This window comes from Mesorhizobium sp. WSM4822 (assembly GCF_055811155.1).
This window is the reverse complement of record NZ_JBVVQM010000011.1, coordinates 165488-220482: the sequence shown is the minus strand read 5'-3', so window position 1 is coordinate 220482 and position 54995 is coordinate 165488. Positions and strand designations below refer to the sequence as shown.

Here is a 54995-nt window from a genome sequence, read left to right as displayed (position 1 = left end):
TCGGCATCGGCATGACCTATGCGGTCAAGGCTGAAGCGGAACTGCGTGGCCTTGGCATCGATGCCGAGATCATCGACTTGCGCACGATCCGGCCGCTCGATCTCGACACCATCATCGCCTCGGTCAAGAAGACCAACCGCCTGGTGGTGGTGGAGGAAGGTTATCCGCAGAACTCGGTCGGCGACCATATCGCCAACCAGGTGTCGCAGCGCGCCTTCGATTTTCTTGACGCGCCGGTCATCACCATCGCCGGCAAGGATGTGCCGATGCCTTATGCGGCGAACCTCGAGAAGCTGGCGTTGCCGAATGTCGGCGAAGTCATCGAGGCGGTCAAAGCCGTCACGTATCGCTGAACCGGGCGGGAGGACAAAATGCCAATCAACATCACCATGCCGGCCCTGTCGCCCACGATGGAAGAGGGCAATCTGTCCAAGTGGCTCGTCAAGGAAGGCGACAAGGTTTCGCCGGGCGATGTGATTGCCGAGATCGAGACCGACAAGGCGACGATGGAAGTCGAGGCTGTCGATGAGGGCACGGTTGCCAAGCTCGTCGTTCCCGCCGGCACCGAAGGCGTCAAGGTCAATGCGCTGATCGCCGTGCTCGCCGGAGAGGGCGAGGATGCGGGCGCTGCCGCGAAAAGCGGCGATGCTGCCGCACCAGCCAAAGCCGAGACGCCGAAAGCGGAGGCTCCCAAGGCTGACGCACCGAAGGCTGAGACACCCAAGGCCGAACCGGTCGCCACCGCATCCAAGGCAGATGCGGCTCCAGTTGCCAACGGCCATGCGGCTGGCGAGCGCACCTTCGCGTCGCCGCTTGCGCGCCGCATCGCGAAGGAGGCCGGTGTCGATGTGTCTGCCGTGACTGGCACCGGCCCACATGGCCGGGTGGTGAAGGCGGATGTCGACGCGGCGATTGCCGGTGGCGGTGCCCAGGCGGCGCCTGCCGCCAAGGCTCCTGCTGGCGCTCCTGCGCCTGCGGTAAAGGCGATGTCGGATGATCAGGTCCTGAAACTGTTCGAACAGGGCTCCTACGAACTCGTCCCGCATGACAATATGCGCAAGACCATTGCGCGGCGCCTGGTCGAGGCCAAGACCACCATCCCGCATTTCTACCTGACGCTCGACTGCGAGCTCGATGCGCTGCTGGCGCTGCGCACGCAGATCAATGCGGCAGCCCCGGTGAAGAAGACTGACAAGGGCGAGGCGCCGGCCTACAAGCTGTCGGTCAACGACATGGTCATCAAAGCGATGGCGATGGCACTGAAGGCGGTGCCGGATGCCAATGCCTCATGGACCGAAAGCGCCATGGTCAAGCACAAGCATGCCGATGTCGGCGTTGCCGTGTCGATCCCGGGCGGCCTGATCACGCCGATTATCCGCAAGGCCGACGAAAAGACGCTGTCCACCATCTCCAACGAGATGAAGGACCTGGCCAGCCGCGCGCGCAGCCGCAAGCTGAAGCCGGAAGAGTATCAGGGCGGCACCACGGCGGTGTCCAACCTCGGCATGTTCGGCATCAAGGATTTTGCCGCCGTCATCAACCCGCCGCACGCGACCATCCTGGCGGTCGGCGCAGGCGAAGAGCGGGCGGTGGTCAAGAACGGCGAGATCAGAATAGCCACCGTGATGTCGGTGACGCTATCGACCGACCACCGCGCCGTCGACGGCGCGCTGGGTGCCGAACTGCTGGTCGCCTTCAAGCGGCTGATCGAGAACCCCATGGGCATGCTGGTCTAGGACGGGAGAGGGCGGTGCGGATATTCTTCACCTCCCTCATGGCGTTTTTCCTGTCAGGATTGGCAGGCGGCCTGGTTGCTCAACAGCTGGCGGTCGCAACCCATGCGCAGGAAGAATATATTCTGGTTTTCATGACGTCGGTGCTTGTCACCATTGTCGCGACGATCGTGTTTTTCATCGCGCAGCTTTTTTCGAACGCACCGACGATCATCAACTGGCTGGGCCTCTGCGCAATTGTCCTGTTCGTGCTGATCGGGCTCGGCCTGATCGGTTGGACGTTCTCTCAGCCGGTCGATAACCGCCAGTGGGGAGGTGACCTGCCGATCGTCGCCGGCCTGGTTTTGCCGAACTTGGCCACTGTGCTGGTTCACTGGCTGTTCGTGCGCTGGCGGTTGAGGCGCGGTTTGATCAAGTTACAGGTGGGCGCATGAAGACGGTTCTTTGTTACGGCGACTCGCTGACCTGGGGCTACAATGCCGAAGGTGGTCGTCACCCGCTGGAAGACCGCTGGCCGAGCGTGCTGCAGGCCGGGCTTGGCAGTGGCGTCGAAGTTATCGCCGAAGGCCTCAACGGCCGTACCACCGCCTTCGACGACCATCTGGCCGGTGCTGATCGCAATGGCGCCAGGCTGCTGCCAACGGTGCTGACGACCCATGCGCCGATCGACCTGATTGTCATCATGCTCGGCGCCAACGACATGAAGCCGTGGATCCACGGCAATCCCGTCGCGGCCAAGCAGGGCATCCAGCGGCTGATCGACATCGTGCGCGGTCACGACTATCCGTTCGACTGGCCGGCGCCGCAGATCCTGATCGTTTCGCCGCCTGTCGTCAGCCGTACTGAAAATGCCGACTTCAAGGAGATGTTCGCCGGTGGCGATGACGCCTCGAAGTTTTTGGCACCGCAATATGCCACGCTCGCCGATGAGGCCGGCTGCGGCTTCTTCGACGCCGGCAGCGTGGCGCAAACCACCCCGCTCGACGGCGTCCATCTCGATGCCGAAAACACGCGAAACATCGGCAAGGCGCTGGCACCCGTCGTGCGCGTCATGCTGGAATTGTGAAGGAGAAAAACCGTGGCTGAGAACTACGACGTCATCATCATCGGCTCCGGCCCTGGCGGCTATGTCACCGCGGTGCGTTCCGCGCAACTCGGCTTCAAGACGGCGATCGTCGAGCGCGAGCATCTCGGCGGCATTTGCCTCAACTGGGGCTGCATCCCGACTAAGGCGCTGCTGCGCTCGGCCGAGATCATGCACTATTCGGATCACCTGAAGGATTACGGGCTGAAGCTCGACGGCAAGGTCAGCGCCGACACAGCGGCCGTGGTCGACCGCTCGCGCAAGGTCTCGCTGCGGCTCAATGGCGGCGTTGCCTTCCTGATGAAGAAGAACAAGGTCGACGTCATCTGGGGCGAAGCCAAGCTGTCGAAGCCCGGCGAGATCGTGGTGTCGAAGACGGCCAAGAAGCCGATGGAGCCGCAGCCGCCGGTGCCGAAAGGCGTCAAGGGCGAGGGCACGTATACCGCCAAGCACATCATCCTGGCGACCGGCGCCCGGCCACGCGCACTGCCCGGCATCGAGCCTGACGGCAAGCTGATCTGGACGTATTTCGAGGCCATGGTGCCGAAGGAGATGCCGAAGTCGCTGCTGGTCATGGGATCAGGCGCCATCGGCATCGAATTCGCCTCCTTCTACCGCACCATGGGTGCCGCTGTGACGGTGGTCGAGCTGCTGCCTGCGGTGATGCCGGTCGAGGACGCCGAAGTCTCGAAATTCGCGCAAAAGCAGTTCGAGAAGCAAGGCATGAAGATCATCCTCGAAGCCAAGGTGACCAAGGTCGAGAAGGGTACGAACTCGGTCACCGCGCATGTCGAGATGAAGGATGGCAAGGTCGAGAAGATCATCGCCGACCGGATGATCTCGGCCGTTGGCGTGCAGGGCAACATCGAGGGCCTCGGGCTCGAGGCGCTCGGCGTGAAGACGGAGCGTGGCTGCGTCGTTATCGATGGTTACGGCAAGACCAATGTGCCGGGCATCTACGCCATCGGCGATGTCGCGGGCCCACCGATGCTCGCCCACAAGGCTGAACATGAGGGCGTCGTTTGCATCGAAAAGATCGCTGATTTTCCTGGCGTGCATGCCACCGACAAGCTGAAGATTCCGGGCTGCACCTACTGCAATCCGCAGGTCGCCTCGGTTGGCCTGACGGAAGCCAAGGCCAAGGCCGAGGGCAAGGACATCCGGGTCGGGCGCTTCCAGTTCGCCGCCAATGGCAAGGCCATTGCGCTCGGCGAGGATCAGGGTTTCATCAAGACCATCTTCGACAAGAAGACCGGTCAATTGCTCGGCGCTCACATGGTGGGTGCCGAAGTGACCGAACTGATCCAGGGCTTTGTCGTGGCGATGAACCTGGAGACGACCGAGGAAGAGCTGATGCACACCATCTTCCCGCACCCGACGCTGTCGGAGATGATGAAGGAAAGCGTGCTCGACGCCTATGGCCGCGCGCTCAACGCCTGATAGATTGAAAGCGCTGCTACAGATGGAACCCGGCGGCAAGGTACTTCGTTTGCGGATGCGTTTTCACGCATCACACAAGGAGAAGGCATATGCACCTGAATGGCGTCGGCTGGATAGCAGCCATCATCATCGGCGGCCTGGCAGGCTGGTTCGCCGAAATGTTCATGAAGAGCGACACCGGCATCTTCATGAACATCGTTATGGGCATCGTCGGCGCGGTCGTGCTGAACGCCATTCTGCAGGCTCTCAATTTTGGCCCGTTCGGCGTCGGCTGGATTGCCTATCTGATCACCGGCTTTATCGGTGCCTGCCTGCTGATCTGGGCGGGGCGTCTGGTGCGCCGTTAGCATCACTGAAGAGCTGCCATGCGAAAAAGGCTGTTGCGGCATGCGCCGCGGCGGCCTTTTTCTTTGCGTTGAAAAGTCTTAGATGACGTTATGACAGCGAACGCCTGACTGGCGTCGCGAATGAACCAGGTTCCCCGATGGTCACTGTCCTCGATACGATTGCCAACGCCCCGCGCTTGCGGCATCCGGAAAAGGCGCACAAGCCTGACCAGGACGTGCTGCGCAAGCCCGACTGGATCCGCGTCAAGGCGCCGATGTCGAAGGGCTATGCCGAAACGCGCGAAATCGTCAAATCGCACAAGCTGGTGACGGTCTGCGAAGAGGCTGGCTGCCCCAACATCGGCGAATGCTGGGAAAAGAAGCACGCCACCTTCATGATCATGGGCGAGATCTGCACCCGCGCCTGCGCCTTCTGCAACGTCGCCACAGGCATTCCAACCGCGCTTGACCCCGATGAGCCGGCCCGCGTGGCGCATGCGGTCAAGCAGATGGGCTTGACCCATGTCGTCATCACCTCGGTCGATCGCGACGACCTCGCCGATGGCGGTGCGCAGCATTTCGCCGAAGTCATTCGCGCCATCCGGGCGGCAACGCCGCTGACGACGATCGAAATCCTGACGCCCGACTTCCTGCGCAAGGACGGCGCGCTGGAGGTCGTCGTGGCCGCCAAGCCCGACGTCTTCAACCACAATCTCGAAACCGTACCGTCGAACTATCTGACGGTTCGTCCGGGCGCCCGCTATTTCCATTCGATCCGGCTGTTGCAGCGGGTCAAGGAGCTTGATCCGTCGATCTTCACCAAGTCCGGCATCATGGTGGGGCTGGGCGAAGAACGGAATGAAATCCTGCAGCTGATGGACGATCTGCGGTCCGCCAATGTCGACTTCATGACCATCGGCCAATACCTGCAGCCGTCGAAGAAGCACCATCCGGTGATCCGCTTCGTCACTCCGGAGGAGTTTAAATCTTTCGAGACGATCGGCCGGACCAAGGGTTTCCTGCTGGTGGCGTCCAGCCCGCTGACGCGTTCGTCGCATCACGCCGGCGACGATTTCGCCAAGCTGCGTGCGGCACGGGAAGCGATTCTCAAGAAAACAGCTTAACCCGCTGGTTTCATGCCAAAATTCGAAGCCACCCGACGCGTATCCCATACACCCGAGCAGATGTTCGCGCTGGTCGCCGATGTTGAATCCTATCCGCAATTCCTGCCGCTTTGCGAAGCGCTGACGGTTCGCTCGCGCAAGGAGCGTGACGGGCGCACGGTTCTGCTTGCCGACATGAGCATCGGCTACAAGGCGATCCGCGAAACTTCCCCCCCGCTGTTGCTGCTTACCCCCGCCTATAACACAATGTTGGTTAATTAATTCGCGGGGCGTTAAAATTTTTTTACAACCGTCGGGGTTTTCTACGCGGCGGGGGTGGGTGGCGCCGCCCGCTTCTTCATCGACTACGAGTTCAAGAGCCGTATTCTGGGCGCGGTCATGGGGACCATGTTCGATCGCGCCTTCCGCATGTTCGCCGAAGCCTTTGAGAAGCGCGCCGACGTCATCTACGGTGCAGCACCCCGGGCCCAGGGTTAGCCGAGTGCTTGCAGGCCCAGCTCCAGCGCTTGCCGGACCGTTTCGCGACGAATGAAATCGCGGCCTTTGTCTGCAAAGAGCTGGTGCTCGGCGACAATCGGTCGGCCGTCCAGCGCAACCCCGAACCAGACCAGGCCGACCGGTTTTTCCGCCGAACCGCCGCCAGGCCCAGCGATCCCGGTGACCGCCAGGGTCAGCCCGGCGCGCGAACGGGCAAGCGCGCCTGCCGCCATTTCAATTGCAGTCTCGCGCGAAACCGCGCCATGCGCCTCGAGCGTGGCGGCGGAAACACCGAGCATGTCCATCTTGGCTTCGTTGGAATAGGTGATGAAGCCACGATCGATCACGGCGGACGAGCCGGCGATGTCGGTCAACGCGGCGATGATCATGCCGCCGGTGCAGCTTTCCGCCGTTGCCAGCATAATGCCGCGTCTCTGGCAGGCTTGCAGCAGGGCATTTGCCAGCTCGTTGTGGGTCATTCCGGCACCTCGCCGGGAAACACCACGCTGGCGGTGGCGATCGCCGCAATGCCTTCCTCACGCCCGACAAAGCCGAGCTTCTCATTGGTTGTGGCCTTGATCGAGATGCGATCCGGCGTAATTGCCAGCATCTGCGAAAGGGCTGCGGTCATGGCCTCGCGATGCGGGCCGACGCGCGGCGCTTCGCAGATCAGCGTGATGTCGGCATTGGCGATGCGGCCGCCGCGCGCGCGCACCAGTTTCGCCGCATGCTCGACGAATATGCGCGACGCAGCGCCTTTCCACTGCGGGTCGGATGGCGGGAAATGCGTGCCGATGTCGCCGGCGCCGCAAGTCGCCAGCAGCGCATCGGTCAAGGCGTGCAGACCGACATCGGCGTCGGAATGGCCGGACAGCTTCTTGTCGTGCGCTATGGCGACGCCACACAAAGTGACATGGTCTCCCGGTTCGAAGGCGTGGACGTCGTAGCCATTGCCGGTACGGATGTCGGGAAAGCGCACGCGTTCGCCGGAAAGCCGCTGGTCCGCCATCGCAATATCCCGTGCCCAGGTGAGTTTGACATTGTCCGGCGAGCCCGGAACGATCTTGACCGGAATATGCGCCCATTCGGCGATCGCGGCATCGTCGGTAAAATCCATTTTTCCCAGATGATGGGCTTTCTCGTGCGCGGCAAGAATGGGCCAGAACGGAAAGCCCTGTGGCGTTTGCGCCGCGTGAAGCCCGCTGCGCGATACGGTTTCGCCAACCACGCCGGAGGCCGATTCGCGCTTCAGCGTGTCGGCGACGGGCAAAGCGGGCAACGCGCCCTCGCGCTCGCCGATGGCGGCGATGGTGCGATCTATCAGGTCCGCATCGACAAACGGACGCACGGCGTCATGGATCAGGACCTGCGCCGGCGCGTGGCCTCTAAGGGCAAGCAGGCCGAGCCGAACGGATTCCTGCCTCGTCGCCCCGCCCATGATGGCGGTGACGCGCTCGGCATTGGCGCCCGCCGCCTGCCGGAACAACTCATGGTCATCGGCATGAATGGCGACGACGATCTCGCTGGTCCGCGGGTGGGCCAGAAAAATGTCCAGCGTGTGTGCAATGACGGCAAAGCCGCCAATGTGTTGATATTGCTTCGGTCCGTTGGCCTGTCCGGCGCGCGCACCACGGCCGGCCGCAACGATCACCACCGCGACCTTGCCGTCCGCATCCGAAACGTGGTTTTCACTTGCGTCAGTCATGCCCGTTTGGTCCTAGCGCACGATCCCGAAAAGTGTAATCGGTTTTCGGAAAGATCGTGCGCTAAGTATGAAATTCCAAAGCGTCTTTTGCGCGTCCTCAGGGACGCGCGGCGCTTTGGTCGCGGCCAAAACCGAAGGCCGGCATTTTTCCCAATTGCGCCTTAATGTGGCGTCATTCCGCGTTGCACATTGCGCCGGTTCTGGCTAGAGAATGTGCAACGAATGAAGATGCTTGGTTTTTGTGCATGGTTAACTTGACCAAATTGGCCGCGCCGCTCGATGTCGGTGGCGTGAGAATCCGCAATCGCGTGTTCCTCGCACCGATGTCGGGGATTACGGACGAGCCGTTCCGGCAGCGTGCCCACGCGCATGGAGCGGGCCTGGTCGTATCCGAAATGGTTGCCAGCGGCGAGCTTGCCAAGGGCAGGGCCGGTTTCAATCTGCGCATACGCCACTCCGGCCTGCCCGTCCATATGGTTCAGCTGGCAGGCCGTGAGGCGATGCACATGGCCGAAGGCGCCAGAATCGCCGCCGGTGAGGGGGCCGACATTATCGACATCAACATGGGATGCCCGGCCAAGAAGGTCACCGGCGGTTATGCGGGTTCGGCATTGATGCTGGATCTCGACCACGCACTGTCGCTGATCGACGCCGTTGTCGGCGCGGTCGAGGTGCCGGTGACGGTCAAGATGCGGCTTGGCTGGGACGAAGGCGCGCTCAATGCGCCGATGCTCGCGCGCCGCGCCGAACAGGCCGGCGTCAGGATGGTGACCGTGCACGGCCGGACGCGCTGCCAGTTCTACCAGGGCAAGGCCGACTGGCGCGCCATCGCCCGCGTCAAGGAAGCCGTGTCCATCCCGGTCGTCGCCAATGGTGACGTCTCTTCGCCGGCGGAAGCGGCCGACATTCTCGATCAATCGGGTGCCGACGCCGTGATGATCGGCCGTGCCCATTATGGCGCGCCCTGGATCGCAGGCGGCATTGCGGCCGCAGCGATCGGCGAGGCGACGCCAAACATGCCACGGGACTCGACGGCGGTCGCCGACTACATCGTGGCCCACTATGAGGACATGCTGGCGCTCTACGGCGCCGAAAGCGGCCTGCGCCAGGCGCGCAAGCATCTTGGCTGGTATCTTGATCGGCATGCCGGCGGCGTCGCCGACGACAGCCGAAAGGCCATACTGACCGCATTCGAGCCCGCGCGCGTCATTGCCTTGCTGCGCGATGTGTTTTCGCGCGATCCGCAACCCTTGAACCTGCGGAGCGCCGCATGAACGCCGCCGCCGGCCAGGGCGCTGAAATGGCGGATGCCGCCCAGATCGTGCTCAACACCATCCGTCGCCCGGTGATCATGATCAGCGAGGAAGGTTTCATCACCTATGCCAACGCCGACGCGGAAGATTTCTTTCGCTCGAGTGCAAACATGCTCGCCCGCAACACGCTGTCAAAACTCATTCCCTTCGGCAGCCCGCTGCTGACGCTGGTCGATCAGGTGCGCGAGCGTCGGGCTCCGGTCAACGAGTATCGGGTCGACGTGTCGTCGCCGCGTCTCGGCATCGAGAAGGTCGTCGATCTCTACGTCGCGCCGGTGCCGGAATATCCGGGCTCCGTCGTGGTGATGTTCCAGGAACGGTCGATGGCCGACAAGATCGACCGGCAGATGACGCATCGGGGTGCCGCACGTTCGGTGACCGGTCTGGCGGCGATGCTTGCCCATGAGATCAAGAACCCGCTCTCAGGCATCCGCGGCGCTGCCCAGCTTCTCGAACTGTCGGCTTCCGACGAAGACCGCGCGCTGACGCGGCTGATCACCGACGAGACCGACCGCATCGTGTCGCTGGTCGATCGCATGGAGGTGTTTTCCGACGAGCGGCCGATCGACCGCTATCCCGTCAACATCCATGTCGTGCTCGACCATGTGAAGGCGATTGCCAAGAACGGTTTTGCCAAGAAAATCAAGATAATGGAGGATTATGATCCTTCATTGCCTCCGGTGTTTGCCAACCGCGACCAGCTCATCCAGGTGTTCCTCAACCTGGTCAAGAACGCTGCCGAGGCGATCGGCAGCGACCCGCAGGGCGAGATCGTGCTGTCGACCGCCTTCCGGCCGGGCATCCGTGTTTCCGTTCCGGGCACGCAGGACCGCGTGTCGCTGCCGCTGGAATTCTGCGTGCGCGACAATGGCTCCGGCGTCTCCGAAGACATCCTGCCGATCCTGTTCGACCCGTTCATCACCACCAAGCCGAACGGCTCCGGGTTGGGTCTTGCGCTGGTCGCCAAGATCGTCGGCGAGCATGGCGGCATCATCGAATGCGAATCGACGCCGCGCGGCACCACATTCCGCATCCTGATGCCGGCCTGGAAAGAAGCGCCAAACGGCGCCGACGATGACGGCGAAGGAGACCTCAAATGACCGTTCGCGGCAATATTCTCGTCGCCGACGACGACGCGGCGATCCGCACCGTCCTCAACCAGGCGCTTTCACGCGCCGGTCATGAGGTGCGCGTCACCTCCAACGCTTCGACGCTTTGGCGCTGGGTGGCGGCGGGCGAGGGCGATCTGGTCATCACCGATGTGGTGATGCCGGACGAAAACGCCTTCGACATGCTGCCGCGCATCAAGAAGGCGAGGCCGGAGCTGCCGGTTATCGTCATGAGCGCCCAGAACACATTCATGACGGCGATCCGCGCCTCCGAAACTGGCGCTTACGAATATCTGCCCAAGCCGTTCGACCTGACCGAACTGCTCAACATCGTCAACCGGGCGCTTTCCGAGCCGCGTCGGCCGAAGATCGATGCGCGGCCGGAAGAACAGCCGGACGCGATGCCGCTGGTCGGCCGCTCGGCGGCCATGCAGGATATCTACCGCATGCTGGCGCGCATGATGCAGACCGACCTGACGGTGATGATCTCGGGCGAATCCGGCACCGGCAAGGAGCTGGTGGCGCGCGCGCTGCATGAATATGGCCGCCGCCGCGGCGGCCCCTTCGTCGCCATCAATATGGCGGCGATCCCGCGTGACCTGATCGAATCGGAACTGTTCGGTCACGAGAAGGGTGCCTTCACCGGCGCGCAGAACCGCTCGACCGGCCGCTTCGAGCAGGCCGAAGGCGGCACGCTGTTCCTCGATGAAATCGGCGACATGCCGATGGAGGCGCAGACGCGCCTGCTGCGCGTGCTGCAGCAGGGCGAGTACACCACGGTCGGCGGACGCACGCCGATCAAGACCGACGTGCGCATCGTCGCTGCCACCAACAAGGATCTGCGCACGCTGATCAACCAGGGGCTCTTCCGCGAGGATCTTTTCTATCGCCTCAACGTCGTGCCGCTCCGGCTGCCGGCGCTGCGTGAGCGCTCCGAGGATGTGCCGGACCTCGTCCGCCATTTCTTCAAGCTCGGCGAAATGGAAGGCCTGCAGACCAAGCGCATTTCTTCCGGCGGCATCGAGTTGATGAAGCGCTATCCGTGGCCGGGCAATGTGCGCGAACTGGAAAACCTGGTTCGCAGGCTCGCCGCGCTCTATTCGCAGGACGAGATTTCCGCCGAGATCATCGAGGCGGAGCTCAAGACCGGCGAACGTCCGGTGGTGCCGGGTGGCGGCAATCTGATCCCCGACGATTTGTCGATCGGGCAGGCGGTCGAGCACTTCCTGCAGCGCTATTTCGCTTCCTTTGCCGGCGAATTGCCGCCGGCGGGGCTTTATCAGCGCATCCTGTCCGAGGTCGAGTTTCCGCTCGTCCTGGCCTCGATGACGGCAACGCGCGGCAACCAGATCAAGGCTGCGGAACTGCTGGGCTTGAACCGCAACACGCTGCGCAAGAAGATCCGCGAGCTCGGCGTCAACGTCTACAAATCATCGCGGCAGGGCTGAGCCTTGATCTGAGCCCGCGCTCTTTTCAGGGGATCGGCTCGCGAAAGATTTCCGTCTCGGTCACACTTGTTGCATAATCGCCACAATGCGTTGCATACATCCGACGCAATCATGGCTCTAGACGGCGACATGGCTCCGCAGGCACCGACAACAAACCAACCGCTCTTCAGCGAACCCGGCGCTCGTGATGGGCGCCGGCTGCTTGCGCTGCCGGGTGTGATCGCGGTCGTCGGCGCGCTGATGACGGCGGCGATCTCGTTCACCATCCTCGTTGGCGCCACGCCGATCACACCGAACGAGTCGACGACGCTGGCGTTGATTGCCCTCAACGCGGCTTTCGTCCTGTTTCTTATCGCGCTGGTCGGGCGTGAGGTGCACCGCATCCTGATGGCGCGCCGGCATGGTAAGGCCGCTTCGCGGCTGCATGTGCGCATTGTCGCCATGTTCGCCCTGGTTGCCGCCATTCCCGCCATCATGGTGGCCATCATTGCCTCGATCACGCTCGACATCGGCCTTGACCGCTGGTTCGAGATCCGCACCAAGACGATCGTCAATTCATCCCTCTCGATCGCCGACGCCTATGTCCAGGAAAATGCCCGCAACCTCCAGGGCACGACATTGTCCATGGCCTATGATCTCGATGCGTCGCGCACGCTCTACGGCCTTGATCGTACCGGCTTTCTCGACCTGATGAACAAGGAAGCCGTGGGCCGTTCGCTGGCCCATGCGGCGCTGATCAAGCCGGACGGCTCTTTCGTCATGAGCGCCAAGACCGATACGGAGTTCGCCATGCCCGAGCCGCCGGAAGGCGCGGTGGCCAGCGCTGCCGACGGCAAGCCGGTGCTGATCGAACCAAAAACGCGCAACATCATGGGCGCCATCGTCAAGCTGCGGGAGATCGAAGGACTCTACCTCTACACCATTCGGCTCGTCGATCCCGAAGTGATCAAGGCACGGCAGATCGTCAGGTCCAACACCGACGAATATCGGGGGCTGGAAGATAACCGCCGTACCTCGCAGGTGGCCTTCGCGCTGCCCTATCTGTCGCTAACGCTCATCATCATCCTGTCCGCGATCTGGACCGGCATTGCGGTCGCCGACCGTCTGGTGCGGCCTATTCGCCAGCTCATCGGCGCCGCCGACGAGGTGGCGACCGGCAATCTCGACGTCGCGGTTCCCGTCAGGCCTTCGGACGGCGATGTCGCCTCGCTCGGCGATACCTTCAACAAGATGCTTCTCGAACTGAAATCGCAGCGCAATGAGATCCTGTCGGCCAAGGACCTGATCGACGAACGGCGCCGCTTCTCGGAAGCCGTGCTTGCCGGCGTTACCGCCGGCGTCATCGGCGTCGATCCTTACGGCATCGTCACCATCGTCAACCGCTCGGCCGAGGCGATGCTGGCGATTTCGGCCAGCGCAGCCCTTGGGCAGAATCTTTCCGCCGTGCTGCCGCATGTCGGCCGCGTCTTCGAGATTGGTCGCAAGTCCGGCAAACCCGTCTATCGCGAGCAGGTGACCTTTTACCGCGCCGGTGCCGAGCGGACCTTCAACGTGCAGATCACCATCGAGGCCGGCGACGACGGCTCGGAGGAAAAATCCTATGTCGTGACGGTCGACGACATCACCGACCTGGTTCAGGCGCAGCGCTCGTCGGCCTGGGCGGATGTGGCGCGGCGTATCGCCCACGAGATCAAGAACCCGCTGACGCCGATCCAGCTCTCGGCCGAACGCATCAAGCGCCGTTACGGCAAGGTGATTACCGAGGACCGCGAGGTTTTCGACCAATGCACCGACACCATCATCCGTCAGGTTGAGGATATCGGCCGTATGGTCGACGAATTCTCGGCGTTCGCGCGCATGCCGAAGCCCGAGATGAAGGCGATAGATCTGCGCGAATCGCTGCGTGAGGCCTCGTTCCTGGTCGAGGTCAGCCGCGCCGACATCACTTTCGAGCGGATCTTCGGCACCGAGCCGCTCAAGGGCACTTTCGATAGCCGGCTGATGGCGCAGGCTTTCGGCAATGTGATCAAGAACGCCGCCGAGGCCATCGACGGATTGGAACAGAAGGACGGTTCGCACGGCATAATCCGGATTCAAGCCGGGCGCCAGAATGGTGCGATTCGAATCGACGTCATCGACAATGGCAAAGGCCTGCCGCGCGAGAATCGCCAACGGCTGCTCGAGCCCTACATGACCACACGCGAGAAGGGCACCGGACTTGGCCTCGCTATCGTCAAGAAGATCGTGGAGGACCATGGCGGCAGGCTGGAACTACACGATGCTCCAGCGGACTTCCACGATGGGCGCGGCGCGATGATCAGCATCATCCTGCCGCCTGCGGCCGCAACGGCTCCGCGCGGCGAAAGCAGGGCGGAAAACGAAAGAGAAACTGAAAAGGTCGGTAATGGCGTCTGATATTCTCATCGTCGATGACGAGGAAGACATCCGTGAACTCGTCGCGGGCATACTGAGCGACGAAGGTCACGAAACCCGCACGGCATTCGATGCCGACAGTGCGCTCGCTGCTATAGCTGATCGCGCGCCGCGGCTGATTTTCCTCGATATCTGGCTGCAGGGCTCGCGCCTGGACGGGCTGGCGCTGCTCGACGAGATCAAGACCATGCATCCGACCTTGCCGGTGGTGATGATTTCCGGCCACGGCAACATCGAAACGGCGGTCTCCGCCATCCGGCGCGGCGCCTATGACTTCATCGAAAAGCCGTTCAAGGCGGACAGGCTGATCCTTATTGCCGAGCGTGCGCTGGAGACCTCGAAATTGCGGCGCGAGGTTTCCGACCTCAAGCTGCGCAGCGGCGAAACCTTCGATCTGATCGGCATGTCGTCGGCGATGAGCCAGTTGCGCCAGACCATCGAACGCGTCGCGCCGACCAACAGCCGCGTGATGATCATCGGACCGTCGGGCTCGGGCAAGGAACTGGCCGCGCGCGCCATCCACACGCTGTCGGCGCGCAAGAGCGCACCTTTCGTGACGCTGAGCGCCGCCAACATCACGCCCGAGCGCATGGAGATCGAGCTGTTCGGCACTGAATCGAATGGCGTCGAGCGCAAGGTCGGCGCGCTGGAGGAGGCCCATCGCGGTATCCTCTACATCGACGAGGTGGCCGACATGCCGCGCGAGACGCAAAACAAGATCCTGCGCGTGCTGGTCGAGCAGCAGTTCGAGCGGGTAGGGGGAACCAAGCGGGTCAAGGTCGATGTCCGCATCATCTCCTCGACCTCGCAGAACCTCGAAGCGATGATTGCCGACGGGCGTTTCCGCGAGGATCTTTACCATCGCCTCGCGGTGGTTCCGGTCATCGTGCCGGGATTGGCCGAGCGGCGCGAGGATATTCCCTACCTCGTCGACAATTTCATGAAGCAGATCGCCCGCCAGGCCGGCATCAAGCCGCGCCGCATCGGCGACGACGCGCTGGCCGTGCTGCAGGCGCACAACTGGCCGGGCAACGTTCGCCAGCTGCGCAACAATGTCGAGCGCCTGATGATCCTTGCGCGCGGCGACGACGTCGATGCGCCGATCACCGCCGATCTGTTGCCGGCCGAGATCGGCGATGTCATGCCGCGCACGCCGAATCAATCCGACCAGCACATCATGGCGCTGCCGCTGCGCGAGGCGCGTGAGCAGTTCGAGAAGGATTACCTGATCGCCCAGATCAACCGTTTCGGCGGCAACATCTCGAAAACCGCCGAGTTCATCGGCATGGAGCGCTCCGCGCTGCACCGCAAGCTGAAGTCGCTGGGCGTCTGACGCGGGTTAGCCGCGCCTGGGCCAAGCATTTGCCGGTTACGGCCGCGGTGGAATCGCATAAGAAAGCCCCTGAATTTCTTAGGGGTTGCCCATGCCGCGCATTGCCTATGTCAACGGGCGCTATGTCACGCACGCCGACGCTGCCGTGCATATCGAGGATCGCGGCTATCAGTTCGCCGACGGTGTCTATGAGGTCTGCGAGGTGGCGCATGGCTTCATCGTCGACATGCCGCGCCATCTGGCGCGGCTGAACCGCTCGCTGACCGAATTGTCGATCGCCTGGCCAGTCACCTCTCACGTGCTGCCGCTTATCCTGCGCGAGGTGGTCAACCGCAACCATGTCGCCAACGGACTGGTCTATGTCCAGGTGACGCGCGGCGTCGCCAGCCGCGACTTTGTCTTCCCTTCCGCAGACACCAAGCCGGCCCTGGTGGTGACCGCCAGGAAGGCCGACCCCGCAGCCGGAGCAAAGCGAGCCGAGACCGGCATCGCGGTCATCACCGTGCCGGAGAACCGCTGGGACCGCGTCGACATCAAGACCGTCGGGCTGCTGCCCAATGTATTGGCCAAGCAGAAGGCAAAGGAGGCCGGTGCGCAGGAAGCCTGGTTCGTCGACGCCGAAGGCAACGTAAAAGAAGGCGGCTCGTCCAATGCCTGGATCGTCACTCGGGACGGCGTCCTGGTCACTAGGCCGGCCGAGCACGGCATCCTGCGCGGCATCACCCGCACGACCATGTTCGAAGTGGCGGCCAAGCTCGGCCTGAAGATCGAGGAGCGCGGCTTTTCCGTCGCCGAGGCCAAGGCGGCACGCGAGGCGTTCATCAGCTCCGCAACGACACTCGCCATGCCGGTGGTGGCTATCGACGGCGATACGGTCGCCAATGGGCACCCTGGCTCAATAACACTTTCCTTGCGGCAGGCCTTTTTTGACATTGCGGAAAAAAGTCCAGCCTGATAACCGCACAGGTGGAATGAACATCAATATATCTCGTTCTGCTTGTCGTTACTGACGACAAGACGGTGTTTGCGAGCTTGACATGCGCCCGTTAATTTGGCGCATTGGCTTGCAAACCGAAGGGGATCGGCGAAAGACAAGAACAATGGCGGAACGATCGCAAAACCTTCAGGACCTGTTCCTGAATTCAGTTCGCAAGAGCAAGAACCCGCTCACCATCTTCCTTATCAACGGCGTCAAGCTGACCGGCGTGGTCACTTCGTTCGACAATTTCTGTGTCCTGCTGCGCCGTGACGGTCACTCCCAGCTCGTCTACAAGCACGCCATTTCCACGATCATGCCGAGCCAGCCGGTTCAGATGTTCGATGGCGAGGAAAGCCAGGGCGCCTGATTGGCACGTGAGAAAGACGCGGACGCCACCGTTCGCGGAAAACCAACGCATCATCCCGGGACGGAAGCCAAGGGCCCGACCCGGGCCGTTGTCATTGTGCCCGTCCTTACCCGCCACCAGCGCAATGACGACGAGACCAACCGCCCACGGCTGATGCGTTCGGCTGATGCTCGTCACGACGAGGCCGTCGGCCTTGCCCGCGCCATCAACCTGGATCTGATCCACACGGCGGTGGTGACCGTCAACGATCCGCGCCCGGCGACGCTGCTCGGCAGCGGCAAGGTTGCGGAGTTCGCGGAAATCGTCAAAGAGGGACATGCGGAAGTGGTCGTCGTCGACCATCCGCTGACCCCGGTGCAGCAGCGCAATCTCGAAAAAGAGCTGAACGCCAAGGTGCTGGACCGCACCGGGCTGATTCTTGAGATCTTCGGCGAGCGCGCACGCACCAAGGAAGGCACGCTGCAGGTCGAACTCGCCCATCTCAACTACCAGAAAGGCCGCCTCGTGCGCAGCTGGACCCATCTGGAGCGCCAGCGCGGCGGCGCCGGCTTCCTCGGGGGCCCCGGCGAAACGCAGATCGAATCCGACCGGCGGCAGCTGCAGGAAAAGATCATCAAGCTGAAGCAGGAGCTGGAAACGGTGCGGCGCACGCGCGACCTGCACCGCGCCAAGCGCAGGAAGGTGCCGTTCCCGGTGGTGGCGATCGTCGGCTACACCAATGCCGGCAAGTCGACGCTGTTCAACCGGCTGACCGGGGCGGATGTGCTGGCGCAGGACATGCTGTTCGCCACGCTCGACCCGACGCTGCGCCGCGTGCGCCTCCCACATGGCACGCCGATCATCCTCTCCGATACGGTCGGCTTCATTTCGGACCTGCCGACGCATCTGATCGCGGCTTTCCGCGCCACCCTGGAAGAGGTGGTCGAGGCCGATCTCGTGCTTCATCTGCGCGACATTTCCGATCCGGACACTGCTGCACAAGCGGAAGACGTCGAGCGCATCCTGGCCGACCTCGGTGTCGACGCCGGCGACGCCAAGCGCGTGATAGAAGTGTGGAACAAGATCGACCGGCTCGACGAAGGCAACCGGACCCGGCTGCTTGCCGACGGCGCCGATGCCAACAAGGCGCCGCCGATTGCGGTGTCGGCGGTGACCGGCGAGGGCATTGATGCGCTGAAGGCGATCATCGAAACACGGATGGCGGGCGAACTCGAAGACCTCACCGTGACGATCGAGCCGGCCCAGTTCGGCCTTGTCGACTGGCTTTACCGCAATGGCGATGTCGTTTCGCGAAGCGACAATGATGACGGCAGCGCCACCATCTCGCTCAAGGCCACGCAAAGCGCCCGCGAAGAGATCGAAAGCAGATTGCGTCGTAAAAACAACGGTTAGTACGGGTTATTTCGCGCTTTTTGCTTCCTGCCAGAGCGCTTCCATCTCGGCCAGATCAGCCTTTTCCAGCGTGCTGCCGGATTTTTCCAGGGCCTGTTCGACATAGTGGAAGCGCGAGCGGAATTTTTCGTTGGTGCCGCTTAGCGCTGCTTCGGAATCGAGCTTGAGGTGACGGCCGAGGTTGACGACGGCAAACAGCATGTCGCCGAACTCATCCTTGATCGAGGCGGTGTCGCCCTTGGCCAGGGCCTCGCGCAATTCGCCGATCTCTTCCTCGATCTTGTCGAGGATGGGCGCCGCTTCGCTCCAGTCGAAGCCGACGCGGGCGGCCTTCTCCTGTAGTTTCAGCGCCCGGGTCAGCGCCGGCAGGGCGACCGGAACGCTGTCCAGAAACCCCTTGCCGTTGTCTTCGGGGTCGAGACCACGCGCGAGGCGGGCGCTTCGCTTCTCCGCCTTCTCTTCGGCCTTGATCTTTTCCCACATGCCCTTGGCCATGCCGGCGCTACGGGCTTTTTCGTCGCCGAAGACATGTGGGTGGCGACGGATCATCTTCGTCGTGATGGCTTGCACCACGTCAGGGAACGAGAATTCACCGGCCTCCTCGGCCATCTGGGCATGATAGACGACCTGCAGCAGCAGGTCGCCGAGTTCGTCGCGCAGATCGTCGAGATCGCCGCGCGCGATGGCATCCGCCACCTCATAGGCTTCCTCGATCGTATAGGGCGCGATGGTCGAGAAATCCTGTTCGATATCCCAGGGGCAGCCGGTCTTCGGCGCCCGTAGCGCCGCCATGATCTCGATCAGGCGCGAAATGTCTTTCGATGGTGTCATAGGGCTGATGCTATCGCGCGGCCGGCCGCGCGGCCAACGCTGTCAGCCGGCGAGAGTGCCTTGTCCACAGACAAGCCGCGTCAATCAAGAACCGAAACGATCGCCTTGGCGAGTTCGTCCATGCCGTCCTCGGGCAGGCCGGCGACATTGATGCGGCTGTCGCCGACCATGTAGACGCCGTGCTCGGCACGCAGTCGCTCGACCTGCGCTTCCGTGAGCCCAAGGCGGGAGAACATGCCGCGATGGCTGGCGACGAAATCGAAACGGTCGGAATTCGACTGCCGGCGCAGCGCCTCGGCGAACTGCACGCGTAGCCTGAGCATGCGCAGGCGCATCTCTTCGAGCTCGGCTTCCCAGTCGGCGCGCAAGGCGGCATCTTCGAGCACCATGCGCACGGCCGCCGCACCATGGTCCGGCGGCATCGAATACATGGCGCGCGCCGCCGACAGCATCTGGCTCATCGCCACATCCGCCTGTGCGCCGTCCCTGGCCAGGATCATCGCCGCGCCGACGCGGTCGCGGTAGACAGCAAAATTCTTCGAGCAGCTCGAGGCGACGACCATTTCCGGAACTTTTGCCGCCAACAGGCGCAAGCCGAGGGCATCGGCCTCGAGGCCATCGCCAAAGCCCTGATAGGCGATGTCGACAAACGGCAGCAGCTCGCGCTCGACGACCAGATCGGAAACGGCAGCCCACTGGCCCGCATCCAGATTGGCGCCGGTCGGGTTGTGGCAGCAGCCATGCAGCAGCACGACGTCGCCGCTCTTTGCGGTCCGCAGGGCTGCCAGCATGTCGTCGAAGCGAACGGCGCCCGAGGCGGCATCGAAATAGGGATATTCACGGATCTGCAGGCCGGCGGCGCGCATTACCGGCATGTGGTTCGGCCAGGTCGGGTCCGACAGCCAGATGGTTGCATCCGAGCGTGTCCGCTTCAGCAGTTCCGCCACCAGCCGCAGTGCGCCGGAGCCGCCGGGCGCTTGCGCGGCACGGATGCGCGTCATGTCGGCGCCCGAACCGAAGGCGAGCTTGGCCATTACCGTGTTGAAGCCAGTATCGCCGGCAAGGCCGAGATAGGTCTTGGTGTCCTGACCCTGCAGCAGGCGCTTTTCCGCTTCGCGCACGGCGCGCATGACCGGCGTCTTGCCGTCGCGATCCTTGTAGACGCCGACACCGAGATCGACCTTGTCTGGACGCGGATCGGCTCGATAAAGGCCGATCAGGGCGAGGATCTTGTCGGCGGGGGCGGGCTGCAGGGCTTCAAACATCGCTAGGGCTCCAATGGCGGCGGAGTGATACGCAAATCGGTCGCGTTTCGCCAGCGGTTTTAGCTAGGTGCTCCAGCCTGAGACGGGGTGCCGGGAAGCCTGCCCTGCCTGCTCCTTTCAGCTTTGCCTCGGCCAGCGGTCAGCCCCCGCCGTGTTTCCCAGTCTGCCGCAACAGATAGACGACCGCGCCCAGCACCATCAAGGCCAGCCCGAACCATGTCAGGGCATAGGCCAGATGGTTGTTGTGGAACGAAACGACCGTCAGGCCGCCGACCGGCCACCCTCCCGGATTGGGCGCGGCATCGGCATCGATGAAATAAGGAGCGACCTGCCCGAGGCCTTGCGTCGTGGCGATTGCCTGCACATCGCGCGAATACCAGCGGTTGGCGGCCGGATCGTTGTTGCGCAGGAAGCCGCCCTTCGGTTCGGTCAGGCGCAGCAGGCCGCTAATTCCGGTGTGATCGCCCGAGGGCTTGCCTGCGAGGCGGGTTGCCGGATCGCGCTTGTCCGTCGGCACGAAGCCCCTGTTCACCAGAATCGTGAAGCCATCATCCGCTCGGAACGGCGCCATTACCCAGAAACCACCGCCGCGATCGGTGACCGCCTGGACCAGGGTCTCGCGATCACCGAGAAACCGGCCCGTGACGGCAAGCTGGCGATACTCGTCATCCCTGGCGTTGATCTCTGGCCAGGCCGAAGGCGCCGGGGCGGCCACAGGTACTGCCTTGAGACGCTGGTCGACACGCTCGATCAGGTCGAGCTTCCAGACGCGGCGCTCCAGCTGCCAGATACCGAGCGCCGAGAACCCTGCGACGCCGATGGCACCGCAAAGGCAAAGCATCAACAGCGTCCATCTCGAACGCGTAACCCTTTGGCCGCCGCCTGTATTCGGATGCAGTGTCGTCCGCGCCTGTTCGTCCAAAGCCAGGTCCCTCTCTCAGGGTATCTGACTCATGTCATGGCCGGGCATCATGTTGACGTTCAGATGGTACATGACCCAGAGCGAGCCCGTCAGCGCGATCACCACCAGGATGAGGGTGAAGATCAGGGCCATCATGGTCCAGCCGCTCTCCGACCTGGTGTTCATATGCAGAAAGAACACCATGTGGACGATGATTTGCACGACGGCGAAGGCCATGATGGCAATCGCCGACGCCATCTGATTGCCGAGCGCGTTGGTCATGACCAGCCAGAAGGGAATGGCGGTCAGCACGACGGACAGGCCGAAACCTGTCAGATAGCCGCGCAGCGAGCCGTGATCGACGCCGTGATGCGCGTGGCTCTGGTCGCTGGTGTCTGTGTGGTGTCCGGCGCTCATCGCAACATTCCCATCAGATAAACGAAGGTAAAGACGCCGATCCAGATGACGTCAAGGAAGTGCCAGAACATGCTCAGGCACATCAGGCGCCGCTGGTTCGCGGCGATCAGCCCGTGCCTGGAGACCTGCACCATCAGCACCACCAGCCAGACCAGGCCGAAGGTGACGTGCAGGCCGTGCGTTCCGACCAGCGTGAAGAACGATGACAGGAAGCCGCTGCGCTGCGGCGTCGCCCCCTCGTGGATGAAATGGGCGAATTCGTAGAGTTCGATGCTGAGAAAGGCGAGGCCGAACAGGCCAGTGATCACCAGCCACACCTGCATGGGTTTCACCCGTCCCTTCGCCATCTCCAGCATCGCGAAGCCGTAAGTGATGGAGGACAGGAGCAGCATGGTGGTGTTCAGCGCGACCAGCGGAAGATCGAACAGGTCCTTCGGCGCGGGTCCGGCCGCGTAATTGCCACCGAGCACGCCGTAGACCGCGAACAGCATCGCGAAGATGAGGCAGTCGCTCATCAGGTAGATCCAGAAGCCGAGCATGGTGCTGCTGCCGCTCTCGGCATGGCCGTGGTCGTCTTCCAGGTGGAAGACCGTGTCGTCGATCACCGTGTCGGCGTGTGCCATGGTGCTTATCCCGCCTGGCTGGTGGCTGCGAGCAGGCGTGTCCGCTCGTCCTCGACGCGGGTGACGTCACTGGACGGAATGTGGAAGTCCCGGTCGTAGTTGAAGGTATGCGCGATGGCGTAGCCGATCAGGGCGACGAAGCTGACGATCGCCAGCCACCAGATGTACCAGATGAGCGCCATGGCAAGCACCACGCTCAACCCGGCCAGGACGACGCCGGCTCCGGTGTTGCGCGGCATGTGGATGTCGCGGAAGCCCGTCAACGGACGCTGGTAGCCGCGATTCTTCATGTCCGCCCAGGCGTCGAGATCGTGGACGACGGGCGTGAAGGCGAAATTGTAGGCCGGGGGCGGCGACGAGGTTGCCCATTCGAGGGTGCGCCCGTCCCACGGATCGCCGGTATCGTCGCGAAGCTGCTCGCGCCGGCGCACGCTGACGAAGATCTGGATGAGGAAGGACAGGATCCCAAGCAGGATCAGGAAGGCGCCGAAGGCGGCGATAATGAACCAGATCTGCAGCGAGGGATCCTCAAAGGTGCGCAGCCGGCGCGTTACGCCCATCAAGCCGAGGATGTAGAGCGGCATGAAGGCGAACCAGAAGCCGACCACCCAGAACCAGAACGACATCTTTCCCCAGAACGGATCGAGCCGGAAGCCGAATGCCTTGGGGAACCAGTAGCTGATGCCGGCAAACAGGCCGAACAGCACGCCGCCGATGATGACGTTGTGGAAATGCGCGACCAGGAACAGGCTGTTGTGGAGCACGAAGTCGGCCGGCGGTACCGCGAGCAGCACGCCGGTCATGCCGCCGACAGTGAAGGTCAGCATGAAGGCGACGGTCCACATCATTGGCAGTTCGAAGCGGATGCGGCCGCGATACATGGTGAACAGCCAGTTGAATATCTTGGCGCCTGTCGGGATCGAAATGATCATCGTTGTGATGCCGAAGAACGAGTTGACGCTCGCTCCCGATCCCATGGTGAAGAAGTGATGCAGCCAGACCAGGTAGGACAGGATGGTGATGACGACTGTCGCGTAGACCATCGACGTGTAGCCGAAGAGCCGCTTGCCGCAGAAGGCCGAGGTCACTTCCGAAAATATGCCGAAGGCCGGCAGGATCAGGATGTAGACCTCGGGGTGGCCCCAGATCCAGATCAGGTTCACGTACATCATCGGATTGCCGCCGAAGTCGTTCGTGAAGAAGTTGGTGCCGACATAGCGGTCGAGAGCCAGCAGGGCCAGCACCGCCGTCAGCACCGGGAAGGCGGCGACGATGAGCACATTGGTGCAAAGCGCGGTCCAGGTGAAGATCGGCATTCTCATCATGGTCATGCCAGGCGCGCGCATCTTGACGATGGTGCAGACCAGGTTCACGCCCGACAGCAGCGTGCCGACACCCGCCACCTGCAGCGCCCAGATATAGTAATCGACGCCGACATCGGGACTGTAGCCGATGCCCGACAGCGGCGGGTAGGCGAGCCAGCCGGTGCGCGCGAATTCGCCGACAAACAACGACATCATGACGATGACCGCGCCGCCGACCGTCATCCAGAAGCTGAAATTGTTGAGGAATGGAAACGACACGTCGCGCGCGCCGATCTGCAGCGGGACGACGAAATTCATCAGGCCCGTCACCAGCGGCATCGCTACGAAGAAGATCATGATCACGCCGTGCGCGGTGAAGATCTGGTCGTAGTGATGCGAATTGAGATAGCCTTCCGAACCGCCGAAGGCCATCGCCTGCTGGAGCCGCATCATGATGGCGTCGCTGAAGCCGCGCAGCAGCATGACGATGCCGAGCACCATGTACATCACGCCGATGCGCTTGTGGTCGACGCTGGTGAACCATTCGCGCCACAGATAGCCCCAGAGCTTGAAATAGGTCAGTGCGCCGACGAGTGCCACGCCGCCCAGCGCGACGACTATGAAGGTCGCGACCACGATGGGCTCGTGCAGCGGCAGCGACTCGAGCGTAAGCCGGCCGAAGATCGCCTTGAGAAGAGCAGGATTGTCGAACATGTCTTGCGTGGCGCCTCAGGAGTTGAAGGGCGACCGAAGCGTGCCGGTTGCGGAAGGTGACGGCAGTCGGATCGACAGGGGCAGTGGCCGTTGCAGACCGGCGCCGACGATCGGCGTCGAGGTCACCGGCGTGGCGGATTGATCGGCCTTAGAAGCCGCCAGTGCTTCTTCGGTCGTGCATATGCTGGCGACATAGGATGGGGCAGGACCGAATATCGTGCCGCGCCGGGCGAACTTGTCATACAGCAGCGGCAGGGTATTGCGGATGCCGGCCATTCCCAGACCGCCCTTGGCATCGATCTGCGACATCTCGCTCATGCACATCTTGCCGGGCTCGACGCACATGTTGAGGATCGCCTTGTAGAGATCGGCATCCACCGCCGCATAGTGGCGCACTGGTTGGTTCTCGCTGGGCTGTTCGAGCTCCAGATAGCCGTTTCGGTCGAGCTTGCCGCCGCCGTCCTTTGCCTTCGCGATCCATGCCTGGAAACCGGCATCGTCCAGGCCGTGGAACGCGAAGCGCATTCCCGAGAAGCCGGCGCCGCTGTAGTTGGCGGAGAACCCTTCATAGTCGCCGGACTTGTTTATGACGGCGTGCAGCCTGGTTTCCATACCCGGCATTGCATAGATCTGGCCGGCCAGTGCTGGAATGTAGAAGGAGTTCATCACCGATGCGGAGGTGATGCGAAAGCTGATCGGCCGGTCGACCGGCGCAGCCAGTTCGTTGACCATGGCGACGCCGTACTGCGGATAGATGAACAGCCATTTCCAGTCGAGCGCGACGACCTCGACCTCAAGCGGGCGCACGTCCGGCGGCAGCGGCTTGCCGGCCGCTACACGTCCGATCGGGCGATAGGGGTCGAGCAGATGGGTGCCCATCCAGGTCACTGCGCCCAGGCAGATTATGATCAGAAGCGGCACAGCCCAAATGACGAGTTCGAGGTGGGTCGAGTGGTCCCAATCCGGCTCGTAGCGCGCCTCGCGGTTGGACTGGCGGTATCGCCAGGCAAAGAATATGGTGAGAGCCATGACCGGTATGATGACGATCAGCATCAGTGCCGTGGACACCATCAGCAGGTCGCGCTGCTGCGCGGCGACGTCGCCGGCAGGGTTCATGACGACCATGCTGCAGGAGCCGAGCGATGCCAGCAGGGGCAGCAGGAAAAGGGTACGGAGACGGCTCAATGTATGACCTGTCGGTTGTTCCCCCCAGTGCTAACCGTACCGCGACAATGAAGGCATTGGACAATTTGTCCAATGCCGCAATGACGCGGCAGGCGTCATCAAAGCACCTGGCCCGCGCACATGGCAAGCGATCGTATGAGACCGCGGCGGGGCAACGGAGAGTGCTGTGAGCCCAACTTCGAAGATCGAAGCCGACGCAAGACGGATCAACGCGCGGCATCATGAGGTGAAGCCCGGCGAAATCGCCGTTGGCGTCATCATCGGCAGGACGTCGGAATTCTTCGACTTCTTCGTCTACGCGATCGCTTCCGTCATCGTTTTTCCGAAGCTCGTATTTCCTTATGCCGACCCGTTGACCGGCACGCTCTACTCCTTCGCCATCTTCGCGCTTGCCTTCATCGCGCGGCCGATCGGGACGGCGATCTTCACCGCGCTCGACCGCGCCTACGGCCGCAGCGCCAAGCTCACCATCGCGCTGTTCCTGCTGGGGACCTCGACTGTGTCGATCGCCTTCGTGCCCGGTTACGACCAGATCGGCCAGGCTTCGGCCTGGCTGCTGGCCATGTTCCGGATCGGTCAGGGACTGGCGCTGGGCGGGACATGGGACGGACTTGCCTCGCTGCTGGCGTTGAATGCGCCCGAAAAGCGCCGCGGCTGGTATGCGATGATCCCGCAGCTGGGCGCACCACTCGGGCTCATCGTTGCCAGCGCCCTGTTTGCATATTTCGTCGGCAACCTGTCGGCCGAAGACTTCTTCAGCTGGGGCTGGCGCTACCCGTTCTTCGTCGCCTTCGCCATCAATGTCGTCGCCCTGTTCGCACGGCTGCGCATCGTGGTGACGCCGGAATACACCAAACTGTTCGAAGGCCAGGAACTGGAGCCGACTTCCGTCCGCGAGACGTTGCGCGCCGAAGGGCGCACTGTCGTGCTCGGCGCCTTCGCGCCGCTGGCGAGCTTCGCCCTGTTCCACATGGTGACGGTGTTTCCTCTGTCCTGGATCTTCCTGTTCACGCGCGAGGGACCAGCACGGTTCCTGGTCATCGAGACGATCGGAGCCTTCTTCGGCCTGGCGGCAATCGCGATCTCGGGCTTCGTCGCCGACCGGGTCGGACGCTGGCCCTTGCTCGGAGGCTCGGCGGTGGCCATCTCCGTGTTCAGCGGTTTCGCGCCACAGCTGCTCGATGGCGGCTTCGTCGGAGAGTCCGTCTTCATGGTCTTGGGCTTCGTCCTGCTCGGCCTGTCGTTCGGCCAGTCTTCAGGAGCACTCGCCTCGAATTTTTCAAAGACCTACCGCTATACAGGTGCTGCGCTGACCTCGGACCTCGCCTGGCTGTTCGGCGCCGGCTTTGCCCCCATTGTCGCCCTGTTCCTGTCCGCCCATTTCGGGCTGATCTCGTCAGGCGCCTATCTGTTGTCGGGAGCGCTATGCACGTTGCTTGCGCTGAGGCTCAACCAGCGCCTGGATCGGACGCCCGCTTGAGTGACCTGCTTGGCCAGGGCTGGGGACCTCCCGGCCCAATGACTCTGCACGACAAGACCAACAAACAGAATTTCCTGCTTCTGATCCAACTGCGCTGGATCGCGGTCGGTGGTCAGATCGTGACGATCCTGTTCGTCCGCTACGCGCTTGGCATCGGCCTGCCGCTGGTGCCGATGGCGGTGGTGATCCTGCTGCTGATCGCTCTCAATGTCGCCAGCCTGCGCCGGAACAGCAGCCAGGACGCGATCACCAACACCGAGCTGTTTCTTGGGCTGCTGCTCGACGTCACCGCGTTGACGGTCCAGCTTTACCTGAGCGGCGGCGCGTCCAATCCCTTCATTTCGCTTTACTTGCTCCAGGTCATCCTGGGCGCGGTGCTGCTGGAGACATGGTCGGTCTGGGCGCTTGTCTTCATTGCAAGCACGTGCTTCATCGCGCTGACCACCTTCTACCGTGAGATCAGCCTGCCCGCTGCACACGGTGCCGGGCTGTTCAGCCTGCACATCCAGGGCATGTTCATCTGTTTCGTCCTGGCGGCAACGCTTCTGGTGCTGTTCATCACCAGGGTCCAGAACAACATCCGCACCCGCGACGCCCATCTTGCGGATTTGCGCCAGCAGTCGGCGGAGGAGGCTCACATCGTCAGGATGGGCCTGCTCGCCTCCGGTGCCGCGCATGAGCTTGGCACGCCGCTGGCCACGCTTTCCGTCATCCTCAACGACTGGCAGCGCATGCCGGCTCTCGAGGCCGATCCGGATCTGGCGCAGGAAATCCGGGAGATGCAGGGCCAGTTGGACCGTTGCAAGAAGATCGTTTCGGGAATCCTGATGTCGTCGGGCGAATTGCGTGGCGAAGGCACGGTTCGCACCTCCGTCGACGCCTTCCTGGCGGAGCTGGTGGCCGAATGGAAATCGATACGGCTGCCGCAAGGCTTCGAATACACCAAGCGTTTCGGCGCCAACCAGGAGATCGTTTCCGATCCCGCGCTCAAACAGGTGATGTTCAATGTACTGGACAACGCACTTGAAGCGTCGCCTCTATGGGTCGGGTTGATCGTCAGCCGCCACGCGGACGATCTCATCGTCGAAGTTGTCGACGCGGGACCGGGATTTGAAGAAGCCATGCTTGCAGAATTCGGCAAGCCCTACACGTCGACCAAGAACCGGCCAGGTAGCGGGCTCGGCCTGTTTCTGGTCGTCAATGTCATCCGCAAGCTGGGGGGTACCGTCACCGTAAGAAATAGAACCGAGGGGGGAGCTTCGGTTACGTTGCATCTGCCGCTGGCTGCTCTGTCTCCGCGAGGGCACAATGCCGACTAAACGCACGCTGTTGATCGTCGAGGACGACATCGCCTTTGCCAACGCACTGCGCCGGTCTTTCGAACGGCGTGACTACGAAACGCATAGCTGCCGGAGCGTCGACGGCGTGCATGCGCTGATCGGCACCGTTGCCTTCCAATATGCCGTCGTCGATCTCAAGCTCGCCAGCGGCTCGGGCCTGGAATGCGTCAGGGCGCTGCACGAGCACGATCCTGAAATGCGGATCGTCGTGTTGACCGGCTTTGCAAGCATCGCCACCGCTGTCGAGGCGATCAAGCTCGGCGCCTGCCAGTATCTCGCCAAACCCGCCAATACAGACGACATTGAAGCGGCTTTCGGCCAGGTCGAAGGCAATGCTTCGGTGCCGCTCGCCGAGCGACCAACCTCGATAAAGAACCTCGAATGGGAGCGCATCCACGAAATGCTGGTGGAGGCCGACTTCAACATTTCCGAGACAGCACGACGGTTGGGCATGCACCGCCGGACGCTGGCGAGGAAGCTGGAGAAGAGGCGTGTGAAGTAGGCACGATCTACCGGGCATCGCACATTGTGCCGATACCAATGATAAAATTGATGCCGGCAACAATCGTTACATTCGAACGATGTCCTCAAAGGGAAAAAATTGGCAGGGCAGGGATTAAAATCCCTACATGCTCCGTAAACAGGACATGAAACCGCCGGTGCCACGCTTTGACATCATAGGACAGCTCGGTTCGCTGCGTCGCTATGCGCGCTCGCTGACGCGCGACAGCACCGACGCCGAGGATCTTGTCCATGACGCGCTGGTGCGCGCTTATGAGCGGCGCAGCACGTTCCGCTCCGGCGGAAACCTGCGCGCGTGGCTGCTGTCGATCGTCCACAACACCTTCATCGACAAGATGCGGTCCCGCAAGTCCGAAGCGTCGCGCGTCGAACAGGCTGGATACCTGGCCGACGGCAGCACGCCGGCACCACAGGAGCATTCGGTGCGCCTGGCGCAGGTGCGCGAGGCTTTTTTCAGCCTGCCGGAAGAACAGCGTTCAGCGCTGCACCTCGTCGCCATCGAAGGCCTCTCCTATCAACAGGCCGCCGATGCCAGCGGCGTGCCGCTCGGCACGCTGATGTCCCGCATCGGCAGGGCGCGCGCCGCACTGCGCGAGATGGAGGAGCCGGCGAAGGCAAAAAACCACCTCAGGATCGTTGGAGGCCCGTCATGACCGCAACTGTCGATCCCGTGACCGATATCGACCTCGACGCCTATGTCGACGACCAGGTCGACGTCACCCGCCGCATCGAGGTCGAAGCATTCTTGTCCGCTCGCCCGGAGGCGGCGGCGCGCGTGATGTCGGATCTCAGGACCCGCGATGAACTGCGCGTGGCGCTTGCCGGCTCCAAGGGCATGGCGCGCCCCGCGACCGCCGATGCCGCGCGGCGGCTGGAGAGGGGGCTTGCCCGCGGCCGGCTCTTCGGCGTGCTGCAACGCGCGGCGGCGGTCGCCGGCTTCGTCGCCGCCGGCTGGCTGGCAAACGGCATCATCGGGCCGATGTCGGTGAACAAGGTCGTCGCCTCGCCGCAGCCGCCCGCCTATGTCGACGAGGCGGTGCAGGCCCACAGGACGACGCTGGTGCGCGAGAGCATGCCATCGCAGGCGGAAACGCCCAATTACAACGCCGGCGAAATCCGCGCCGCCACTGCCATCGTCATGCCGTCGCTGCCGACGGATTGGAGGGTGCGCGACGTGCAGATCTATCCGTCGCGCTTTGGGCCGAGCGTCGAGATGGCGGTCGAGACGAAAGACATGGGGCTGGTGTCGCTGTTTGCGATCCGGCCCGGAACCTTCGACGTCGTCAAGCCGACGATAGCGCCCTCGGGCGACATTTCGTCGGCCTATTTCCAGATCGGCGATGTCGCCTATGCGGTGGTCGGACGAAGCGAGGTCCACGACCTCGACCGCGCCGCCGAGACGCTTGCCAAGACGCTTTACTGATCGATCCACAAAGGAGAACGCAAATGAACACCCCCAATCTGGGATATCGCGTCGGCGCCGGCGCCCAAACCGGAGCCATCTTCGACGAGGGCCTGCGCCAGCATATGCTGCGCGTCTACAACTACATGGGCGTCGGCCTGGTGGTCACCGGCCTCGTCGCCTTCATGATCTCATCGACGCCGGCGCTCTACGTGCCGATCTTCTCCAGCCCGCTGAAATGGGTGGTGATGCTGGCACCGCTCGCCTTCGTCTTGCTGTTCTCGTTTAAAATGCAGACCATGTCGGCGGCGAGTGCCCAGGCGATGTTCTGGGCCTTCTGCGCGGTCATGGGCCTGTCGCTCGCCTCCGTGTTCCTGGTCTTCACCGGAACCAGCATCGCGCGCACCTTCTTCATCGCCGCCACCATGTTCGGCGCCACCAGTCTCTACGGCTACACGACAAAGCGCGACCTGACCCAGTTCTCGTCGTTCCTGATCATGGGCCTGATCGGCGTGGTGATCGCCAGCATCGTCAACATCTTCCTCGGCTCGACCGCGCTGCAGTTCGCCATCTCGGTGATCGGCATCGCCGTGTTCATCGGCCTGACCGCCTGGGATACGCAGACGATCAAAGAACAGTATGCCGAGAATTTCGACGCGGAATCGCGCCAGAAACTTGCCGTCTTCGGCGCCTTCTCGCTCTATCTGAACTTCATCAACATCTTCCAGCTGCTGCTGAACTTCACCGGCGAACGCGAGTAATCCGGACCGTAGCAGGCAACATTTCGCAACTTATCGTGGCCGGAGGGAAACCTCCGGCCACGGTTTTTTATTTGAGGCAGCATTTGCCATGTGCGGTGGATCGTTCATCGCGGCTGACTGAGACGCGATGTAAATCTGCCGCTCTTGAGTTCGCACGTCCCCTTTTGCTAGCCTGCCGGCCACGCCAGATAGCCGCGAGGACGCATGGAACAGGACAGCCTGACGCTTCACGGTGACGGCATCTCGGCGACTGTTGTCGGGCAGGGCGCCGAACTTGTCTCCCTACGCGATGCCGACGGCACAGAGTTTCTGTGGCAGGCCGGTCCGGAATGGCGGCGTCACTCGCCGGTGCTGTTTCCAATCGTCGGCCGGCTGAAGGGCGACCAACTGCGCCATCGCGGCCAGACCTATCCGATGACCCAGCACGGCTTCGCGCGCGACAAGCCGTTCGCCTGGGCGCAGAGGGGACCACGATCCTGCACGTTGGTGCTCACCGACGATGCCGATACCCGCGCGCACTACCCCTTCGCCTTTCGCCTGGCAGTGACTTACACGCTGGACCGCCATCAGCTTGATGTGACCTTCGACATCACCAACACCGGCGATGAGCCGCTGCCGGCATCGATCGGGGCGCACCCGGCGTTCAATTGGCCTTTGCTTCCGGATCTGGCCAAGACGGATTACCAGCTGACCTTTGCCTCCGCCGAGCAAGCGCCGATCCGCCGCCTGAAGGACGGCCTGCTGCTGAAAGCGCCACAACCGACGCCTGTGGAAGGCAAAAGGCTGGCACTCTCCGAAAGGCTCTTCGGCGAGGACGCGGTGATCATGGATCGGCCCGTCAGTTCCAGCGTGCGCTACGCTGCCGAGAGCGGTCCCGCGATCGAGATGTTGTGGCAGGGATTCCAGGAATTGGGTATCTGGTCCAAACCCGGCGGCGCGCCATTTCTTTGCATCGAACCCTGGCATGGCCTTGCAAGCCCGGTGGATTTCGATGGTGAGTTTATCGATAAGCCTAGCGTGATGTTGATCGAGCCTGCCGCGAAGCGTGTTCTGAGCTATCAGGTACGTCTGCTGCAGCGTCGTGCGCGAATGGCTGAATTGGAGTGAGCCCAGTGAATTCTGAAACAATCGAGATCTACCATCCACGTGGTGTTTTGAATTTGGGCCAATGGGACATTGGCGGTCTCAAGCTCAAAGTCTATGGCCTCGTCGCAGACAACAAGAAGGTCGACGGACCCATGGTGACCCTGGCACAGTCATTCGTGCGACAGGAGGTTCTGCCGCGTGTGGTGGACGAGGGTGACGACAATGGCATGGGCTTTGTGATTATTCATCCTGGCGAGCTGGGTGTTTCCATCTCGGTTCACTGGTGGATACAAGGTTCGGTGCTTTGTCAGCATATCTATCGGAAGCTGTATTCCGCCGCCGAACCGATGGATACGGTAAAGAGACCTGTTGTTGCCTGTGTTTGGGAATTGGCTCTGATAAATGCCGAGCAGGAAGCTTGGCGAAAAACGATGATGAAAAGCGAGCCCAGTCCGTCAGGATACATGGACGCTCGAGCTGGCTTCGAAGCTGCATAGAGACCGCCCATGATCGACTATGGCGTGGTCGCTCAGACCGTCGGTGCCCAATGAAGCTGTATTTCAGCCGCAATCCGAACCCTCGGCTCGCGCTCGCGGTGGCACGCTACCTCGACGCGAAAGTCGAATTTGAATTTGCCTCGCCATTCGCTCCGGGGCAAGCGGAGAAATTTCGCCGGTTAAATCCCAATCTCTCGCTGCCCATCCTCGCGGAAGAAGAGGGAAAAAGCCTCTGGGAGGCAGACGCCATAGCCTGCCGGCTCTCGCGCGATGCGCATTCGGATTTCTGGCGCACCGGCGATGACGAACCCGAGATGATCCGCTGGCTGAGCTGGGGCAAGGAGCACTTCGCATTCGCTTGCGACATGGTGCATTTCGAACGTGGGACCAAACAGCGGTACGGCATCGGCCCGATCGATCAGAAGCGGGTGGAGGAGGGCCTAAACCAATTCCATACGGCCGCGGCAATACTCGACGCCGTGCTTGCCGAGCGGCAGTGGCTGGTCGGGAATTCGGTTTCCTATGCCGATTTTCGAATGGCGACCTTCCTGCCGTTCAACGAAGCCGCCAGATTGCCGCTCGACGATTATTCCTCTGTCAGCCGCTGGTACCGTCGGCTTGAAGACATCGGCGCCTGGCGTGACCCTTTCAAGGGGATGGATGCACCCGAATTGCCGCCGGTGCCGCAAACGGCTGTCGCGGACCAGCGGTGAGAACGCGCGCGAAGAGCCGCGCAGCAGGCCGAGCCTACCAAGGCAATGATGTGCGGGGGATCGGATGAATATCTATGTCCTGAGTGTGGTCGAAGGACAGGAATGGGTCCTTCCTGGACAAGCGGACGACTACCAGCTGTTTTCGACGCTCTGCGGCCGGAAGCAGACACAATGGCATCCGCCCAGGATGGAGATCCTGTGCGAACACGAGGACGGTACGCTCCGGCAATATTCAGATTTTCCATGGCTTGGCGAGCATGTGTTCATCCTGCGGGCGAGGGCGTTGAAGTTGCTTCGGCCAACCCTCGAACCGTACGGTGAATTCCTGCCGCTTCGTGCTGACGAGCCAATATCGCTCTTCAATGTCACCACCGTGATCGATGCGCTGGATGAGGAACGTTCAAAGATCGTTCGCTTTGACGATGGCGGCATAATGGTGATCGAAAGCCTCGTCCTTCGAGCGGACGCAATCGGCGGTACCGAGATATTCAAGCTGCCCGAGCGTGCCGATGGGGTGCGAATATCCGATATCTATCTGCAGGAGACGATCGTACGCCGGATCGGGGAGCTTGGGCTCAAGGGCATTGCTTTCAACTTGGTCTGGAGCGACGAGCCGGCCGGACAAGGCAGGATCGAGTACCCAGGTGTGGAAAAGGGCATTTCAACCGCAAGCTCGCTCACGCGCCTTTGGGCCGGTCTGCGGCGAAAAGCAGGGTTTTGATATCAAACCTGCCGGACGACGGTGCCGACCACATTGACGAGAAGGCGCGCGGCGGTCAGCGCTGACAGGCGGTCAATGTCGGCCGGAGGATAGAACTCGACAAGGTCGAATCCTGCGATCCGGGCCCGTCTGCCGAGGCCGGCGATCAGGTCGATCACCTGCATGTAGGTTAGGCCGCCGGGTGTACGCGCCGCCACGCCCGGCATGACGCTTGGATCGAGGCTGTCGCAGTCGAGGGTGACGACAACCCGCGCGCCTTCCGGAATATGCCGGAGCGCGGCTTCGACGCCCTGAGCGTGAACCTCGCGGGCGGTCACGAAGTGGCTGCCATAGCGCCGTGCCGCTTCGATCTCGGTGATGCGTGCGCTGCCGACGCTGCGCAGGCCGACTTGCACCATGCCTGCGACATGCGGCATCTCGCTCGCCCTGCGCATCGGGCTCGAATAGCCGTGGCGTTCGCCATACACCTCGTCGCGCCAGTCGATATGGGCGTCGATCTGCAGGACCCAGACCGGCCCGTGCTCCGCAAAGCCGGCGAGGAAGGGAATGGTCATGGAACAGTCGCCGCCGATCAGGATCGGCACGGCCGGCAATGCCAGGATTTCGCGCGTTTTTGCCTCGATCCTGACCCTGTTGCCGGCATTGTCATGCATGGTGGTCAAGATATCGCCGGCGTCGATGCAAGAGGCCGGCTTGCCGTCGAACAGCGGGCCGCCGAGATCGAAATCCCAGTGCTCGACGAACGCGGCATCGTCCTGGCTCGCAACGCGGATCGCATCCGCCGCCAAGGCATGGCCGCGGCTGTCCTTGCCGGGATAAGTGCTGCCGTGACCGGCCCCGAAGATCACCGCGCGGGGCATGTGACCATCTGCGAGACGGTCTGGAAAGCCGAGAAAGGGAGGCGAGGGGGTCATGCCTTGATGGATCCTGATGATGCTTAGCGAACGCCGATCGGGTGCGGTTAAGTCAAGCGCCCCGGCTTCAGCTTTGTGCCGATCGGGTAAGTCCAATAAACTCTAAAACAATCTAGATCGATCACCCACCTGGTGTTTCAAATTTGGGCCAATGGACATTGGCGATGGCATGGGCCGATCTCGAGGCGACATTACGCTGCCGGCGAGGACGTTGGGGCGGCTTGCGTCGGCAGGCGCGATCCCGAAATTTCCAGTACGTGACGAGAATGAACCTTGGCTGGTCGCCTGGTAGCGGAACCAGGCGAGGTTCACGTTGTTACCACAGCGGGCGACTGCCGGTTGCCGGATTCGGAGTCATCGTTTCATGACCAATGGTCCATTGCCTGAAAACGTTCTGGTCTCGCTTCCCAAGATCGATGCAAAAGCGGCGCCGACGCTCAAAAATGCCGAGGCGGAGGTATTTTACACGGAAGCAATCCGTGAGCTTACCGCCACCGACATACCCTTTCTGGTCGCCGGGACCTACGCGGTAAGCGCTTATACGGGTGTCACCCGCCAAACCAAGGACCTCGATATCTTCTGCAAGGCAGGCGACTACGCGCGGATCCTCGCCCATTTCAAGCAGCTTGGATATGCCGTCGAAATCGAGGATGACCGGTGGCTCGGCAAGGTGTTCAAGGGCACGCATTTCTTCGACGTCATATTCGGCTCGGCCAACGGCACGGTGCCTGTTGGCGACCTGTGGCTGGAACACGCCCGCCAAACAGAGCTGTTGGGCAGCAGGGTGCGGATCATCGGCCCGACCGAACTCATCTGGTCCAAATGCTTTATCCAGGACAGAGGGCGACACGATGGCGCCGATATCGCTCATACGATTCTCAAGGCGGGCGATCAGATCGATTGGCACCGGCTGCTTTCTTATCTGGAGGTTCACTGGGAGGTTCTGTTGATGCAGCTTATCAATTTCAGGTGGATCTATCCGAGCGAGCGCGATCATATCCCGGCGTGGCTGCTCGATGAATTGCTCGACCGCCTCGCCAAGCAACGGCAGTTGCCGTCTCCAAGGATGAAGATCTGCCGTGGGCGGCTGCTTTCGCAAACCGATTACGAAATCGACGTCAAGGAATGGGGCTTCGCCGGCGTCGGTGGTGTGGGAGAATTCCGTGATGGCTGATCCCGTCAAGAGCAGCGCGCCCAAGGAAGGCGCACGCGCGCTCAAAGTTGCCGCGGTCGGGGATCTCCATGTGCGGGAAGATGCGCAAACCTCGTATCGCGACCTCTTCGGCGAGATATCGAGCGAAGCCGACATTCTCGTTCTCACGGGCGATCTCACCAATCTCGGCAAGCCTCGTGAAGCGGAGATGCTGGCCGAGGATCTGCGCAACTGCTCGATCCCGGTCGTGGCGGTGCTCGGCAATCATGACTACGAGTCTGGTGCGGTGGAAGACGTCACGAAGATCCTGCGCCAGGCGCATGTTCATCTCCTCGACGGGCAGGCAGTTGAAATCGAGGAGGTGGGTTTTGTCGGCGTGAAGGGATTCATAGGCGGCTTCGGGTCACGCATGCTCGGCTCATTCGGTGAACCGGCGATCAAGACGATGGTCGCGGAAAGCGTGAACGAGGCAATGCGACTTGAAAATGCGATGCGCCAGGTGCGGGCGAAGCGCACACTGGTGATCCTCCACTACGCGCCAATTGCCGACACAGTCGCGGGAGAACCGCCGGAGATATTTCCATTTCTGGGCTCTTCACGCCTGGCGGAGACGATCGATCGATTCCAAGTTAGTGCTGTCGTGCACGGTCATGCACATCGCGGTTCTTACGAAGGTCAAACACCTGGCGGAGCCAAGGTCTACAACGTCGCCATGCATGTGGCCAAGCCAAGCGGCCGCCCCTACGCCTTGCTCGAAATCTGACGCCAGCGGCATGCGCCGTGGTGTCCGTTGGCCTAGATTCAATTGGTGGCGTTGATCGACTTCGCCAACTCTTCCAGCTTCCGGGGATCGTTGCCGTGACGGCGCACCAGTTCGCGAGCCTGCCTGGACGGCAAATCGGTCGTGGCCGCCAGTTGTCGCACCTGCTGATCGTCGATGGCGACCTGCGGCAATGTATGGTCGATATTTCCTTCCTTGTCCTTCATCGCGCTTCTCCTTGATCCTTGTCGACGACAACGGCTCGAAAATCCGACCGGTTCCGAATGATCTGCAACTTTTGCGCCGGCACCTGGGCGGACCAACATACTCGTGTCCCGAGGGCGTAACGATCTCGCTGGATTCTGCCAGGAACCATGCCACGGCGCACGAGTTGTTCCGACTGAACGGAGATAGTTCGATGCCACAGCCAAGACAGCCAGACCCAAATCGCGATGTGCCCGTGCCGCCTCCAACATGGAAGCCCGAGCCGATCGAGGAACCCGAACCGGAAAGGCTCCCGGACGAGACTCCGCTGCCCAATCCCGACGAGAATGAAGAGCCTCCCATCCACGCATAGGATGATGGAGTTTCTTTATCGCGGGGCAAAGCACACCTTCGGACGGCTAACGATCAATCTCGCCAAACACGATGTCGAGCGATCCGATGATGGCGGCAACGTCGGCGATCATGTGCCCTCGAGACAGGAAATCCATCGCCTGCAGATGGGCGAAGGATGGCGCGCGTATCTTGCACCGGTAAGGGACATTGCCCCCGTCGGAAACCAGATAAACACCGAATTCTCCCTTTGGCGCTTCAACCGCGGCGTAGACTTCTCCGGCCGGCACGCGATGCCCCTCGGTATAAAGTTTGAAATGCTGGATGGTCGCCTCCATCGAGCGTTTCATCGTGGCGCGCCGCGGCGGCGTGATCTTCTGGTTTGGAAGCGCGACCGGCCCCTGGCCTTCGGGTGACCGCAGTTTTTCCAGGCATTGCTTCATGATCCGCACCGATTGGCGCATCTCCTCCATGCGGACCAGGTAGCGGTCATAGCAGTCTCCGTTCTTTCCGACGGGAATGTCGAAATCCATGTCCGGGTAACATTCGTATGGCTGTGCCTTGCGCAAATCCCATGCGGCGCCCGATCCGCGCACCATCACGCCGGAAAATCCCCAGGCCCAGGCATCCTCCAGCCCGATCACGCCCACATCGACATTGCGCTGCTTGAAGATACGGCTGCCGGTGAGCAATTCGTCAAGGTTGTCACAGACTTTGAGGAACGGATCGCAGAAAGCCCAGATGTCGTCGAGAAGCTTCGGAGGTATATCCTGGTGCACGCCGCCGATCCTGAAATAATTCGCATGCATGCGGGCGCCGGAGGCGCGCTCGTAAAAAACCATCAGCTTCTCCCGCTCCGCAAATCCCCAAAGCGGCGGCGTCAGCGCGCCGATATCCATGGCCTGCGTCGTGACGTTGAGGAGATGCGACAGAAGCCGGCCGATTTCGCAAAAGAGAACACGGACGAGTTGTCCACGCTTTGGAACAGTGATTTCGAGCAGTCTTTCGGCAGCGAGGCAGAACGCATGCTCCTGGTTCATCGGCGCGACATAGTCGAGCCGGTCGAAATAGGGCAGCGCTTGCAAATAGTTCTTGTGCTCTATGAGTTTTTCGGTGCCGCGATGCAGTAAGCCAATATGCGGATCGGCACGCTCGACGATCTCGCCGTCCGAGGGATGCTGGGGCCCGAAATTGATGGTGAAGTTGCGAACGGCGGCTTCGACCATTGCTGCTCTCCGCGACTGTCGGGGCAAGGCGTGATGCGAATGGTTCGGCGCCTCAAGTCGTCGTCTGAATGATCAGCGTCAGGGTGCCATCGCCATCTATGTTTGCAGCGACAACCTGCGAGGAATTGAGCCCATTCGCCCTCAAGGCCGATGTCGCTTGAGGCGAAGCATCGACTGAGTTTTGCAGGCGTAGCAAATCTTCGGCGCTGGTCTGATTGATCACGGCATCCGCCTGCGCCTTGATTTCGTCAGGCAGATCCTCGACGGCGACAATGGCAACGCCGGTGAAATTCAAATCAGCAGAGCCTGGATCTGGCAGCGCCTGCTCCGGTTGCACTTCGCCCTGCGGTGGCGTCACCTGGGGAAGCTGCGGTCCAACAGTTTGGGCGTAGACGGGCTGAATGATGACCGCCCCGGAAAGTGCGACAGCTATCGTCAACATGCGCATGGTCGCTCCTTGCATCCTTCGAGGGAGATTTTGAAGAAACCCCCATGCTGAGCGATGGTTCCCGCGGGGCTGGTCACACTGGGCAATTTCGCGTCCACCCACCCTGGGAGACGCCGAACGAACCATGGCCAAGACGACGTCATATGGCTGTCTCCCAAACGGCTGAGCGGTTGCGTACGGAATCGTACCATCGATTGATCTGCACCTTGGACAGGATCAAAATGAAACAGAGGTGACCATGGGAGGGAGCCGCATGAGCATCGCCAGATGGGCAATAAGACCTGTCGGTACCGCCAAGGCATTTCTGGCAGAGGAGCTTCGAAGTGCGCGATACGGCGACATCGTTTCGGTCAAAGCGGCGATAGAGGCCGCTCGCAGGAACGCACCTTATTTGCAGGATACAGACGATGAGTTGATGGAGACGATCGTCGAGCTGGCACGGGAACTGGGGCTGGCCGTCCTTTTTGACTCTCGCGATTGACCGATGAGCCATGGCTGGAGGACTCACCGGTGGTTGAAGCGATTTGGTACGAAATCGACAATTGGCTCATGGCCGAAAATGCGCAATCATTGGGAAATGGGACGACGGCTGGACGACAAACTCGATTGCAAGGCTTGTGGGACTATCCAAATGGACATTCCCGACAACGCCAAGGAATCGACGCCAATCCATTGCAGCAATTGCGGCGCCTTTCTCGGCGAGTGGGGCGAATTGCAGGACGATTTCTACCGCCAGGCTCGCGGTACCGAGGCATTCGACTTGCGCAACGGAACCATTATCAAGAAGTAGCGCGCAACGACGCGGCCTCCAGATGACATCGGCAAATTCGCAAGGGGTTGGCAGATCTAGCCGACCTCGATGACCACCATCAGCCCGCCGCCGCCCTTCTCCTCGACATTGTTGTTCGTCGTGTGATGCGGGATGTGGCAGTGAATCAGCCACTTGCCGGGACGCAGCGCCTTCCACACGACGTCATAGCGCTGTCCCGGTCCGACATTGATGGTATCAGCTAGGAAGCGTGCCGAGGGAGAAAGCGTCTCACCGTCACGGGCGACGACCTCGAAGGGTCCGCCATGGATATGCATTGGATGGACGAAGCCGTTGTTGGTGCCGATGAAACGCACCTTCAGCGTCTCGCCCACCTTCATAGGAATGGTGTCGGTTGCGGGATAGGCTTTGCCGTTGATGGTGAAGAAGTTCGGCATGCCGCCTTCCATGGGCATCGACGGATAAGTCAGCCCATCGCGCACCAGCCATTCCTGAAGTTCGATGACATAGTCGTGGTCAGCCGGAACCTCGTCGGCAGGATTGGCGGGATCGATAATCAGCGCCCCATAAAGCCCCAGCGCCTGGGTGCGGTCCGGCTTGGCATGCGGATGATAGAAATAGGTCCCGTGCTGGGTCGCGGTGAACGCATAGGAATAGGATTGTCCAGGCTCGATCGGCGGCTGGGTGATCTCGGCAGGCCCATCCATCTGGTTCGGCAGGATCATGCCGTGCCAATGCACCGTGGTTTCCTCAGGCAGGTCGTTGGTGACGTCGATGCGAACCTTATCGCCCTGGCGAATGTGGATGCGCGGACCGGGAATCTGGCCATTGTAGGCATAGGCGTCGACCGCGACGTTGGGCAGGATCTGCCAGCGGACCACCGATGGTCTGAGCTCGAACACCTTGACGCCGTGCTCTAGACGGAATGGCAGTTCCTGGTCGCCCTTGGCGGCAAGACCGTAGGACGAGGTAACGCGACGCGGATCGGTTGCAGCCATGTCACGCATGGATTCCGCCGGCGTGTCGCGACCCATGATCATGCCTTGCGGCATGATCGCGCCGCCGACGTCACGCGCCGAAAGCGTCAGGTTCAGCCAGTTCGCCGGCGCGGCCATGCCGATCGCCAACGCCAACACCGACACAATACCGAGGGCCGCAATCTGCGGCGTCGTAGCGTCCGTCTCCATCTGATGGCCGCTGCGTTTGGACTTGTGGGAGGTGTTGCGGCTTCGTCGATCGTCGCCGGCGTTGGGGTGATGCGTAGCGTGCTGTTGGTGGGCGGTCGGCTCTCCACTGCTCGTTTCGTTCGCCTGCGGGCGCTGCGTCATCAATCCGTGCTTCAGCCCGCGCGCGACCAGCCAGACATTGGCCGGATAGGCGAGCGTGAAGCCGGCGATGACGCCGATCGACATCACGCCCCAGAACAAAAGCTCGGTCGGCTCCATGGCGCGCATGTCGCGCCCCATCATCAGAAAGCTCATGACGGGCGCCATGCCGGCCATCATGAAATTCATCGAGATGAACTCGGGCAGGAAGCTCTTGCGCACGTTCTCCCAGTAGGTGCCGCCCATCATCGATTTCATGAACAGCGATTGGAAGATGAACAGGCCGAAGGCAAAGCCCGCCAGATATTCGACGATGAGGTCGAGCCACATCGGCAGGCCAAGCGTTGCCGTGATGACTGCGGCGAGAATGATGCCGGTCGCATCGCCGGCAACGCAGTGGATGGTCGAGCCGACCCCCTGTTTCCACAGCGGCCTGGTGAAGTCTTCATGCTCGCCTGGACGTGGCTCCTTGTCTGCAAGCACATAAAGCAGCAGCCCCAATGGACCCATATAGAGGGTCACCAGGATGAAGCCCCATTTCATCACCACCGGTTCGGGATTGTTGCGGTATTGATCGAAGCCGACATAAAGCGTCGAGGCGGCGGCAAGAGCGAACCAGACGGCAAGGAAATAGTCGATTGGCTGGACGAACATGGATGCATCCCGTCGCGGATCAGTGGCTTGTCACAAGCAGCCCCCGTCGATGAACGCAGCCGGCGTGTTTATGATCCCGCCGGCCCAATCCGGTTGTGTCGAATTCTCCAGCCTGGCGCTCTTGTCGAAGCATTAACGCGCGGTAATTCCCTTGAAGGCGTGGGCGCTTCGCTGCCTCAACAGGAGCTGGCCATGAAACATCAAACACTCGACCAACTGCATGCCGTCGCCAAGATTGAATCGTCGGCTGCTTATTCCGCAATGACACGAAATCAGCGCATAGAGCGCTGGGCTGAACTGCTGGAGCGTAATCCCGAGCGATGCCTTGGGGCGTTTGCAGGCACCGAACATCTGCACCCTGAAGCACGTTCATTGATGCGGGGCGAGGGAACGGCAATTTCGGTCGCCTTCGAGGATCCAGTGCTGCGCGCATCGGGTTTAAAGGACGACACATACGGTGAGGCAAGGCGCTTTTTCGAGCTGAACGACTGGCAGCTGCACGACATCGTCTGCGATTGCCACGTCGGCTCAACCATGAAAGCGCGCTGGGCTGCGACGCGGGTCCGCTCAGCCATCAGCGGCAGGTTCTTTGCGTGGTTGCGGCAAAGGATAATGCGCTGACCGTAGTTGGGGATCGTCGTCGCTTCGGTGCGGCATACGATCCCCTGTCTTGCCGATTGGATGTCTTGCCGACGCGGATCAACGCTTGTCCTGGTATAGCCGGTTGGTCGCCCGGTCGCTCTCCCGTTGTTCGGCGGGTCCACGCCGACGGCGTGCGATAACGGCATAGGCCATCAGCACGATCAGCAGCAATGGGCCGCCGGCAACGACGACCAACCACATGATATCTCCAAACATGGCGGCATCTCCTTTCCCAGACAACCGGCGAGGAGGAGAACCGTTCCGTGCAGCAGGCCACCTCGGTCGCCCCTGGTCATTAACTTACGAATTGCGTTCGTAGGTTCCGATGAGTTCAGCCTGCTCAAGCGAATGTTTCTGCGCCTCCCGCCAGATGCGCTCGATGCCCACGCTGGCTGGAATGGCAAGGCTCGGCGTGTCGAGCGCGGCCAGCCGGAAATGGTAATGGTGAACGCCATGCCCGACCGGCGGTTCAGGGCCGTCGTAATAGGCGTTGCCAAAATCATTCGTTGCTTGCCTGAGGGCGCCCGGACCCGGCTTGCCGCTTTCGGCCTCGGGAAGTTCCCTTGTGTCCGGGGAGATGTTGAACACCGCCCAATGACCAAACGTTCCGCTCGGCGCGTCAGGATCCTGAACGACGAGAACGAGGCTCTTTGCTTCGTCCGGCACTCCAGACCATTTCAGCGGCGGCGATACGTTTTTGCCGTCTCGTGTGTATCTTTCGGGAATTTGTCCGCCTTCGGCAAAGGCGGCACTGCTAAGGGCAAGTGGCATGGTTCGCTCCTTCCGGCGAAGTTGATCGCAGCGACGCGCAGGGCAGCTATTTGTTGGTCCGCATTTTTTGTCTTGGATCGATCCCGCCAGCGGCGGTCGTGTCGTTTTCGACGTCACCTTCGACCGTGTTCTCGCCTTCAAGCTCGAACTCTTCGCCTTCCTTGATCGTTCCCTTGGAAGTCCCGATACCAGGATTGTTCGCCAAGTCGGCATCGCTCGGTTTCTTCCATTTCGGATGTTTGGTTCCGGTCATGAGAAAACTCCTTCGACGGGGATTGCAGTTTTGAAATCGCAGACCGGATAGTTCGTTCCGGTTCCACGCCTCAGCTTCTTCATTGGTTCGCCGCGCGCCGGCTAAAGCCCGAAGGGGTAGGTGTCGGGAACGCCGGTTCTTGCATGCTCCGGGCCAAGCGGCGTCACTGCCGCGGTTTTGTCGAACCATAGGAACGCGTCGAACTGCCGGGGCAGGGAAGCGTCCGCATAGTGGCTGCCCAGCTCGGTTTCCGGCCGGTAGATCACCCCGATGAATCGCTCCAGCCTGCGTTCCAGCAGCCGCTCACGCAGCGTTGTGTCGCGCCCGAGGTCGAGCAGGAACCGCGACACAAGGGAATCGTGGCAAAGCCGTTCGTAGCTGTCGGCGTGCGACGCGCGAATTTGCTTCACCTCCATTTTGCCGTCCCAGTCGCTGGCGGCCGCTACGGTGCCGGAATGCGTGCCCATACCGATCAGCGCTGCCTCATCCCCGAAACGCTGCCGGCAGAGCTGGCCGATGTTCAGTTCGTCCCTGACGACGCCCATCTCGGTAAAGCGGGCATCGCCGATATGGGAATTGTGCGCCCATACCACGGCCTTGGCGTTGGGGCCGCCGGCATACAGCAAATGTTCCAACGTTTCGAACATGTGCGTGTCGCGCAGGTTCCAGGACTCCGCACCGCCATAGTACATGATCCGGTAATAGTGTTCGGCGGACGCGATCAGCCGGGCATTCTGACTGGCGTCGAGAAAGTCGGTGCCGTCCCTTTTTGCATATTCGAGCTGTTTGGCGAGCAAGTCCCGGCATTGTTCCAGCACCGCTTTTTCGCATTTTTGATAGCCGGCGGTGAGCACCGCGCGGCCGTAGGTGGACGGTTCGTGTTGCCAGGGCGTCAGGCAGCCATAGCGTTCGCGCGCGATCTTGGCTGCCTGGGGATCGACCCGGTCGAGATAGTCGAGGACCGCGCCGATGGAACCGCTCATATTGTAGATGTCGAGGCCGTAGAACCCTGCTTGCTCCGAAGGCTCTAGCTTCTCGTTGTGACGGCGCATCCAGTCGGTGAAGGCTGCGACATCGGTGTTGCGCCACATCCACGTCGGAAATCGCTGGAATGGCGCACCAGTGCCGGTTCGCGGCCGACGATGGCGAACATAGCGGTCGATCGCCGCCGCGTCGGGCCAGTCCGCCTCGACCGCGACGATGGTAAAGCCGTGGCGTTCGATGAGCCTGCGGGTGATTGCCGCGCGCGCCCTGTAGAATTCGGACGTGCCATGGCTTGCCTCGCCAAGCAGAACGACGCGCCGGTCGGCGAACCGATCGAACAATGCGCCGAAGGCCGGATCGTCGAAATCGGGCAGCGGTTCAGCCGCGGCTGCAATCATATCAGGCAGGCTGATCGGATGCGGATGTCGAATACGACCGACCTTGGTGACCGTGCCGTTTTCCGACCAACCCTGCTCGCCGATCAGAGGAACGAAGCGCACGCCGCCGAAATCCTCCTCGCTGTAGGTTGCGGCACCTGTCCGGGTGACTTTGAGCAGACGTTGCAAATCCGGGTCGTCGCCGACCGGAATGACGAGCCTGCCGCCGACATCGAGTTGCTCCTGAAGAGCGAGCGGTGCGCCGGGACCGCTGGCTGTCACCACGATGGCGTCGAACGGCGCCGCCTGCGGCCAGCCCTTGGTGCCATCGGCTGTCCGAACCTCGATGTTTTGGTAGCCGAGTTTTTCAAACCGCCGCTTCGCGGTTTCGGCCAAACCGGGATGACGCTCTATGGTGTAGACCTGTTCGACCATCCGGCTCATCACCGCGGCCGCGTACCCCGAGCCGGTGCCAATTTCGAGCACATGGTCACCCGGTTTGACATCCGCCATCTCGATCATGAACGCGACAATGTAGGGTTGCGATATGGTCTGGCCGTCGGCGATCCGCAGCGGGGTATCTTCGTAAGCAAATTCCTCGAAGCCGGGTTCGACGAAGGCCTCGCGTGGAACTTCGCGCATTGCCAGCAGAATCTCACGGTCATGGATGCCACGCCGGCCGACATGGATATTGACCATTCGATCACGGGCACGAGGAAGATCGAGCATCTTTTAGCTCCCTTTGGTGCAACGCTTCGAGGCTATCCTTCGCGGTACCTGCCTTGAGCCTGGCCTTCGCGATTCCAGTTTCTAACCGCCGGAGGACTTCAAGGTTCCCGCCTATTTGCGGACAGGGGCCGCAAGCCCGGCCGAGGTCGCGTCCGGTCTCTCGGCCGCGCGGGTCGCGACGCCGCCCCGGACGGCGTCAGTCAGGGGTTGCTCAAGCGCAAAGATGCCCCAGTTATCACCAGCGAACCGAAGCTGGAGATGTCGATGAACGACAAGGCTGCCGCGACGCCGCAGGCTATCGGCCACGAACGGATCGACCTCATGGACCGCTACTGGCGCGCCGCGAATTACATCTCGGTCGGCCAGATCTACCTGCTCGACAATCCGCTGTTGCGCGAACCGTTGAAGGCCGAACACGTCAAGCCGCGGCTGCTTGGCCATTGGGGCACGACGCCGGGGCTGAACTTTCTCTACGTGCATCTGAACCGCGTCATACGCGAACGCGACCTCGATGCTCTGTTTATCTGCGGGCCGGGCCATGGCGGCCCCGCAATGGTCGCCAACACCTGGCTCGAGGGCACCTATAGCGAGGTCTATCCCGATATCGGGCAGGGCGAAGACGGCCTCAGGAAACTGTTCCGGCAGTTTTCCTTCCCCGGCGGCGTGCCAAGCCATGCCGCGCCCGAGACGCCAGGCTCCATCCATGAGGGTGGTGAATTGGGATATGCGTTGGTTCACGCCTTTGGTGCGGCTTTCGACAACCCGGATCTGGTGGTTGCCTGCGTCGTTGGTGACGGTGAAGCCGAGACCGGTCCGCTCGCGGCGGCATGGCATTCCAACAAGTTCCTGAACCCAGCCTCGGACGGCGCCGTCCTGCCGATCCTGCATCTCAACGGCTACAAGATCGCCAATCCGACAATCCTCGGCCGCATGGACGATCAGGAGTTGCGAAGTCTCTTCGCCGGCTATGGCTACGAACCGTTCTTCGTCGAAGGCCACGAGCCGCTTGCCATGCACCAGTCGATGGCCGCGACGCTCGACACGGTGCTCGATCGCATCCGGTCCATTCAGGAGCAGGCACGGGCTCCGGGATGGCATGGTCAACGCCCGCAATGGCCGATGATCGTGCTGCGCAGCCCCAAGGGATGGACAGGTCCCAAGGAGGTCGATGGCGAGAAGGTCGAGGGTTTCTGGCGTTCGCATCAAGTGCCGGTGTCGAACGCACGCGGAAATGAGGGCCACCGCAAGATCCTCGAGAACTGGATGCGAAGCTACGAACCGGGAGAGCTGTTCGATGAAAGCGGGCATCTGTTGCCGGAGCTCGCGGCACTTGCCCCAACAGGGACAAAGCGCATGGGCGCAAGCCCGTACGCGAATGGCGGACTGTTGAAGCGCGATCTTGTGCTTCCCGACTGGAAAAGCCTGGCGCTGGAAGTGCCTCGTCCGGGAGGCGTCGTCGCTGAAGCGACGCGGATTTGCGGAAGCTATCTTCGCGAGGTGTTCCGCCTCAATGCCGAGGCGCGGAATTTTCGCCTGATGGGGCCGGACGAGACGTCATCCAACCGCCTCGACGAGGTGTTCGAAGTTACCGATCGGCTCTGGATGCAGCGCATTGAACCCTACGACGTCCATCTTTCCCGTGACGGACGTGTCATGGAGGTGCTCAGCGAGCACCTCTGCCAGGGCTGGCTTGAAGGCTATCTGCTCACCGGCCGCCACGGCCTGTTCTCCTGCTATGAGGCCTTCATCCACATCGTCGATTCGATGGTCAACCAGCATGCCAAATGGCTGAAGACCTCCGGCGAGCTTGCCTGGCGCAAGCCGATCGCCTCGCTCAATTACCTTTTGACCTCGCATGTCTGGCGGCAGGATCACAATGGTTTCAGCCATCAGGATCCGGGCTTTGCCGATCTGGTCGCCAACAAGAAGGCTGATACGGTAAGGCTCTATTTTCCGCCGGATGCCAACACCCTGCTGTGGATCACCGATCATTGCCTGAGAACCTATAACCGCATCAATGTCATTACCGCCGGCAAGCAGCCGGCACCGCAATGGCTGTCCATTGAAGAAGCCGAAGCGCATTGCAAGGCGGGGGCGGGCATCTGGGAATGGGCCGGTACGGTTGCTCAGGGCGAGGAGCCCGATGTGGTCATGGCCTGCGCCGGCGACGTGCCGACCCTGGAAACGCTGGCCGCGACCGACATTCTGCGCTCTGCGATCCCCAACCTGAAAATCCGCGTCGTCAACGTCGTCGACCTGATGACGCTGCAGTCGAACACGGAGCATCCGCACGGGCTCGCCGATGGAGACTTCGATACGTTGTTCACGAAGACACGGCCTGTCATCTTCGCCTATCACGGCTATCCCTATCTCATTCATCGCCTGACCTACCGTCGCGCCAACCATGACAACATGCATGTGCATGGCTTCCGCGAGGAGGGCACCACGACGACGCCGTTCGACATGGTGGTGCTCAACGAACTCGATCGCTACCACCTCGCGCTTGCCGCCATTGAACGTGTGCCGGGACTGGCCGAAAGGGCTGAAGGGCTTGCCGGCGAACTCCACGGCCGGTTGGTAAAGCACAGGGCTTATGTCCGCGAGCACGGCGAGGATATGCCCGAAATCCAGAAATGGAGCTGGCCCGACAAAGGCGCGGCAAAGGCGCGCCAATGACGCGTCGGTCGATCCTGGCGCTGAATGCCGGTTCGTCCAGCATCAAGTTCGCGCTCTACGATCTTACCTTGTCACAGGATATGCAGCTCGTTTCGCGCGGCACGTTGGACTTGGGCGACACACCCACACTCCGCGCAAAAGCGGCCGACGGAACGGTGCAGTGCGATCGGCAGCTCGCCACCGACAAGCCGCGGGACGCGGCCATAGGCGAGATGCTGAATTGGGTGCAGGGCGAAATCGGCGAAAGAAACCTGCTCTGCGCCGGCCATCGTATCGTGCATGGCGGAAGCGAGTTCATCGAACCTGTCCGTCTGGCCCCAGACATCATCGACGCCATCGACAGACTGACGCCGCTCGCTCCGCTGCATCAGCCTCGCAGTCTCGCGCCGGTCCGCGCGATAGCCGCCTTGCAACCGGACCTGCCACAGGTTGGTTGTTTCGACACCGCTTTCCACCAGACGATCGATCCGCTCGTGCGGCGCTTCGCCCTTCCGCGCCAATATGAAGGGCAAGGCTTGCGCCGCTACGGGTTTCACGGTCTCTCCTATGAATACATCGCCGGGCGGCTCAGCGGGATATCGCCAACTCTTGCGGCGAAACGCACCATCGTCGCCCATCTCGGCAATGGTGCCAGCCTTTGCGCTTTGCGCGAAGGCAAGAGCATCGATACGACGATGGGGTTTTCGGCCCTGGATGGCCTCGTCATGGGCACGCGGTGCGGCGCCATCGATCCCGGCGTGCTGTTGCACTTCCTGCTGGAAAGAGGCATCGCGGCTGAGGAGCTGCAGACGATGCTTTACGAGAAGTCGGGACTGCTCGGCGTATCCGGTATTTCGGGCGACATGAGGACGCTGGAAGGGAGCAACGATCCTCGCGCCCAAGAGGCGATGGCGCTTTTTGCCTTCCGCGCGGCGAGGGAAGCAGCAGCGCTTGCAAACACGATGGGTGGTCTTGAATGCCTCGTGTTCACCGCCGGCATCGGCGAACGGTCCGCGTCCATCCGCAAGGCCATATGCGAAAAACTGACCTGGCTTGGCGTGGTGCTTGAAGAACGCGCCAACGACATCCACGCCGAAATCATCAGTCGTCCCGAGAGCAAGGTGGAGGTGCGCGTGATTGCGACCGATGAGGAAAGTGTCGTTGCACGTCACAGCCGCAAGGTGATGCAAGCCTGAAGGCTCGCCATTGGCATCGGAAACCCGGCGTCGGTTCGGCTCGGCAAAAGCGCGGGCAAGGGCATTCCCTGTACGAAAATTACCAAGCAGGCGGTCGGGGGAACCAACTGCCCATGGAAATATTGTGCGAGCAATCTCGGCTAACCCCGAGACCGTCGGCACGATGATCACGCCGACAGCCATACTTCAGGCATTGGCTGAGGAATCCATGTTTACGGACGATGTTGCGGTGAGGCGCCTGAAAATCCTGGTCCAGCAATATGTCGAGACACGCAAGAAACGCCACGATGTGATCTCTACCGCCAAGGCCGGAACCGCAATTCGGGAGGTGATGCCAAGTTGCCCGCTTTCGGGAAAGGCCTTCGATGATCTGATTGCGGCCTGCGCCATCGAGCATGGCCTGGCTGTGCTCTTCGACAATCCAGGTACATCAGGCACTGAAATCTGAGGCTGGCGCTTCCGATTCCATCATCGCAATGAGGAGTTCAGTCGGCATGTCCAGGTACTTTTTCGACCTTCGAGACGAGAGCGGAAGCTTGCAGGAGGATCCCGAGGGCCAGGAATTTTCTGATCTCGCGAGCGCCGAGGAAAACGCGATGGCGTCGGCGAAAGAAATCCTCGCCGAAGAACTGCTGCATGGCAAGCCGCTGCGTACCGGATTGGCCTTCGAGATTTTTGACGAGAACCGCAACCTGGTGCTGCACTTCCCCTTTGCGCTCGCGGCCGAAAAGGCCGGCGAACCCCCTTAATCCCGAATTGCCTGGCGGCCGATCCCTGCCGTCATGCAAGCCGGGCCTCAATGCGGATCCTATCCTTCCGCCTTGAAGTTTCTGGCTTCTTTCTCGACCTTGGGGCTGTCCTTGCCATGCTTTTGCATAAGCTCCTTGGCCTGCTTGGGTGAGACGTCGGTGGTCTCTGCCAAGCGCAGCGCCTTCTTGTCCTTGCTTTCGGTCTTCTGCTTCTTGGCCGTCATGGCTCTTGAACTCCCTTGAAGCCTGTTCCGATCGATCTTTGCCGGTCCCGAGCATATCCAGATGAATTGTCATTGCCTGGTTTGCTTCGACGAGACGTCAACGAGACGATGCGGGTCAGGTTCCGTGCATCGTCTGCTCATGTTCGAACTTGTCACGCCACGCGGCGGTACCGATGGCGATCTCGGATGAATTCATTGAAGAATCGGCCTTTTGAGGAAGCTTTGGTGAAAGCGGCATAAGTTACCGGAGCAACATCCTCATAGTCGTAACGTTTGCCGCTCGGAACAAACCAGACCGAGAGGATCCTGGTGGCGGGGTCGTATTGTGCGTTTCGGATCACGGTCGATGGCATGGTGGCACCCGACGGGTCTGCCCGAATAACCCGTTAGCGATCGTCAGGTTCCGCCGATGCCCTCGCGCCTTGCACCGCGACTACCGGTCGCGCGGGTTGCCCAACTTCGGGTCGCGCTTCCTCGAATATCGGTCGATGCGTGGCAGGCTGTCATCAAACTCGATGTACGGTAGCCTCAGATCCCAATAGGCATGGGCTTGCGGCTGAAAACCTTCAGGTTTGTCAAAGAAGCCGACCGTCACGTAGAACTCGTCCGGCAGACCTTCGTCGCTATAGCCTATCGAGCTTCCACAGTCCGGGCAGAACGTGCGGGTGACGCCTGGCGTTTTGGAAAAGGCCTTCGGTGTCCCTCTAAGAAGCTGAAATTGCTCAGGCCGGTAACCGACCCAGATTGTCATCGGACTTCCGATGGCCCGGCGGCAATCGTCGTCGTGATCGTAGCATATCCAGAAAGGCTCTCCGCCCATGGCTGCGGCGATCCCTCCGCAGAAGCAGGCTCCGGTCTCGCGCCGCATCGTCTGTCCATCCTGTCGCGCCCAAGGGACGTTCAGAGAGCGGCCAAGCGGCCGCTCCCGTTCAAGGTGAAGTCCTCGAAATCATGCATCGTGATGCTCGGGCATGCTCTTGAGCTGATCCTTGGTCCAGTTCGTCACCGCGTGAACGTCGCCGTCTTCATCGCGCATGAATTCCAACTGGCTCGCGGGAACGGCCACCGGCTTGGCACCTATGCCGAGAAAGCCGCCGACATCGATGACGACCTGACTGGCGGCTCCAGAGCCGTGGACATGCGAAACGCTGCCGACCTTGTTGTCGTCCGCGTCGTAAATTGTGGCGTCTTCGAGAATGTCTGGCGTCAGTTCGGTGCTTGTGAGGCGTACGTGGTTGGTGTGATCCATCGTTCGAGACTCCTGTTGGGTGGAATATTTGAACCTCTCAGCCGTGCAAACGTTCCGAAGAATTTCGGGGCGACGGACGGACGACGCAAGGACGCAAGAACCCTCAAATCAGCCTCGGGCCCGAATTGACTCGCAAAGCTCTGTACGGAAGCGTACAAAAGGAAATCGTCAGCAGCACAATTGGGCGCTGACGCTTGGGAGTGACCACCGCTCTTGCCCATCGCGAGGCATGGCGTTGCATGGCAAAGGCGCCCGAGCACCCCGGTCTGCCAGTAGACGCGATAACCGCGCTGGCGCGGGATACAGGCGCCACTGAACAGCAGATACGCGAAATCATATCGCTCCTCGGGTTCGATCGCGCCTCTATCCTGCGGGAGGCTCGTTTGCTGGCGAAAGATGGTCAGCCAACAAGGCCTTCGAGTCTTCAGCAGTAACTGTCGGTTTCATACCAACACGCCGGCTCGTCTAGTGCTGCGCGAGACGAAGTCTATGGTTCGTTACCGTCCGCTCGTTCGACGGGCGCGGCCGGCTAAGAGATTCCAGTGCTCTTGCCCAAGGGAAAAGAGTCTCGTGGATTACCAGATACTGCAAGCCAAGAGCGAATTGCTTCGCCGCATGAGCGCGGACGATCTCGCGCGGCTGAGGCCGCATCTGGCGAGCGTTTTCCTGGAGTTGCGCGCGCCGCTGGAGACTGCGGGGCAGAAGATCGAAGCCGTCTATTTTCTGGAAAGCGGACTGGCATCGGTGGTGGCCAGTACTTCGGAGGCAACCGAAGCGGAAGTCGGAATCATCGGGTTCGAAGGAATGACCGGTTCGGCCCTGATCATGGGGGACGACCAGGCGAACTTTGATTGTTACGTCCAGTCGACATGCGAGGCCCTCCGGATAGAGGCTGCTCCATTCGTCGAAGCCCTGGAGGACAGTCCTACATTGCGGCCGTTCCTGTTGCGCTATGTCCAATATTTCCATGTTCAGACAAGCTACACGGCATCGATCAACGCACGGCAGAGCCTGGAAGTCCGGCTGGCGAGATGGCTTTTGATGTGCAGCGACCGCACTGTCGGCGACAGACTTATGATAACCCATGAATTTCTGTCCATCATGCTTGGTGTCAGGCGTCCGGGGGTTACCGTCGGTCTGCAGATGATCGAGAGTTACGGCTATATCCGAGCGCGCCGCGGAGAGATCACGATCCGCGATCGAGATGGTCTCATAAAGTTGGCGCGAGACTCTTACGGTCCACCCGAAACCCAGTACCGCCGGCTGATCGGAGATTTGGGCTCGAAGCATCCTGCGAGGCAGGAGCGGCCACTCGCTTGAGGGCCGGGGCCAACAGAGGCTTCTCCGCCACTGAACCGCCAAGAAGACATTTCGAGTGGCCGACGCGATGATGCCGGTGAGACACCGTTGCCCAAACCCGCGCCGGCCACTGCGGCATGTTTTGGGGATGCCGCGTTGCCAATCTAGTTGCTGACAAGCAACTGGCAACGAAGGCTCGCGGTTTGGTAAGAACCGTACGTACATGCATGCAACCTCCCTCGGTCGCATTCAAGGCATGCCCGCGGAATCCTGGATTGAATACAGTCACCCCGATAGACTCCGGATTGACAGGCTTTGTCCGGTCAGCGCGGTGATATCCGCAGGGCGGAGTGCAGATTTGCTGGCTCGGTTCCGATATTGCCAGGAGGGCTGGCCTTCACCATCTAGCTGGGATGGCGACACCTAAATCGAAAGCACTCGGCTCCGGCTCATCCGGGCTCCAGCACGATCTCTTTGGTGCCGCCGACGACCTGCCGGAAGGTTTCCTCTACCAGCCTGATCTTATCACCGCGCAAGAAGAAACCGAACTCGCCCGGCATCTCGAAGGCCTGCCTTTCGAGGCGTTCGATTTCCATGGCCATCTGGCAAACCGGCGCGTCGTGGGTTTTGGCCTGCGCTACGACTACGATAGGCGCCAGGTGGTCGAGGCCCCGCCGATCCCTGACTTCCTGTTGGCCCTGCGCGACCAGATCGCGGCGTTGGCAGGCAAGCCCGCCGATGCCTTCGCGCAAGTGTTGATCAATGAATACCGGCCCGGCGCCGGCATCGGCTGGCATCGAGACAAACCTCATTTCGAAGACGTTGCGGGTGTTTCGTTGCTGGCGCCTTGCAGCTTCCGGCTCCGGCGGAAGAATGGCGCCAAGTGGGATCGCCGGACCATCGTCGTCGAACCAAGGTCGGCGTATCTCATGACTGGATCATCGCGCACGGAATGGGAGCACAGCATTCCGCCAGTTGACCTGCATCGATACTCGATCACCTTGCGGACATTGCGCTAACTCCGCAGGAGCATCGCGCACCTCGCCGTTCTGAGGCATCGTCAGCGCCATCACGAGTTCTTGAACGCAAACGGTTCCGGGAACCTCCCAACCACAAGTTGGTTTGGAGGACAGGTACAGCTTCAAAGGTGGAGAATGTCCATGGCCCGCGCCCGATCCGTGTTGGTGGCCGCCAGGCGTCCGTTGCATAGAACGCCGATGGCAGTCGCAAATGCATGTTTCGTCGGCACATTGCTGACCGACGTTGCCTATTGGCGAAGCGCTGAAATGATGTGGGCCGATTTTTCCGCCTGGCTGCTGCTTGCCGGCCTGCTTGTAGGCGTGCTCGCGGTTCTTGCAGCACTGGTCGATTTGTTTACCGACCGGCTTTCCGGTGAAGCCGGGCGCGTATGGCCATATCTCCTCGGCAGCCTCGTCGTGCTCGTCATATCGCTCTTCAACGCACTGGTGCACAGCCGGGATGCCTGGACCTCGGTCATGCCGACGGGGCTCATCCTGTCCGCCGCCGCCGTGATCGTTATTCTCTTGCTGAGCCTGCTGGGATGGAGTTCCGGCCGCACTCAAGTGGAGGTGGTCGAATGAATGCCTCCGCCAGACATATCCCGCGTATCGCCAGCCTCGGTCTGCTGTGCGGATGGATTTTGGTGCTGCCCGCCTGCAGCGACAACGAACCGGATCCCACCGATCAGGTCGGAGCGAACCCGATGCTGCCTGAACCGACCCAGTATCTGGTGCCGCCGATGCATGTCGCGTCCGTCACCGGTTGGAAACAGGAGGAAAGGCCGACGGTCGCCAAGGGTTTGCAAATCCAGGCCTTCGCCAAGGGCTTAAAGCATCCGCGCTCGCTTTACACATTGCCGAATGGTGACGTTCTGGTGGTCGAGTCCGTGGCGCCGCCCGGTGCGGCGATCAAGCGGCCGAAAGACCTGGTCATGGGCTGGATCGAGTCCATGGCGACGTCGGGCGGCGGCACCGAAGGAAGCAACCGTATCACTCTGCTGCGCGATACCAACGGCGAT

60 protein-coding genes and 1 pseudogene (2 of these 61 running past the window's edge) are annotated in these 54995 nt (G+C 61.6%); 39 read left to right on the top strand and 22 right to left on the bottom strand.

What is annotated here, in order from left to right; translation table 11 throughout:
* From AC0L3E_RS24720 to AC0L3E_RS24685, 8 genes and pseudogenes are all read left to right on the top strand, one after another.
* Positions 1-353: the final stretch of a pyruvate dehydrogenase complex E1 component subunit beta gene (locus AC0L3E_RS24720; protein ID WP_256746230.1), read on the top strand. It extends 1048 nt beyond the left edge of the window; 353 of the gene's 1401 nt are visible here — the last part of the coding sequence; the start codon falls outside the window, past its left edge; it ends in the stop codon at positions 351-353.
* A gap of 18 nt (positions 354-371) precedes the next feature.
* Entirely contained in the window at positions 372-1736 is a 1365-nt protein-coding gene (locus AC0L3E_RS24715; RefSeq protein WP_473605830.1) for a pyruvate dehydrogenase complex dihydrolipoamide acetyltransferase, read from the top strand.
* Between the two features lie 14 nt (positions 1737-1750).
* On the top strand, positions 1751-2167 hold the full coding sequence (locus tag AC0L3E_RS24710; RefSeq protein WP_473605829.1) for a hypothetical protein: 417 nt from the start codon (positions 1751-1753) through the stop codon (positions 2165-2167).
* Positions 2164-2799, top strand: coding sequence for an SGNH/GDSL hydrolase family protein (locus AC0L3E_RS24705; protein ID WP_473605828.1), 636 nt, complete (start codon positions 2164-2166; stop codon positions 2797-2799). Before AC0L3E_RS24710 ends, AC0L3E_RS24705 begins: the two co-directional genes overlap by 4 nt.
* Before the next feature lie 12 nt (positions 2800-2811).
* Positions 2812-4257: a dihydrolipoyl dehydrogenase gene (lpdA, locus tag AC0L3E_RS24700; RefSeq protein ID WP_473605827.1), complete on the top strand. Its 1446-nt coding sequence runs from the start codon at positions 2812-2814 to the stop codon at positions 4255-4257.
* Positions 4258-4346: 89 nt separating this feature from the next.
* The gene (locus AC0L3E_RS24695; protein ID WP_127322932.1) at positions 4347-4604 is read left to right on the top strand and encodes a GlsB/YeaQ/YmgE family stress response membrane protein; all 258 of its coding nucleotides are present in this window, start codon (positions 4347-4349) and stop codon (positions 4602-4604) included.
* A gap of 137 nt (positions 4605-4741) precedes the next feature.
* Positions 4742-5707, top strand: a complete 966-nt coding sequence (gene lipA / locus AC0L3E_RS24690; RefSeq protein ID WP_127408712.1) for a lipoyl synthase — start codon at positions 4742-4744, stop codon at positions 5705-5707.
* Between the two features lie 12 nt (positions 5708-5719).
* A pseudogene (locus tag AC0L3E_RS24685) lies at positions 5720-6184 on the top strand (type II toxin-antitoxin system RatA family toxin).
* Here AC0L3E_RS24685 and AC0L3E_RS24680 read toward each other — a convergent pair.
* Together AC0L3E_RS24680 and AC0L3E_RS24675 are read right to left on the bottom strand one after the other, a co-directional pair.
* Positions 6181-6663: a CinA family protein gene (locus AC0L3E_RS24680; protein WP_473605826.1), complete on the bottom strand. Its 483-nt coding sequence runs from the start codon at positions 6661-6663 to the stop codon at positions 6181-6183. The pseudogene AC0L3E_RS24685 and the gene AC0L3E_RS24680 overlap by 4 nt on opposite strands.
* Entirely contained in the window at positions 6660-7889 is a 1230-nt protein-coding gene (locus AC0L3E_RS24675; protein WP_127397070.1) for a bifunctional 2-C-methyl-D-erythritol 4-phosphate cytidylyltransferase/2-C-methyl-D-erythritol 2,4-cyclodiphosphate synthase, read from the bottom strand. Before AC0L3E_RS24675 ends, AC0L3E_RS24680 begins: the two co-directional genes overlap by 4 nt.
* 245 nt (positions 7890-8134) lie before the next feature.
* Between AC0L3E_RS24675 and dusB the strand changes: the two genes are divergently transcribed.
* The 8 genes from dusB to hflX all read left to right on the top strand — a co-directional run bounded on the left by dusB (position 8135) and on the right by hflX (position 18263).
* A complete protein-coding gene (dusB, locus tag AC0L3E_RS24670) occupies positions 8135-9163 on the top strand; it encodes a tRNA dihydrouridine synthase DusB (RefSeq protein WP_473605824.1) in 1029 nt (342 codons plus the stop codon).
* On the top strand, positions 9160-10302 hold the full coding sequence (locus tag AC0L3E_RS24665) for a two-component system sensor histidine kinase NtrB (RefSeq protein WP_127272394.1): 1143 nt from the start codon (positions 9160-9162) through the stop codon (positions 10300-10302). The genes dusB and AC0L3E_RS24665 overlap by 4 nt, the downstream gene beginning before the upstream one ends.
* Positions 10299-11759: a nitrogen regulation protein NR(I) gene (gene ntrC / locus AC0L3E_RS24660; RefSeq protein ID WP_127322922.1), complete on the top strand. Its 1461-nt coding sequence runs from the start codon at positions 10299-10301 to the stop codon at positions 11757-11759. Before AC0L3E_RS24665 ends, ntrC begins: the two co-directional genes overlap by 4 nt.
* Positions 11760-11888: 129 nt before the next feature.
* Positions 11889-14174, top strand: coding sequence for a sensor histidine kinase NtrY-like (locus tag AC0L3E_RS24655; protein WP_164762666.1), 2286 nt, complete (start codon positions 11889-11891; stop codon positions 14172-14174).
* A complete protein-coding gene (gene ntrX, locus AC0L3E_RS24650) occupies positions 14164-15525 on the top strand; it encodes a nitrogen assimilation response regulator NtrX (RefSeq protein WP_023812026.1) in 1362 nt (453 codons plus the stop codon). Before AC0L3E_RS24655 ends, ntrX begins: the two co-directional genes overlap by 11 nt.
* A gap of 91 nt (positions 15526-15616) precedes the next feature.
* Entirely contained in the window at positions 15617-16480 is an 864-nt protein-coding gene (locus AC0L3E_RS24645; RefSeq protein ID WP_127267299.1) for a D-amino-acid transaminase, read from the top strand.
* A gap of 145 nt (positions 16481-16625) precedes the next feature.
* Positions 16626-16871 (top strand): RNA chaperone Hfq, encoded by a 246-nt coding sequence (hfq, locus tag AC0L3E_RS24640; RefSeq protein ID WP_006202172.1) that lies wholly within the window; start codon positions 16626-16628, stop codon positions 16869-16871.
* On the top strand, positions 16872-18263 hold the full coding sequence (gene hflX, locus AC0L3E_RS24635) for a GTPase HflX (protein WP_127272395.1): 1392 nt from the start codon (positions 16872-16874) through the stop codon (positions 18261-18263).
* Between the two features lie 6 nt (positions 18264-18269).
* Here hflX and mazG read toward each other — a convergent pair whose 3' ends face one another.
* The 7 genes from mazG to cyoA form a co-directional block, all read right to left on the bottom strand.
* Positions 18270-19094, bottom strand: coding sequence for a nucleoside triphosphate pyrophosphohydrolase (gene mazG / locus AC0L3E_RS24630; RefSeq protein ID WP_128309397.1), 825 nt, complete (start codon positions 19092-19094; stop codon positions 18270-18272).
* Positions 19095-19174: 80 nt separating this feature from the next.
* Positions 19175-20359 (bottom strand): amino acid aminotransferase, encoded by a 1185-nt coding sequence (locus AC0L3E_RS24625; protein ID WP_128309396.1) that lies wholly within the window; start codon positions 20357-20359, stop codon positions 19175-19177.
* A 139-nt stretch (positions 20360-20498) separates the two neighbouring features.
* Positions 20499-21200, bottom strand: a complete 702-nt coding sequence (locus AC0L3E_RS24620) for an SURF1 family protein (protein ID WP_128309395.1) — start codon at positions 21198-21200, stop codon at positions 20499-20501.
* Between the two features lie 96 nt (positions 21201-21296).
* Entirely contained in the window at positions 21297-21677 is a 381-nt protein-coding gene (gene cyoD, locus AC0L3E_RS24615; RefSeq protein WP_352583183.1) for a cytochrome o ubiquinol oxidase subunit IV, read from the bottom strand.
* Complete coding sequence (gene cyoC, locus AC0L3E_RS24610) at positions 21674-22300, bottom strand: cytochrome o ubiquinol oxidase subunit III (protein ID WP_127270912.1); 627 nt, start codon at positions 22298-22300, stop codon at positions 21674-21676. The genes cyoD and cyoC overlap by 4 nt, the downstream gene beginning before the upstream one ends.
* A 5-nt stretch (positions 22301-22305) precedes the next feature.
* Positions 22306-24318: a cytochrome o ubiquinol oxidase subunit I gene (gene cyoB / locus AC0L3E_RS24605; RefSeq protein WP_128309393.1), complete on the bottom strand. Its 2013-nt coding sequence runs from the start codon at positions 24316-24318 to the stop codon at positions 22306-22308.
* A gap of 15 nt (positions 24319-24333) precedes the next feature.
* Entirely contained in the window at positions 24334-25503 is a 1170-nt protein-coding gene (gene cyoA, locus AC0L3E_RS24600; RefSeq protein ID WP_473605823.1) for a ubiquinol oxidase subunit II, read from the bottom strand.
* A gap of 166 nt (positions 25504-25669) precedes the next feature.
* On the opposite strand from cyoA, the gene AC0L3E_RS24595 reads away from it, so the two are divergent.
* From AC0L3E_RS24595 to AC0L3E_RS24550, 10 genes are all read left to right on the top strand, one after another.
* Positions 25670-26983, top strand: a complete 1314-nt coding sequence (locus tag AC0L3E_RS24595) for an MFS transporter (protein ID WP_128308691.1) — start codon at positions 25670-25672, stop codon at positions 26981-26983.
* 38 nt (positions 26984-27021) lie between these two features.
* Positions 27022-28302, top strand: coding sequence for an ATP-binding protein (locus tag AC0L3E_RS24590; RefSeq protein ID WP_164898674.1), 1281 nt, complete (start codon positions 27022-27024; stop codon positions 28300-28302).
* Entirely contained in the window at positions 28292-28825 is a 534-nt protein-coding gene (locus AC0L3E_RS24585) for a response regulator transcription factor (protein WP_023812014.1), read from the top strand. Before AC0L3E_RS24590 ends, AC0L3E_RS24585 begins: the two co-directional genes overlap by 11 nt.
* 127 nt (positions 28826-28952) lie before the next feature.
* On the top strand, positions 28953-29498 hold the full coding sequence (locus tag AC0L3E_RS24580) for a sigma-70 family RNA polymerase sigma factor (RefSeq protein WP_127321069.1): 546 nt from the start codon (positions 28953-28955) through the stop codon (positions 29496-29498).
* Complete coding sequence (locus AC0L3E_RS24575; protein ID WP_473605822.1) at positions 29495-30268, top strand: anti-sigma factor family protein; 774 nt, start codon at positions 29495-29497, stop codon at positions 30266-30268. Before AC0L3E_RS24580 ends, AC0L3E_RS24575 begins: the two co-directional genes overlap by 4 nt.
* A 23-nt stretch (positions 30269-30291) precedes the next feature.
* Positions 30292-31008, top strand: coding sequence for a Bax inhibitor-1/YccA family protein (locus AC0L3E_RS24570; protein WP_127271130.1), 717 nt, complete (start codon positions 30292-30294; stop codon positions 31006-31008).
* Between the two features lie 204 nt (positions 31009-31212).
* On the top strand, positions 31213-32115 hold the full coding sequence (locus AC0L3E_RS24565) for an aldose 1-epimerase family protein (protein ID WP_127271128.1): 903 nt from the start codon (positions 31213-31215) through the stop codon (positions 32113-32115).
* Between the two features lie 5 nt (positions 32116-32120).
* Positions 32121-32591 (top strand): hypothetical protein, encoded by a 471-nt coding sequence (locus AC0L3E_RS24560; protein WP_127396593.1) that lies wholly within the window; start codon positions 32121-32123, stop codon positions 32589-32591.
* 50 nt (positions 32592-32641) lie between these two features.
* Positions 32642-33304: a glutathione S-transferase family protein gene (locus AC0L3E_RS24555; protein ID WP_127272303.1), complete on the top strand. Its 663-nt coding sequence runs from the start codon at positions 32642-32644 to the stop codon at positions 33302-33304.
* 64 nt (positions 33305-33368) lie between these two features.
* Positions 33369-34025: an imm11 family protein gene (locus tag AC0L3E_RS24550; RefSeq protein WP_473605821.1), complete on the top strand. Its 657-nt coding sequence runs from the start codon at positions 33369-33371 to the stop codon at positions 34023-34025.
* A gap of 2 nt (positions 34026-34027) precedes the next feature.
* Here AC0L3E_RS24550 and AC0L3E_RS24545 read toward each other — a convergent pair whose 3' ends face one another.
* Positions 34028-34939, bottom strand: coding sequence for an agmatinase (locus tag AC0L3E_RS24545; protein ID WP_128364141.1), 912 nt, complete (start codon positions 34937-34939; stop codon positions 34028-34030).
* Between the two features lie 364 nt (positions 34940-35303).
* On the opposite strand from AC0L3E_RS24545, the gene AC0L3E_RS24540 reads away from it, so the two are divergent.
* Both AC0L3E_RS24540 and AC0L3E_RS24535 read left to right on the top strand, forming a co-directional pair.
* Complete coding sequence (locus tag AC0L3E_RS24540; protein WP_023812007.1) at positions 35304-36113, top strand: nucleotidyltransferase family protein; 810 nt, start codon at positions 35304-35306, stop codon at positions 36111-36113.
* Positions 36106-36855, top strand: coding sequence for a metallophosphoesterase family protein (locus AC0L3E_RS24535; protein WP_127271062.1), 750 nt, complete (start codon positions 36106-36108; stop codon positions 36853-36855). The genes AC0L3E_RS24540 and AC0L3E_RS24535 overlap by 8 nt, the downstream gene beginning before the upstream one ends.
* A 38-nt stretch (positions 36856-36893) precedes the next feature.
* Here the strand turns inward: AC0L3E_RS24535 and AC0L3E_RS24530 are convergent, their stop codons facing one another.
* From AC0L3E_RS24530 to AC0L3E_RS24520, 3 genes are all read right to left on the bottom strand, one after another.
* A complete protein-coding gene (locus tag AC0L3E_RS24530) occupies positions 36894-37079 on the bottom strand; it encodes a hypothetical protein (RefSeq protein WP_127271064.1) in 186 nt (61 codons plus the stop codon).
* A gap of 396 nt (positions 37080-37475) precedes the next feature.
* Entirely contained in the window at positions 37476-38633 is a 1158-nt protein-coding gene (locus tag AC0L3E_RS24525; RefSeq protein ID WP_473605819.1) for an NADH-quinone oxidoreductase subunit D, read from the bottom strand.
* 52 nt (positions 38634-38685) lie between these two features.
* Positions 38686-39081 (bottom strand): hypothetical protein, encoded by a 396-nt coding sequence (locus AC0L3E_RS24520; RefSeq protein ID WP_127322666.1) that lies wholly within the window; start codon positions 39079-39081, stop codon positions 38686-38688.
* A gap of 253 nt (positions 39082-39334) precedes the next feature.
* On the opposite strand from AC0L3E_RS24520, the gene AC0L3E_RS24515 reads away from it, so the two are divergent.
* Both AC0L3E_RS24515 and AC0L3E_RS24510 read left to right on the top strand, forming a co-directional pair.
* On the top strand, positions 39335-39562 hold the full coding sequence (locus AC0L3E_RS24515) for a hypothetical protein (protein ID WP_127329020.1): 228 nt from the start codon (positions 39335-39337) through the stop codon (positions 39560-39562).
* A 150-nt stretch (positions 39563-39712) separates the two neighbouring features.
* The gene (locus AC0L3E_RS24510; RefSeq protein WP_081738677.1) at positions 39713-39871 is read left to right on the top strand and encodes a hypothetical protein; all 159 of its coding nucleotides are present in this window, start codon (positions 39713-39715) and stop codon (positions 39869-39871) included.
* 56 nt (positions 39872-39927) lie between these two features.
* On the opposite strand, the gene AC0L3E_RS24505 is transcribed toward AC0L3E_RS24510, so the two are convergent.
* Positions 39928-41829, bottom strand: a complete 1902-nt coding sequence (locus AC0L3E_RS24505) for a multicopper oxidase domain-containing protein (RefSeq protein ID WP_473605818.1) — start codon at positions 41827-41829, stop codon at positions 39928-39930.
* A 192-nt stretch (positions 41830-42021) separates the two neighbouring features.
* Here AC0L3E_RS24505 and AC0L3E_RS24500 point away from each other — a divergent pair, with 192 nt between their 5' ends.
* The gene (locus tag AC0L3E_RS24500; RefSeq protein WP_127268879.1) at positions 42022-42450 is read left to right on the top strand and encodes a hypothetical protein; all 429 of its coding nucleotides are present in this window, start codon (positions 42022-42024) and stop codon (positions 42448-42450) included.
* 78 nt (positions 42451-42528) lie between these two features.
* Here the strand turns inward: AC0L3E_RS24500 and AC0L3E_RS24495 are convergent, their stop codons facing one another.
* The 4 genes from AC0L3E_RS24495 to AC0L3E_RS24480 all read right to left on the bottom strand — a co-directional run bounded on the left by AC0L3E_RS24495 (position 42529) and on the right by AC0L3E_RS24480 (position 45585).
* Positions 42529-42687 carry a hypothetical protein gene (locus AC0L3E_RS24495; protein ID WP_127268877.1) on the bottom strand — a complete coding sequence of 53 codons (159 nt, stop codon included), beginning with the start codon at positions 42685-42687 and terminating at the stop codon, positions 42529-42531.
* 84 nt (positions 42688-42771) lie between these two features.
* Complete coding sequence (locus AC0L3E_RS24490; RefSeq protein ID WP_127268875.1) at positions 42772-43242, bottom strand: YbhB/YbcL family Raf kinase inhibitor-like protein; 471 nt, start codon at positions 43240-43242, stop codon at positions 42772-42774.
* 46 nt (positions 43243-43288) lie between these two features.
* Complete coding sequence (locus tag AC0L3E_RS24485) at positions 43289-43495, bottom strand: hypothetical protein (RefSeq protein ID WP_013531530.1); 207 nt, start codon at positions 43493-43495, stop codon at positions 43289-43291.
* A gap of 101 nt (positions 43496-43596) precedes the next feature.
* Positions 43597-45585, bottom strand: coding sequence for a protein-L-isoaspartate(D-aspartate) O-methyltransferase (locus tag AC0L3E_RS24480; RefSeq protein ID WP_473605817.1), 1989 nt, complete (start codon positions 45583-45585; stop codon positions 43597-43599).
* A gap of 264 nt (positions 45586-45849) precedes the next feature.
* On the opposite strand from AC0L3E_RS24480, the gene AC0L3E_RS24475 reads away from it, so the two are divergent.
* The 4 genes from AC0L3E_RS24475 to AC0L3E_RS24460 are packed head-to-tail and all read left to right on the top strand — an operon-like array spanning position 45850 to position 50185.
* Positions 45850-48261, top strand: a complete 2412-nt coding sequence (locus tag AC0L3E_RS24475) for a phosphoketolase family protein (RefSeq protein ID WP_473605816.1) — start codon at positions 45850-45852, stop codon at positions 48259-48261.
* Entirely contained in the window at positions 48258-49436 is a 1179-nt protein-coding gene (locus AC0L3E_RS24470; protein ID WP_128309068.1) for an acetate/propionate family kinase, read from the top strand. Before AC0L3E_RS24475 ends, AC0L3E_RS24470 begins: the two co-directional genes overlap by 4 nt.
* Positions 49437-49446: 10 nt before the next feature.
* A complete protein-coding gene (locus AC0L3E_RS24465; RefSeq protein ID WP_473605850.1) occupies positions 49447-49884 on the top strand; it encodes a hypothetical protein in 438 nt (145 codons plus the stop codon).
* Positions 49832-50185, top strand: coding sequence for a DUF6894 family protein (locus AC0L3E_RS24460; protein WP_473605815.1), 354 nt, complete (start codon positions 49832-49834; stop codon positions 50183-50185). Before AC0L3E_RS24465 ends, AC0L3E_RS24460 begins: the two co-directional genes overlap by 53 nt.
* A 59-nt stretch (positions 50186-50244) precedes the next feature.
* Here the strand turns inward: AC0L3E_RS24460 and AC0L3E_RS24455 are convergent, their stop codons facing one another.
* The 4 genes from AC0L3E_RS24455 to AC0L3E_RS24440 form a co-directional block, all read right to left on the bottom strand.
* Entirely contained in the window at positions 50245-50409 is a 165-nt protein-coding gene (locus tag AC0L3E_RS24455) for a hypothetical protein (RefSeq protein WP_081738679.1), read from the bottom strand.
* A 152-nt stretch (positions 50410-50561) separates the two neighbouring features.
* The gene (locus AC0L3E_RS24450) at positions 50562-50762 is read right to left on the bottom strand and encodes a KTSC domain-containing protein (protein ID WP_127320534.1); all 201 of its coding nucleotides are present in this window, start codon (positions 50760-50762) and stop codon (positions 50562-50564) included.
* An 80-nt stretch (positions 50763-50842) separates the two neighbouring features.
* Positions 50843-51277, bottom strand: coding sequence for a GFA family protein (locus AC0L3E_RS24445; protein WP_473605814.1), 435 nt, complete (start codon positions 51275-51277; stop codon positions 50843-50845).
* Positions 51278-51358: 81 nt separating this feature from the next.
* Positions 51359-51658 carry a PRC-barrel domain-containing protein gene (locus AC0L3E_RS24440; protein WP_013531539.1) on the bottom strand — a complete coding sequence of 100 codons (300 nt, stop codon included), beginning with the start codon at positions 51656-51658 and terminating at the stop codon, positions 51359-51361.
* Between the two features lie 615 nt (positions 51659-52273).
* On the opposite strand from AC0L3E_RS24440, the gene AC0L3E_RS24435 reads away from it, so the two are divergent.
* The 4 genes from AC0L3E_RS24435 to AC0L3E_RS24420 form a co-directional block, all read left to right on the top strand.
* On the top strand, positions 52274-52978 hold the full coding sequence (locus AC0L3E_RS24435) for a Crp/Fnr family transcriptional regulator (RefSeq protein WP_050596552.1): 705 nt from the start codon (positions 52274-52276) through the stop codon (positions 52976-52978).
* Between the two features lie 392 nt (positions 52979-53370).
* Positions 53371-53976, top strand: a complete 606-nt coding sequence (locus AC0L3E_RS24430; RefSeq protein WP_027036449.1) for an alpha-ketoglutarate-dependent dioxygenase AlkB — start codon at positions 53371-53373, stop codon at positions 53974-53976.
* Between the two features lie 141 nt (positions 53977-54117).
* Positions 54118-54558 carry a DUF2231 domain-containing protein gene (locus AC0L3E_RS24425; protein ID WP_027036450.1) on the top strand — a complete coding sequence of 147 codons (441 nt, stop codon included), beginning with the start codon at positions 54118-54120 and terminating at the stop codon, positions 54556-54558.
* Positions 54555-54995, top strand: partial view of a PQQ-dependent sugar dehydrogenase gene (locus AC0L3E_RS24420; RefSeq protein ID WP_473605813.1) — the beginning only. Its footprint extends 900 nt past the window's final position; only the first 441 of its 1341 coding nucleotides appear in the window; the start codon lies at positions 54555-54557; its stop codon lies beyond the right edge, outside the window. The genes AC0L3E_RS24425 and AC0L3E_RS24420 overlap by 4 nt, the downstream gene beginning before the upstream one ends.

What these genes read in the sequence shown, in the direction of transcription:
- AC0L3E_RS24545 (WP_128364141.1), bottom strand. Translation starts at nt 34,939, where the DNA reads ATGACCCCCTCGCCTCCCTTTCTCGGCTTTCCAGACCGTCTCGCAGAT.
- AC0L3E_RS24455 (WP_081738679.1), bottom strand. Translation starts at nt 50,409, where the DNA reads ATGACGGCCAAGAAGCAGAAGACCGAAAGCAAGGACAAGAAGGCGCTG.
- mazG (WP_128309397.1), bottom strand. Translation starts at nt 19,094, where the DNA reads ATGACACCATCGAAAGACATTTCGCGCCTGATCGAGATCATGGCGGCG.
- AC0L3E_RS24585 (WP_023812014.1), top strand. Translation starts at nt 28,292, where the DNA reads ATGCCGACTAAACGCACGCTGTTGATCGTCGAGGACGACATCGCCTTT.
- AC0L3E_RS24525 (WP_473605819.1), bottom strand. Translation starts at nt 38,633, where the DNA reads ATGGTCGAAGCCGCCGTTCGCAACTTCACCATCAATTTCGGGCCCCAG.
- AC0L3E_RS24625 (WP_128309396.1), bottom strand. Translation starts at nt 20,359, where the DNA reads ATGTTTGAAGCCCTGCAGCCCGCCCCCGCCGACAAGATCCTCGCCCTG.
- AC0L3E_RS24680 (WP_473605826.1), bottom strand. Translation starts at nt 6,663, where the DNA reads ATGACCCACAACGAGCTGGCAAATGCCCTGCTGCAAGCCTGCCAGAGA.
- AC0L3E_RS24495 (WP_127268877.1), bottom strand. Translation starts at nt 42,687, where the DNA reads ATGTTTGGAGATATCATGTGGTTGGTCGTCGTTGCCGGCGGCCCATTG.
- AC0L3E_RS24445 (WP_473605814.1), bottom strand. Translation starts at nt 51,277, where the DNA reads ATGCGGCGCGAGACCGGAGCCTGCTTCTGCGGAGGGATCGCCGCAGCC.
- lipA (WP_127408712.1), top strand. Translation starts at nt 4,742, where the DNA reads ATGGTCACTGTCCTCGATACGATTGCCAACGCCCCGCGCTTGCGGCAT.
- AC0L3E_RS24480 (WP_473605817.1), bottom strand. Translation starts at nt 45,585, where the DNA reads ATGCTCGATCTTCCTCGTGCCCGTGATCGAATGGTCAATATCCATGTC.
- AC0L3E_RS24520 (WP_127322666.1), bottom strand. Translation starts at nt 39,081, where the DNA reads ATGCGCATGTTGACGATAGCTGTCGCACTTTCCGGGGCGGTCATCATT.
- AC0L3E_RS24705 (WP_473605828.1), top strand. Translation starts at nt 2,164, where the DNA reads ATGAAGACGGTTCTTTGTTACGGCGACTCGCTGACCTGGGGCTACAAT.
- AC0L3E_RS24575 (WP_473605822.1), top strand. Translation starts at nt 29,495, where the DNA reads ATGACCGCAACTGTCGATCCCGTGACCGATATCGACCTCGACGCCTAT.
- AC0L3E_RS24425 (WP_027036450.1), top strand. Translation starts at nt 54,118, where the DNA reads ATGGCCCGCGCCCGATCCGTGTTGGTGGCCGCCAGGCGTCCGTTGCAT.
- AC0L3E_RS24515 (WP_127329020.1), top strand. Translation starts at nt 39,335, where the DNA reads ATGAGCATCGCCAGATGGGCAATAAGACCTGTCGGTACCGCCAAGGCA.
- AC0L3E_RS24530 (WP_127271064.1), bottom strand. Translation starts at nt 37,079, where the DNA reads ATGAAGGACAAGGAAGGAAATATCGACCATACATTGCCGCAGGTCGCC.
- AC0L3E_RS24555 (WP_127272303.1), top strand. Translation starts at nt 32,642, where the DNA reads ATGAAGCTGTATTTCAGCCGCAATCCGAACCCTCGGCTCGCGCTCGCG.
- AC0L3E_RS24695 (WP_127322932.1), top strand. Translation starts at nt 4,347, where the DNA reads ATGCACCTGAATGGCGTCGGCTGGATAGCAGCCATCATCATCGGCGGC.
- AC0L3E_RS24665 (WP_127272394.1), top strand. Translation starts at nt 9,160, where the DNA reads ATGAACGCCGCCGCCGGCCAGGGCGCTGAAATGGCGGATGCCGCCCAG.
- AC0L3E_RS24450 (WP_127320534.1), bottom strand. Translation starts at nt 50,762, where the DNA reads ATGCCATCGACCGTGATCCGAAACGCACAATACGACCCCGCCACCAGG.
- AC0L3E_RS24430 (WP_027036449.1), top strand. Translation starts at nt 53,371, where the DNA reads ATGGCGACACCTAAATCGAAAGCACTCGGCTCCGGCTCATCCGGGCTC.
- AC0L3E_RS24435 (WP_050596552.1), top strand. Translation starts at nt 52,274, where the DNA reads ATGAGCGCGGACGATCTCGCGCGGCTGAGGCCGCATCTGGCGAGCGTT.
- cyoB (WP_128309393.1), bottom strand. Translation starts at nt 24,318, where the DNA reads ATGTTCGACAATCCTGCTCTTCTCAAGGCGATCTTCGGCCGGCTTACG.
- ntrX (WP_023812026.1), top strand. Translation starts at nt 14,164, where the DNA reads ATGGCGTCTGATATTCTCATCGTCGATGACGAGGAAGACATCCGTGAA.
- AC0L3E_RS24715 (WP_473605830.1), top strand. Translation starts at nt 372, where the DNA reads ATGCCAATCAACATCACCATGCCGGCCCTGTCGCCCACGATGGAAGAG.
- AC0L3E_RS24645 (WP_127267299.1), top strand. Translation starts at nt 15,617, where the DNA reads ATGCCGCGCATTGCCTATGTCAACGGGCGCTATGTCACGCACGCCGAC.
- AC0L3E_RS24620 (WP_128309395.1), bottom strand. Translation starts at nt 21,200, where the DNA reads ATGCTTTGCCTTTGCGGTGCCATCGGCGTCGCAGGGTTCTCGGCGCTC.
- AC0L3E_RS24550 (WP_473605821.1), top strand. Translation starts at nt 33,369, where the DNA reads ATGAATATCTATGTCCTGAGTGTGGTCGAAGGACAGGAATGGGTCCTT.
- AC0L3E_RS24505 (WP_473605818.1), bottom strand. Translation starts at nt 41,829, where the DNA reads ATGTTCGTCCAGCCAATCGACTATTTCCTTGCCGTCTGGTTCGCTCTT.
- AC0L3E_RS24535 (WP_127271062.1), top strand. Translation starts at nt 36,106, where the DNA reads ATGGCTGATCCCGTCAAGAGCAGCGCGCCCAAGGAAGGCGCACGCGCG.
- AC0L3E_RS24580 (WP_127321069.1), top strand. Translation starts at nt 28,953, where the DNA reads ATGCTCCGTAAACAGGACATGAAACCGCCGGTGCCACGCTTTGACATC.
- AC0L3E_RS24440 (WP_013531539.1), bottom strand. Translation starts at nt 51,658, where the DNA reads ATGGATCACACCAACCACGTACGCCTCACAAGCACCGAACTGACGCCA.
- AC0L3E_RS24675 (WP_127397070.1), bottom strand. Translation starts at nt 7,889, where the DNA reads ATGACTGACGCAAGTGAAAACCACGTTTCGGATGCGGACGGCAAGGTC.
- cyoC (WP_127270912.1), bottom strand. Translation starts at nt 22,300, where the DNA reads ATGGCACACGCCGACACGGTGATCGACGACACGGTCTTCCACCTGGAA.
- AC0L3E_RS24590 (WP_164898674.1), top strand. Translation starts at nt 27,022, where the DNA reads ATGACTCTGCACGACAAGACCAACAAACAGAATTTCCTGCTTCTGATC.
- AC0L3E_RS24565 (WP_127271128.1), top strand. Translation starts at nt 31,213, where the DNA reads ATGGAACAGGACAGCCTGACGCTTCACGGTGACGGCATCTCGGCGACT.
- AC0L3E_RS24510 (WP_081738677.1), top strand. Translation starts at nt 39,713, where the DNA reads ATGGACATTCCCGACAACGCCAAGGAATCGACGCCAATCCATTGCAGC.
- dusB (WP_473605824.1), top strand. Translation starts at nt 8,135, where the DNA reads ATGGTTAACTTGACCAAATTGGCCGCGCCGCTCGATGTCGGTGGCGTG.
- cyoD (WP_352583183.1), bottom strand. Translation starts at nt 21,677, where the DNA reads ATGAGCGCCGGACACCACACAGACACCAGCGACCAGAGCCACGCGCAT.
- AC0L3E_RS24470 (WP_128309068.1), top strand. Translation starts at nt 48,258, where the DNA reads ATGACGCGTCGGTCGATCCTGGCGCTGAATGCCGGTTCGTCCAGCATC.
- AC0L3E_RS24655 (WP_164762666.1), top strand. Translation starts at nt 11,889, where the DNA reads ATGGCTCCGCAGGCACCGACAACAAACCAACCGCTCTTCAGCGAACCC.
- AC0L3E_RS24570 (WP_127271130.1), top strand. Translation starts at nt 30,292, where the DNA reads ATGAACACCCCCAATCTGGGATATCGCGTCGGCGCCGGCGCCCAAACC.
- hfq (WP_006202172.1), top strand. Translation starts at nt 16,626, where the DNA reads ATGGCGGAACGATCGCAAAACCTTCAGGACCTGTTCCTGAATTCAGTT.
- AC0L3E_RS24490 (WP_127268875.1), bottom strand. Translation starts at nt 43,242, where the DNA reads ATGCCACTTGCCCTTAGCAGTGCCGCCTTTGCCGAAGGCGGACAAATT.
- ntrC (WP_127322922.1), top strand. Translation starts at nt 10,299, where the DNA reads ATGACCGTTCGCGGCAATATTCTCGTCGCCGACGACGACGCGGCGATC.
- AC0L3E_RS24485 (WP_013531530.1), bottom strand. Translation starts at nt 43,495, where the DNA reads ATGACCGGAACCAAACATCCGAAATGGAAGAAACCGAGCGATGCCGAC.
- AC0L3E_RS24460 (WP_473605815.1), top strand. Translation starts at nt 49,832, where the DNA reads ATGGCCTGGCTGTGCTCTTCGACAATCCAGGTACATCAGGCACTGAAA.
- AC0L3E_RS24475 (WP_473605816.1), top strand. Translation starts at nt 45,850, where the DNA reads ATGAACGACAAGGCTGCCGCGACGCCGCAGGCTATCGGCCACGAACGG.
- AC0L3E_RS24540 (WP_023812007.1), top strand. Translation starts at nt 35,304, where the DNA reads ATGACCAATGGTCCATTGCCTGAAAACGTTCTGGTCTCGCTTCCCAAG.
- AC0L3E_RS24500 (WP_127268879.1), top strand. Translation starts at nt 42,022, where the DNA reads ATGAAACATCAAACACTCGACCAACTGCATGCCGTCGCCAAGATTGAA.